Origin of the sequence: Streptosporangium sp. NPDC020145, from assembly GCF_040631275.1 — a bacterium.
Lineage (GTDB): Bacteria > Actinomycetota > Actinomycetes > Streptosporangiales > Streptosporangiaceae > Streptosporangium.
In genome coordinates this window covers 113,868-171,112 of sequence record NZ_JBEXZT010000014.1, presented here as the reverse complement: position 1 = coordinate 171,112, position 57,245 = coordinate 113,868, and the positions used below count along the sequence as shown (strand labels likewise).

Genomic DNA, 57,245 nt, shown 5'->3' with positions numbered 1-57,245 from the left:
CAGACGGCGGGCAGGAGTTCGGTGGCCCTCCGGTAGGCGAGTTTGAGGGTGGCGTGCCGGATCGCCGCGGTCTCGCCGGTCTGGGTCATGAGGACCTCGCGCAGCGGATGACGTGACTCGATGAGGTCGTTGTTGCGCTGTTCGAGCCAGGGCATCCATTCCTGGTGCGGCGCCCGGTCCCGCTTGGCGTCGTTGCAGGGCTTGCATGCCAGGACCAGGTTCCAGATGGCGTCGACGTCGGGGCCGTTCCAGTGTCGGGTGAGCAGTTTCCACGGCAGGACGTGTTCGACGACGGGCCCCGCCATGACCTGGTCGCAGTAGGCGCAACGGCCGTCCTGGTATCCGTTGAGGGCGGCGACGACTCCGGTCACGGACTTGCGACGCTGTCTGGTCCGCAGAACCAGCTCCTGGGTTCCTGAGTCGTAGACCAACCCGAGCACGGCGTCGGACACACCGGTCGCCCACGCCGTCTCCACCAGCCGCCAGCGGGCGGTGATCTCGGCGCCGAGGCCCGGGGCGTGCGCTGACAGGGCGAGTTCGCGGAGTTCGTCGCGCAACACCAGCCCCGGAGCGGTGGAGTCCCGGCGCCGGTCCTCGTAGTAGCGCACCGGCGCCAGGCCGCCGCCGAGCTGCGGGAAGGCGTCGACGACGTTGGCGAAGCCGAACTGGACGGTGCGCCGGTGCAGCGTGTCCCGGTCGAGTTCGCCCGCGTTGAACGCGCGGCAGGCGTCCAGGAACCTGCTGCGGGCGGCGGTGCCCTGCCGGTCCTGACGGCGCAGGGCCTGACAGAGCAGTTCCGCGTACGGCACCGCCAGCTCTTCGAGCGTCACGTGGGTGCGGCCGGTGGCGGCGACCTTCAGGAGGGTCGTGCCGAAGGCGAACTTGTAGGTGGCCGAGTTGGCACCGTACAGGACGATGGCACGCCATACGCTCTCACCGGTGACCACGCCGCGTCGGTAATCCACCCGTGCAGTATCGATCAAGGGGGCGACATTTTGCGCCAAAGCCGGACAATCACCTATGGCAAGTTGGTCCGCGACCGGATTCCGGAGGTCATCGAGGCCGACGGGTTGACGGCCGAGGTCAGGGTGCTCGACGAGTCGGAGCTGGTCCCGGCGTTGACCGCCAAGCTCGTCGAGGAGGCCGAGGAACTACGTCAGGCGAGCCCCGACGACCGTCTGGGGGAGCTGGCCGACATTCACGAGGTGTTGACGACCCTCACCGAGACACTCGGGTTCTCCGATGAGCAGATTCGGGAGGCGGCCCGCCGTAAGCGAGCCGAGCGAGGCGGCTTCAAGCGCCGCCTGTGGCTCGACAAGGTGACGCGACCCGACGAGCTCGGGGGCTGACGGCGCCCTGCCCCGGTGGGTCCGGGGCAGGGCGCCGAACGGTCCCGGTCAGTCGCGTTCCAGGATCACCAGGGGGATGTCCCTGGGCGCCTCGGCCTGGTACTTGTCGTAGAGGGGGAAGATCGAGGTCATCAGCCGCCACAGTGGGGGCTTCTCCTCCTCGGTCGCGGTGCGGGCCCTGGCGGTGAACCTGTCCGGGCCGACCTGCACCGCGACGGCCGGGTCCTCGCTCAGGTTGAGATACCAGGCGGGGTGTTCCACCGAGCCGGCGTTCGAGGCCACCAGCAGATGGCGGCCGTCGGCCTGGCCGTAGATCAACGCGGTACGGCGCAGCATGCCGCTCCTCCTGCCCCGGGTGGTGAGCAGCAGGGTCGGCCATCCCTGGTACATGTGGCCGTCCGCGCCGTCGGTCTCGACGTACCGGCGGATGTGTTCGGCCACCCAGCCCGTCCTGCTGTCGTGAACCTCTGGATCCGTCATCCGGTCACCCCGGTGGGACCGGTTCTGGCGAGGCTCGCGTGGAGGTGGTAGCGCCTGAACTCGTTCCTCCGCACGCCGGGGAACTCCAGGACCCGTAGCCATTCGGGTGCGGAGCCGACGGTTCCCCGCCCACTGTTGTCCAGGGCCTCCTGGTGGGACGCCTCGTCCGTCCATTCCGCGTAGTTGAGCACCCGGGTGCCGTCCAGGCTGGTGTGGAAGTGGCCGGAGATCCCTCCGGGATGCAGGTCGGTCTCGGCGGCCAGCGCCGCGAAGACCGTGTCCACCCACCGTTCCTGCCGTTCCCGGTCGGGGCCGTCGAACTCGACGGAGACGATGACGACGCATCCCGGCACCGGCGCGTTCTCCCTGAGCCCGCTGCGGTAGAGCCGGTAGGCGACCGGCTCGGCCCCCATCGGGGAGTAGGGGCCGTCCGGTTCGTCCGCCCACTGCTCGTAGACCAGCACGTCCTGCCCGTCGGTGCTGACGTAGACGTTGACCGAGACAAGTCCTTCGGGCCACGGTCTGTTCTCCCACGCCGTGGTGACGGCCATCGGTGGCGTGTGCCGCAGGGGCCACCGGCCGACCAGTACGGCACCGGCGTCGGCGCGGGCCAGGGTGGGGTTGAGGTCTCGGACGAGGTTCGTCATGCCGCCTGCTTCCTGTCGTTGTACGGGTTCTTGTTCCTTGCGTCCCTGAGCGCGTCCGCCCACCACAGGAGCTGGTCGAGCAGGGTTTCGGCCGCCGGACCGCAGCCCGGGTCCTTCGGCAGGCCGTCGGGACCGAAGCGGTTCCAGGCGTCGTGGAAGCTGACCGTCTCGCGGACGGTGACCGTGTGCAGTTCGGCGAAGACCGCACGAAGGTGCTCGACCGCCCGCAGGCCTCCGGACATACCGCCGTAGGAGACGAAGCCGACCGGTTTGGCCTGCCACTGGGTGAAGTGCCAGTCGATCGCGTTCTTCAGGGACGCGGGGAAACTGTGGTTGTACTCGGGGGTGACGACCACGAAGGCGTCCGCCGCCTCAAGCCGCGGGGTCAGTGTCTTCAGGGCCTGTACGGCCTCGGGTGACGGAGCCTGCCCGAAGGCCGGAAGCACCTCGGGCAACGGTGTGTCGGCCAGGTCGACGAGGTCCACCAGGACGTCGTCGCGTGACCTGGCCCGGTCGGCGAACCAGTTCGCCACGGTCGGCCCGAACCGGCCCTGCCTGACGCTGCCCACGATCACCGCGAGCCGCAACGGTTCCATGACATGTCCTCCTTTGGGACCCCGAAGCGGGGAACCCCGAGACGGTGGGGTGAGAACAAGCCTGGAACTTAAACAAAGGTTCAAGTCAAGCTAGGGTGGGCCGCATGACACGCGCCGGGGAACTCACCGTCGGCGAGCTGTCGGCTCGCAGCGGTGTCCCCACCTCCGCCCTGCGCTTCTACGAACGCCAGGGGCTGATCCACAGCAGACGCACCACGGGAAACCAGCGCCGCTACACCAGGGGCACGCTGCGCAGGGTGGCCTTCATCCGCGCCTCGCAGAGCGTCGGTCTCCCGCTCTCCGCGATCGGTGAGGTCCTGGCCCTGCTGCCCGCCGACCACACCCCGAGCAAGGAGTTCTGGGTCCGGGCCTCGGATTGCTGGAGAGATCGGCTCAACGAGCGCATCGAACGGCTGGAGCGGATGCGTGACCGGTTCACCGAGTGCATCGGCTGTGGCTGCCTGTCGTTCGAGGAGTGCGCGCTGGTCAATCCCGGCGACGCCATGGGTGAGGAGGGGTCCGGGCCACGGCGGCTGTTCGCCCCCTGACCTGCGGGGCGAGCCGTACGGTGACCGGGTGTGAGACGCCTGCCTCGTCGGCGAGACGGCCGAAGGGCAGGGTGAGACGCGGGCCGGTCACGGCGGCCGGGGGGCGTCGAGCGTCGCGGTAACGCCCCCCGGAACGCCTCTCGGCAGGGCTTCACATCGGGTCAGGCACGGTCGCTCATCCAGAGTTCGATGAGCCGTCCTGTGTCGGCGGTGAGCGGGGTGACGCTCTTCTCCCGGTGGTTCACCTCGACCTCGACCGGCCGCAGGTCGGGGACCTGTCCGCTGGCGAGCGCGACCGGCTCGGGCAGTTGCTCGTAGGCCCCGGGGAACCACCAGTAGACCTGCGCGGTGAGGGCCTTGTCCCCCTTCTCGACGTGGGTCCTGGTGAGTTCCTGCATGGCCTCCAGGGCGGCGACGATGTGGGTGTCGCCGATCTCGTGGACGATCAGGTACTCGGGGACGGGGAAGGAGACCAGCGCGCCGTACCTGGCGGCTCCGACGTGGCGCCTGAGCACGTGGATGTGGGAGCCGACGTAGCGGTGGGTCTCCCCGACGTGGGTGATCGGGACACCCCAGATCGCGTCGGTCTTGGCGTAGTGGGGTTCCTTGGTCAGGGAGGCGTGCAGCGCGGCGCCGAAGACCTGTTCCTCGGGTCTGTCGCCGATCTGGGAGCGGTTGAGCGGCACGATCGAGTCGGGCGTGTCGACGACCACCGTCTCGACGAGTCCCGGAGCGAGCGTGCGGGTCAGCAGGGCGTCCCGCAGGCCGGGCGGCTCGGACAACGCCTCCTCGGTGTACAGGCGCATCCGCAGCGACTCCTCGGCCAGCAGCCGCTCGATGTCGGACCACGGCGGTGACGGCTGTGCCTGCGCGCGGATCGACCTGGCGAACCCCTGGGCGACGTGCGCGATGAACGACGGCAGTTGAGCCGGGGGGATCTCGGCGGCGCGGGCACGCCACTCACCGATGTCGATGGTGAAGTCGCTGACACCCGGGTAACTGACGCCGACGGTCGTCGGGCCGATGAGGCTGCCCGTGACACCCTCTTCGGCGAGGGCCTTGACCAGGCCTTCGCCGACGACATCGTGGGTCATGGGTTCTCCGATCAGAGAGGACCGATGACGGCTGTGTCGCCCCCGTTGGCACAGCGTCACGGGCCAGGCATCGGTCGCCGGTATTACCTAACCCGGGCATTATGCCGCTTTCGCCGGTCGCGATGATCACCGAAGGAGTCCCCTGGGAGGGGGACCGCCGATCATCCGCGTGACGGACGACCCGCCCGGCCGCCCCCGCCTAGCCTTCCGGCATCGGACCGCACCGGACGGCCCGCGGAAACAGGAAAGGCAGGAACGACGTGAGCAAGTCGCGTACCACGCTCGACGACATCGCGGCCCTCGGCCCCGAGCTCGACGAGAACCAGCTCCTCCAGGTCAGCGGCGGCGCGAAGAGCCAGGTCATCGTGATCCACGGTAACCACTCCCACACCTCCGGCGACAGCTGATCGGTCCGCCACGGGGACGTGTGGGACCGCGTCCCCGTGCGGGATCCCTGATGATCCTCGTACTGACCTCCGCAGGAGACGACCACGCCGACCACGTGACCGGCCTCCTCACGTCCGCGGGCGCGGACGTCGTCGTCTTCGACCCCGCCTCCTACCCGGTCCGCGCGAGCGTGGAGATCGGCCTGTCGGGTGACGGTTCGACCCGCAGGGTGCTCGACACCGGTGAGCGCAGGGTCGTGCTGGACGAGCTGACCTCGCTCTGGTACCGCAGGCCGCTGCCCCCTGCCGTGAGCCCCGCCATCCGCCGGGAGCACGTGAAGGCCTCCGTGAAGGCCTACGTCGAGCAGGAGTGCCTGGCCGTGACCGAGGGGCTGTGGGACGGCCTCGGCTGCCTGACGGTTCCCGCCCCGAGGCCGGTCGTCGACCGGGCCGGGCGCAAGCCGTACCAGCTCGAACAGGCGCGGCTGCTCGGCTTCGAGCTGCCCGAGACGTTGATCACCACCGATCCGGACGGCTTCCTCGACTTCTACGACCGGCACGAGGGACGGGTGATCACCAAGCCCGTGCACGGCAACCGGTTCGAGGCGGACGGGGAGCGGTTCGGCCGGTTCGCGGCACCGGTCACCCCCGCGGACGTGGCGCACGCCGACGCGCTGCGGCTGTGCCCGGTCATCGTCCAGGCCTACGTGCCCAAGCGGGTCGAGGTGCGGGTGACCGTGGTCGGGCGGCAGGTCTTCGCCGCGGAGATCCACTCCCAGGTGAGCAACCACACGCGCTACGACTGGCGGCACTACGACCCGGGCGCCACCCCCATCAGGACGCACGAGCTGCCCGCCGAGATCGCCACGCGGTGCGTGCGGCTGGTCGAACGGCTCGGCCTCGTCTACGGCGCGATCGACCTGATCCTCACGCCCGACGGCCGCCATGTCTTCCTTGAGATCAACCCGAACGGCCAGTTCCTCTGGATCGAGGCCGCGACGGGACTTCCCATCGGCGCGGCGATCCGCGACCTGCTCATGATCGGAGCGACGTGATGGCGGACGGCCGGACGCTGGCTGAGGCGTTGCGCGTGCTCACCGACGGCGCCGACCTGGGCGCCTTCCGGCGCGCCAACCCCGGTCTCCGGGTACGGCTGGTCGCCCAGCGGGAGGAGTTCGACGGCTCCCTCCAGCACGCCCTGCTCCTCAAGGAGCCCGACGGCTCGACCGTCTCCCTGTCGTGGTCCCCCGACCTGGGGCTGCCCTGGCCGCTGCGCGGCGTGCACCGGGCGGCCGAACACCTGCTGCTGCGGGTCAACGGCGTCGAGACCCCGGTCGCCAGGGCCGTCGCCTGCCTGGACTTCGTCTGGGACGAGCGCGGGGTCGCCGACCGCCTGGTGACGGACTGCCTGGTGCGGGAGGCGCTTGAGGAGGAGCCGGAGCCGATCTCCGACGCGGAGCTGCAGCGGGCGATGGACGCCTTCCGCCGGGCGCGCGGACTGCTGACCGGCGCCGGGACCCGGGCCTGGATGGAGCGCAACCACATCTCCCACGCCGAGCTTGAGGAACTGGTCACGGTCGAGGCCTCGGTCGCCAGGCTGCGTTCGCGGGTCGCCGCCGGGCGGGTCGAGGACTGGTTCGCCGCCCACGGCCGCGAACTCGACGCCGTACGGCTGGCCAGGGTCGTCCTCGCCCCCGCAAACCCCAGGAGCCCCGCAAACCCCAGGAGCCCCGAAAGCCCCAGGAGTTCCGGCCTTGGAAGCTCCGGCCTTGGGAGTCCCGGCCTTGGGAACCCGGACGACTTCCTCGCCGACGTCGAGCGGGCGTTCGCCGCGGGCCTGGCCGTACCGGGTGAGGTGTTCGTCACCGCGCGCAGACCGGAGCTGGCCGGGGAGATCGGTGAGGAGGCGGCCGAGGTGGTCCTGTCCGCCGCGCCGGGAACGCTCGCCGGCCCCTTCCCCACGGCTCTGGGCGACCTGACGGTCAAGGTGCTGGCTGTGGAGCCCGCCGTACTCGACGACGCGGTCCGTGACCTGGTCGAGCGACGGATCTTCGCCGAGTGGATCGAGCGGCGCAGGAGGGCCGCGAAGATCGAGTGGTTCTGGGGTACGGCGGAGCGCACCGGCGGCACACGGGAAAATCAGCCCGAAAGGTAAGAGAAGTCCGCCGGGCTCGGGGGAGAAAATCACGGGAAGCCCTGGAAACCGCAGGAACCCGTGACGAGGAGAATCCGATGACGTTGCTGACCGTCTGGGCCGACGACGACCCGGACACCGTGCTCACCAGGACCGAGGACCCCGAGGAGGTCGCCGACGCGCTCAAGCCGTTCGGGATCCGGTTCGAGCGGTGGGAGCCGGTCAGGGACCTGCCCGCGGAGCCGACCCCGGAGCAGGTGCTCGACGCCTACCGCGACGAGGTCGACCGGGTGATCGGCCAGGAGGGATACGTGCTGGTCGACGCCGTGCGCATGACGCCCTCCGACGACCCGGAGTGGGCCGAGCAGGCCGCCAGGGCACGGGAGAGGTTCCTCTCGGAGCACACGCACGCCGACGACGAGGACCGTTTCTTCGCGCGGGGTGCCGGGGTTTTCTACCTGCACCTCGACGACAGGGTGTACGCGGTGCTGTGTGAGGCGGGTGACCTGCTCAGCGTGCCCGCGGACACCACCCACTGGTTCGACATGGGCACCCGGCCCGACTTCGTGGCGATCCGGTTCTTCCACGACGAGGACGGCTGGGTCGGGGACTTCACCGGCAGTCGCCTGGCCGACGACTTCGCGGACTTCGACACGCTCATCGCCACCCGCTGACCGGCGGGGTCACCCGGGGTCACCCGGTGGGAGACTCCACCCGCCGTCTCAGCTCGGCGTTCAGGCGCAGGGCCTCCTCAAGCTGGTCCTCCAGGGCGATGATGCGGCAGGCCGCGTCGAGTGGGTGCCCTGGTCGAGCAGCCTGCGGGCGCGGGCGGCCAGGTGGAGCCGGCGGCGGGAGTATCTCCGGTGGCCCCCGGCGGACCGGAGGGGTTCGATCAGCCGGGCGACGCCCAGGCTGCGCAGGAACGCCGGGGTGACGTCGAGGATCTCCGCGGCCCGCCCCATGCTGTAGGCGGGGTGGTCGTCATCGTCGAACCTGTCGAACAGCGCCGGCCGGGCCTCTCCCATCGCACCTTCCGTGACGTGTGTCGGGCCCCGGTGCGCGCGAAGCACCGGGGCCCGAGGAGTTCAACACCATCTACCGGCTGTCTTGCCGGTCTTCCTTGACCGCACACGTCCCCGTCGAAGGCGGGGCGGGCGGGAATCGCGTGTGAGTTGACGAGGAACCACCTCCAGAGCCGTGGGTCTGCGGTGTGGTGTCCGTCTCCCCTTTCCCATGTTCCGCGACGCGGCGGGCACCGGGCGGGACCGTGTCGCGAGAGGTCCCGCGCGACCGGTGGCCTCCCCGCGTCGCACGGCCTTTTCGTCACCTGTCACAGATGGTTTTCCCTTTCCGTGACACAAAAAATGCTATGTCGCCCATATCTGAATGTCTACATCCATGACTGGAGATTTACCCAGATCACTCCTCGGTACGGCCCCCGCCGGGGGAGCCGAGGGACAGGCTGGCCAGCAGGCCGACCGCGAGGAAGCCCGCCGCCCCGAACGCCGCGTAGCGCGTGCCGACCGCGAAGGACTCCTTGGCCGCCTCGGCGACCCCGGGCAGCCGGGACAGCCCGGCGATGGCCCCTCCCGCGCTGCGCTGCACGGCCGAGACGATCTGCTCACGCCGTACCGGGTCGACACCGTCCGCCTGGCTCAGCCGGTGGTCGAGGTCGGCGCTGAGCCCGCCGAAGAGCAGCGTGCCGAGTACGGCGATGCCCAGCGCGGAGCCGATCTGCCTGACCGTGCTCTGCGTGCCCGAGCCCTGACCGCTGCGCTCAACCGGGACCTCGGCCAGGACCACCCCGGTGAGCTGGGCGGTCGCCAGCCCGATGCCCATGCCGTAGCAGAACAGGAACGGCACCGGCAGCGCCCACGGGGTGCCGGCGGAGATCACCAGGCCGAGTCCGGCGATCCCGGCGATCTCCAGAACCAGGCCGAGCCGGACCACGAAGGCCGCTCCCCTGGCCCGCGACAACGGGGAGGCGAAGGCACTGGCGGCGAAGGAGCCGACCGCGAGCGGCAGCAGGGCGACCCCCGTCTCCAGCGGCGAGTAGCCCAGGACGAACTGCATCCACAGCGGCAGCGCGAACAGCACGCCGAACTCGCCGAGGCTGACGATCAGCGCGGCGATGTTGCCGTTGCGGAAGGAGGTGATGGACAGCAACGACAGGTCCAGCAGGGCGACCTGGCCACGCCGGCCGCGACCCCGCTCGACCAGCACGAAGGCGGTCAGGGCCAGCGCGGAGGCGGCGAAGGCGACGGGCACCGGGGACAGCGCGAACGGCCATCGCCATCCGCCGACGGTGAAGGGCTCGACGGACCGCCACCAGCCGTAGACCCTCCCCTCGACCAGCCCGAACACCAGCAGGCCGAACCCGAGCGTCGACAGCACCGCGCCACCCAGGTCGGCGCCCCGCCTGCCGTCCGACTCCCGCGACTCGGCCACGAAGACCAGCACCCCGGCCAGTACGGCCACCGCGACCGGGATGTTGACGCCGAACGCCCAGCGCCAGGACAGGTCCGTGGTGAGCCAGCCGCCGACCAGTGGCCCGAGCGCGGCCATCCCTCCGATCGTGGCGCCCCAGACGGCGAACGCGGTCGCCCTGTCCCTGCCCCGGAAGCCCGCGTTCAGCAGGGACAGCGTCGTGGGGAAGATCATGGCCCCGCCGACGCCCTGCAGGACCCTGGCCCCGATGAGCATCGGCCCGCTGACGGAGAAGGAGGCCAGCAGGGACGTCAGCGCGAACAGCGCGACCCCGGTCAGCAGGAGTCTGCGCCTGCCGAGCCGGTCGGCGAGCCTGCCGAAGGTGAGCAGCAGCGCGGCGAACACCAGCGCGTAGGACTCCTGGATCCACTGCGCGTCGGTCGAGCTGAGCCCGAGGTCACCGATGATCTGCGGGACGGCCACGTTGGTGATCGTCGTGCTGGAGATGACCATCGCCACGGCCAGCGCGATGAAGGCCAGCCCGGCCCACCGCGTCCGTTTCGTCTCCGCCGTCTCCGGCGGCGCCGTCACGCCCATACGCTCTCCTTTTCGAACCTTGACCCTCTTCGGGCCGAAAATACTAAGTACCCTTAGCATCATTCGGATAGCGTGGACGGAGGGTTTCAGCCGAAGGCCGGAAAAATGGGGTTCATGGATGATCACGCCTCATGGGCGACCGGCCGCCTGCTCCTGGTGGCCGCGCGGCTGGTGGAACGCGAGTGGAACGCCGTGCTCGCCGAACGCGGCCTGACCCACGCGGGCTTCCTGACCCTGCACGTCCTGCAGGACGGTCCCCGGACCCAGCGGGAGCTCGCGGCCCACACCTACGTCGAGGAGCAGACGATCCGGCCGGTGCTCGACCGGCTCGAACGCGACGGTCACATCGTCCGCGAGCGGGACACGGCCGACCGGCGCCGGGTGATGGTGAGCCGTACCGACCTGGGCGGGCGGACCTACGCCGAGATCATGAAAGGAGACCCGGCCGAGCGAATCATCGCCGACCGGGTCGAGGACCCCGGCGCGCTGCGCGCCGAGTTGATCCGGCTGATCACCGGAATCCGGAGTCGTTGAACGGCCGGTGGCCCCGGAGGACGCACGGGACCACCGGCCGTCGGTCACTTCTCCGAGGTGTAGCTGGTGAAGGAACGTTCCGGCTTCAACGTGACGGCGTTGTAGCACTTGACGCCGTTGACGACGGCGTCGTTCGGCGGGGTGACCCAGAGCTTGTAGATGTTGCAGTACTCGGGGCCGGGGCCGAACGCGGTCACCTGGACGTGGTCACGGAGATAACCGATCTTGGGGAAGGTCACCTTCCGTCCGGGCGCGAAGTTCTGGACGGTGTTCCCACCGGGCACCAGGGTGTTGAAGTTGATCCCGGCGGGAGTCGGCGCGTACGGCCCGGCCGCCGTCGGGTTGGTGTCGAGGACGTAGCCGAAGAACCTGGGCGGAACCGCGGCCCCGGTGATCGCCCGCTGACGCTGGTAGGTCAGCGTCCAGCCGGTGTTGATCGGCCGGCTCGTCGCGTCATGGCAGATCACCTTCACGTTCTGCGCGCTGACGGCCGATCCCCACGAGCCGATCTTGCAGCGGGCGGGCCGCTGCGGGTCGACGGCGGTCACCTGGAAGCCGCCCTCGGGGCCCGGCGACCCGAGCCCGGGAAGGGTGACGCCCCAGACGCCGGTCCCGCCCGAGGCGACCGTGTTGACCGCGCCCGACGAGTTGAACTGCGAGGCGATCCCACCGCCGTTGTAGTGGATGTAGCCGAGCGCCTGCGGCGCGGGCAGCAGGCCGGTGCTCGTCTCGTAGACGATGGTGAAGGGGGTGAACACCGGGGTGCCGCCGTACTTGTAGCACTGGACGACCGCGACCTGGTCAGCGCCGGAGGGCAGCCAGGTCTGCAGCTGGCACCATTCGGCGTTCGGCGAGACGGCCGTCACGTGCGCGACGCCACCGGAGCTCGCGATGCCCGGGAAGACCACCTTCACCTGGCCCGTCGCACCGGGCGAGACGGTTACGGTCGGCCCCGACGCCCAGCTTCCCGCCTGGTGGGCCAGGGAGGGGACGCCGGAGAAGACGTCGACGAAGGCGAATCCCCAGCGGTCGGGGACCGCCGCCTGGGCGTTCGCGGTCGGAATGAGTCCGGCGAGGAGCGCTGCGATGCCGCACAGAACTCCGAGAAACGTTTTTCTCAACCGGTGCATGCGTTTCTCCATCCTTATTTCTGGGGGGTGTGATGGCGCATATGGGAGCGACACCGGTGGAAGCCGGTGCTGATACGGGGGATGGATGAAGCCGGCCTTTTGGCCTCTGCGCCATTGATAACCCAGTCACGGTCCGGAGAAAAGACCCAAAACGGCATATGACGCCCTTAATTCCAACTGGTAATCCGTCAGCGGCAAAAAAGCGGCGTCCGCCTGTCAACTTCGTATATAACCCGGCTGGATCCCCTCGTCGAATGGTCAGACCGTGAAGTACACCCGGACGGTGGTTCCGCCCTCGCCCGTGTGGACGCGGACGAGATCACTGAGCAGGTTGGTGACGAGCAGCCCGCACGCGCGCCGCCGCCCGGGATCGACCGGTCCGCGCCCGGCGAGGGGGTCGGTGATGTGCCCGGCGTCCCTGACGTCCAGCACGACCTGGCCGCCCTCGGTCCACACGCGCAGCACTCCCCTGCCGCCGCCGTGGTCGAGGCTGTTGGCCACCAGCTCACCCGCGATCAGCCGCAGGTCGTCGAGGCGCTCACCGCGGAGCCCGGCCTGGGCGGCGTGCCCGACGGCGAACTCACGGGCCCGCGCGAGCTCGCCGCCCCCGAAGCTCAGGACCTCGGCCCTTCTCGGGTCGGGCAACACCCTGTTGGCGTCGCGGATCGCGCGTTCCGGCGCGTAGGCGTCGCTGACCCGCAGCCCGGAGCCGTCGAGCAGGACGGGGTGGGTGGTCTCGGCGTCCCTGACGACCGTGGGCTCCAGGGCCTCGACGTCGTACGGGCACATGATCGTGACGGCCCGCCCGGGAAAGGCCAGGTTGACCAGCGCCTCGTGCTGGAGACAGGCGGGATACTCGGTCGTCGAGCGACCCGGCCAGACCGGCTCCCCGACGATCCGCACCCTGCGGCCCTCGTGCGGATCGGCGAAGGCGCGCAGGACGGCGGGGATGATGCGGCCCGGGTTCCGGCCCTCCCTGGTCATGTCGAGGAAGCACACCGACGAGGCCAGCGGGCCGAGCCAGGTCCGCAGCAACCGGAGATTGCGCTCGGGGACGGCGACCGCCACGGGTTCTCCCGCCGCCAGGCCGCCGCGAATGAACGGCAGGGTCGCCTGGAGATACTCGTGGTCACCGCGATAGAAAAGGGCAGGATGGACAAAAGGATCGAGTTCGGCTGTCGCGGTGTCCATCACGCCTCCGCGCCAACCGATGAGTGACGAGCGAGCACGGGCCCCGGAAGGCGGCAGCTGTCCGGTGATCCCAGCTCTGGCCGAATTGCCATGGCGATGATCCTGAAGTAGGGAAGGGGTACCGTCCAACGTACCCCCTGCCGCCTTTCTCAGCGAAGCCGACGACCGCCAAAAGACATCACAAAAGCTCCCTACCTGCCTTTTTCCGACATTTCATATTATCGACCATACCTGCGGGAACACTCGGGAATTTTCCCCACCACACAGCCGACATATACGACAAAATTATGGCCATGCGAATTTTGATCATCGGTGGAACCAGGTTCGTCGGACGGCACATCACCGAGGCGGCCCTCGCGGCCGGGCACGAGGTCTCCCTGCTGCACCGGGGAAGGACCGGAGCCGACCTGTTCCCCGAGGCCGAGCACCTGACGGCCGACCGCAACACCGACCTGTCGATCCTGCGCGACAGGACGTGGGACGCGACGATCGACGTCAGCGCCTACCTGCCCACACAGGTCGACCTCCTCGCCGGCACGCTGTCCACCGGGCGCTACCTGCTCATCTCCAGCACCTCCGTCTACACCCCGCCCCCCGCCCCCGGCTTCGCCGAGGACTCACCGCTGGCCGAGATCGACGGCCCGGTCCCCACCGAGGTGACCAACGAGACGTACGGCGCGCTGAAGGCGCTGTGCGAGCGGACCGCCACCGCCAGGTTCGGCCGGAACACACTGGTCGTACGGCCGACCTATGTGATCGGTCCCCACGACCACACCGGACGCTTCACCTACTGGGTGAACCGGATCGCCGAAGGCGGTGAGGTCCTGGCGCCCGGCGACCCCGCGGACCCGATCCAGGTGATCGACGTGCGCGACCTGGCCTCCTGGATCGTCACCCTGCTCGACCGGCCGCTCGACCCCGCCGCTCCCACGGTCTTCCACGCGGTCAGCCCGGCGCCGCCGTACTCCTTCGGCGACATGCTGGAGGCGATCCTGGCCGAGGTCGGGCCGCCCGGAACGACCCTGACCTGGGTCGGCGCGGACTTCCTGTTCTCCGAGGGGGAGAACGGCGCCTCCCTGCCACTGTGGTCGGAGGGCGACGAGTGGATGACGGCCAACACCGCCGACCCGGCGGCGGCCCGCGCCGCGGGACTCGATCCGCGTCCGCTCGGCCGTTCGGTGCGGGAGATCCGCGCCGCCGAGGCCGCCTTCTCCACCGAGATCACGATCACCCGGGAGCGGGAGGCCGAACTCCTGGCCAAGTGGCACTCCCACTGACGCCTTCCCGTCCGGTCAACGCCCAATAAATATGAGTGAGTGAGTCACTCACTCATATAGGGTGATTCGCGTGATCTCTACCTCTCCATCCTCCTCCCGTGCCTCGCCGCTCCCGCCGGACGAGCGGCGTGCCGCGCTCATCGCCTCCACTCTCGCGCTCATCCTCGCCGAGGGTCCCGACGTCAGCACCCGGCAGATCGCCCAGGCCGCCGGGGTGGCGGAAGGCACGATCTTCCGTGTCTTCGCCACCAAGGACGAGCTGGTCAAGGCGGCCATCATCAGCGCCATCGACTCCACGCCGCTGATCCGCGACCTGACGGCCGTCGACCGTACGGCCCCGCTGCGGGCGCGGCTCGTCGCCGCCGTCGAGATCCTGCAGCACCACACGACGCACGTCTTCCGGCTGGTGGACGCGCTCGGCGCCGAAGGGGTGACCCGGATCGCCCGTGAGGGCAGAGCCGAGCGCGGCGAGGAGGACTGCGACCCGCACGCCACCATCAGGCAGGCGATCGTCAACCTGATCGTCCCCGACCGCGACCTGCTGCGCTGCACCGCCCCTGAGGCGGCGCGCCGCCTGCAACTGCTGACCGTCGCCGGCAGCCACCCCAAGCTCGTCGAGGACGACCCCCTACCTCCCGCGGAGATCGTCTCCATGCTGCTGGACGGCGTCCGCCGACGGCACGACGACGACCATCTCCTCCCTCCGGAGACCCCGGACCACGAGACCCCACGTGGAGACCCCCAATGCTGAGCCGCCTGCTGCGCACCCACCTGCGGCCCTACACCTCGACCCTCATCGCCGTCGTCGTACTGCAACTGGTCAGCACCATCACCTCGCTGTACCTGCCCAGCCTGAACGCCGACATCATCGACCGGGGAGTCGCCGCCGGCGACACCGGTTACATCCTCACCGCGGGCGGCTGGATGCTGGCCGTGTCCCTGGTGCAGATCGTCTGCTCGATCGCCGCGGTCTACTTCGGAGCCCGCGCGGCCATGGGCTTCGGCCGGGACGTCAGGGCGGCCGTCTTCCACCGGGTGAACGGCTTCTCCAGCAGGGAGCTCGCCCACTTCGGCGCCCCCTCGCTGATCACCCGCACCACCAACGACGTCCAGCAGGTCCAGATGCTGGTGATGATGACCTGCACCATGCTGGTCGCCGCGCCGATCATGTGCGTCGGCGGCGTCATCATGGCGCTGCGGCAGGACGTCGGCCTGTCCTGGCTGATGCTGGTCTGCGTCCCGGTGCTGCTGGTCTCGATCGGCCTGCTCGTCTCCCGGATGGTCCCCCAGTTCCGCGCCATGCAGACCAGGATCGACGAGGTCAACCGGGTGCTGCGCGAGCAGCTGTCCGGCATCCGCGTCGTGCGCGCCTTCGTCAGGGAGCGTGAGGAGACCCGGCGCTTCGCCGAGGCGAACGACGCGCTGACCTCGACCGCGCTGAGCGTCGGACGGCTGACCGCGCTCATCTTCCCCGTCGTCATGTTGATCCTCAACGCCTCCAGTGTCGCCGTGCTCTGGTTCGGCGCCTTCCGCGTGGACAGCGGGGAGATGCAGGTCGGCGCGCTCACCGCCTTCCTCATGTACCTGATCCAGATCCTCGGTTCCATGATGATGGCCACCTTCATCTCGATCATGATCCCGCGCGCCGCGGTCTGCGCCGAGCGCATCGGCGAGGTGCTGCGGACCGACTCCTCGGTGCCCCCGCCCGCCGACCCCGTACGGCAGGTGCGCACCCGCGCCGAGCTCGAACTGCGCGACGTCGAGTTCCGCTACCCGGGCGCCGCGGCCCCGGTCCTGTCCGGCGTCTCCTTCCGCGTCACCGCCGGGCAGACGACCGCCGTCATCGGCAGCACCGGGTCGGGCAAGACGACGCTGATCTCCCTCGTCCCCCGCCTCTTCGACGCCACCGCGGGCACCGTACTGGTCGACGGCGTCGACGTGCGCGACCTCGACCCCGCGATGCTCTGGGCACGCATCGGCCTGGTGCCGCAGAAGCCGTACCTGTTCACCGGCACCGTCGCCGACAACCTGCGCTACGGCAACCCCGAGGCGACCGAGGAGGAGCTGTGGGAGGCGCTTGAGGTCGCCCAGGCCCGTGACTTCGTCGAGGCGATGCCCGAGGGGCTCGACGCGCCCATCACCCAGGGCGGCACGAACGTCTCCGGAGGTCAGCGCCAGCGTCTCTCGATCGCCAGGGCGCTGGTCAGCAAGCCCGAGATCTACCTGTTCGACGACTCCTTCTCCGCTCTCGACCTGACGACCGACGCCCGGCTGCGCGCCGCCCTGCGCCCGCGCACCGCCGACGCCGCCGTCGTCATCGTCGGCCAGCGGGTCTCCACCATCGCCGACGCCGACCAGATCGTCGTCCTCGACGACGGCGTGGTCGTGGGCAGGGGCACCCACGACGAACTGCTCGCCTCCTGCCCGACCTACGTCGAGATCGTCGAATCCCAGCTCACCGAAGAGAGGGCGGCATGAGCGGCAACCGGCCCATGACGACCGCGCGTCCGCGCCCCCCGGCGGGAGGCGGCCCCTTCGGTCGCGGCCCCTTCGGCGGCGGGGGGATGCCGGTGGAGAAGTCGATGAACTTCGGGCCCTCCATGCGCCGGCTGATACGGCGGCTGGCCCCGGAACGCGTGCGGATCGTCGCGGTGATCGGCCTGGCCGTGATCAGCGTGGTCTTCGGCGTCATCGGCCCCAAGATCCTCGGCCAGGCCACGGACCTGATCTTCAGCGGTGTGATCGGCAGGAACCTGCCCGCCGGGACGACCACGGAACAGGCCGTCCAGAGCGCCCGTGCCTCGGGCAACGAGAACTTCGCCGCCCTGCTCTCCGGGATGGACGTCGTCCCCGGTCAGGGCATCGACTTCGGCGCGCTGGCCACGGCTTTGTCCTGGGCGCTGGCGCTCTACGTCGCGGCGTCGGTCTTCGGCTGGCTGCAGGGCTACCTGCTCAACGACGTGGTGCAGCGGACCGTGTTCCGGCTGCGCTCCGACGTCGAGGACAAGCTGAACCGGCTCCCCCTGCGCTTCTTCGACGGCCAGCCACGCGGTGAACTGCTCAGCCGGGTCACCAACGACATCGACAACGTCTCCCAAACCCTGCAGCAGACGTTGAGCCAGTTGCTGACCGCGCTGCTGACCGTGGTCGGCGTGCTGGTGATGATGTTCGTGATCTCGCCGCTGCTCGCGCTGATCGCCCTGGTGACCATCCCGGTCTCGACGATCCTCACCGGGCAGATCATGAAGCGCTCGCAGAAGCTTTTCGTCGCGCAGTGGACACACACCGGCACCCTGAACGCCCACATCGAGGAGGCCTTCACCGGCCACGAGCTGGTGAAGGTGTTCGGCCGGGGCCCCGAGGTCGAGGAGGTGTTCCGCACCAGGAACGAGGAGCTGTTCAAGGCCAGCTTCGGCGCCCAGTTCATCTCCGGCATCATCATGCCGACGATGATGTTCGTCGGGAACCTCAACTACGTCGCCATCGCGGTCGTCGGCGGCCTGCGGGTCGCCACCGGGGCGATGAGCCTGGGCGACGTGCAGGCCTTCATCCAGTACTCCCGGCAGTTCACCCAGCCGCTCACCCAGGTCGCCTCCATGACCAACCTGCTGCAGTCCGGGGTCGCCTCGGCCGAGCGGGTCTTCGAGCTGCTCGACGCCGAGGAGCAGACCCCCGACCCGGCCGACCCGGTGCCGCCGACCGTACGGCGTGGCCGCGTCGAGTTCGAGCACGTGTCCTTCCGCTACGAGGCGGAGCGGCCCCTCATCGAGGACCTGTCGCTGGTGGCCGAACCCGGGCACACGGTCGCGATCGTCGGCCCGACCGGCGCGGGCAAGACCACCCTCGTCAACCTGGTCATGCGCTTCTACGAGCTGGAGGCGGGCCGCATCACCCTCGACGGGGTGGACATCACCGCGATGCGCCGGGACGACCTGCGCTCCCACGTCGGCATGGTGCTCCAGGACACCTGGCTGTTCGGCGGAACCATCAGGGAGAACATCGCCTACGGCAACCCCGGGGCGACCGAGGAGCAGATCCAGGCCGCCGCGCGGGCCACCTACGTCGACCGGTTCGTCCGCTCCCTGCCCGACGGCTACGACACCGTGATCGACGAGGAGGGGGGCAACATCAGCGCCGGTGAACGGCAGCTGCTGACCATCGCCCGCGCCTTCCTGGCCGACCCGTCCCTGCTGATCCTCGACGAGGCGACCAGCGCGGTGGACACCCGCACCGAGGTCCTGGTCCAGCACGCCATGGCCGCGCTGCGCTCCGACCGCACCAGCTTCGTCATCGCCCACCGCCTGTCCACCATCCGTGACGCGGACCTGATCCTGGTGATGGAGGCGGGCAGCATCGTCGAACAGGGCACCCACGAGGAACTCCTCACCACCGCAGGCGCCTACCACCGCCTCTACTCGGCCCAGTTCGCCGGCGCCCTGACCGCCGCGGAAAGCGAGGTCCCGACCACCTGATCCCACCGGAAGCACCGGGGCGGCGGGCGTTCCGCCCGCCGCCCCGGTGCTTCGTCAGGGCAGTTCGTAGCGCGTCAGAGCCTTGGCGAACGGCTCTCCGCTCGTACGGGCGTACGCCATCCGTGCACGTGCTTCGCTGAGCGTACGTGGACGGTAGCCCGGGCCGCCACAACAGCTCTTGTGGAAGCGGACGCCCGAGTGCAGCAACAACGAGAGCACCCGCCAGGCCTCCCTGTCCCGCCGTCGTGGGGCCGCGAAGGCGGAACCGACATGGATCAGCGCCGTGGCACAGCGCGGGCAGGGCCGGTCCCGGTGACCAGGGCCGGGGTAGGGCTGCTTGTACGAGGCACGGCAAGGCAGACAGACAAAGGATGTCTTCGCGTGGGCCATACGCCCAGGGTAGGCCGTCGCGAGCCAAGATCGATCGTCTCTGACGCCGGGCCCGTACGGCGTGCCCGGTGAGGCACCATGAAAGGGTGAACGAGGACAGGATCAGGCTGGCGGGGTTGCTGGGCGAGGGGGGCGTCGTCGTCCTGAGCGGGGCGGGGATGTCCACGGAGTCAGGCATCCCCGACTATCGAGGTCCGCAGGGCTCACTGAGCCGGCACACCCCCATGACCTACCAGACCTTCATGGGCAGTGAGGCGGCCAGGCGGCGTTACTGGGCCCGCAGCCACGTCGGCTGGCGGACGATGACCCAGGCCGCGCCGAACGACGGCCATCACGCGGTCGCGCGCCTGCAGCAGCAGGGCCTGGTGACCGGCATCATGACGCAGAACGTCGACGGCCTGCACCAGGCGGGCGGCGCCCGGGAGGTCGTCGAACTGCACGGCAGCCTGCACCAGGTGATTTGCCTCGACTGTGGCGACTCGACCCCGCGCGAGGAGCTGAACCATCGCCTCCGGCAGGCGAACCCCTCCTTCGGTTTCCAGACCACCACGATCAACCCGGACGGCGACGTCGAGCTGGACGACGCCGAGGTCAGCGGGTTCCGGGTGGTCGGGTGCCTGGCGTGCGGCGGGGGAACGCTCAAGCCCGACGTCGTCTTCTTCGGGGAGACCGTCCCCGCAGACCGGGTGCGCACGTGCTACGCCCTCGTGGCGAAGGCACGGCTGCTGCTGGTCCTCGGGTCGTCGCTGACGGTGTTGTCGGGCCGCCGGTTCGTCCTGCACGCCGCCAGGCTCGGCATCCCCGTGGTGATCGTCAACCAGGGCGAGACCCGAGGCGACCCCTACGCCACTCTCACCCTCAACGCCCCCTTGGGCACGATCCTCCCGGAACTCGTCCAGTCCTTGACCTGAAACAACGGATTTATCAGCATAAATTGGCTTGTCGGAGAGGCTTGTTAACCTTCCGTCCCGTGTCCAAACGATCAACAGCCCTCTGGGCGGCGGCAGTCCTGACCGCGACGGTTCCCTCCGCCTGGTTCTGGATCGTGGAGGCACTGTCCAACGGTCCGCATCAACCCGTTCGCTACTTCCGCACGGGCTTTTACCCCGATCGTTCTGTAACGGTTACCCGACGCACCTCCGCCAGAACCGTGTCCAAGAAGCCAAGGACGTTTCCTCCTCCGAGCACCAACTGACGATCGAGCAGTCTGTTGCCGGTTTCGCACGAGGTCTCACTCACTAGGGAGCAACCGTGGCAAGCGGACAGATTAAGTTGAGATGATCCCTGCCTGTCGCTCTCAATGCACACGGGGTCGTTCGAGCAGACATCAGCGTCATCAAGTGCAGAGACGAGCAATGGGATGATTTTCTCCGGCTGTCCCAGCCGAACGAGTCCCCCAAGAGTTCCCTGGGCGTCCCCTGCCGCAGTATAGATCAGAATCCCGGCAGTCTTGTCCTTCCGGTCAGAATTCGCGTAGATCCGTTCTTGCAGTGAGGCTGACGCATATCCGCTGGAGAACGCCAGCCTGCGGATGAGCAGGTGCGACAACGTATGTAAAGCGATGTAGCGCGGCTCGGGAACATCGAGCCGGTTGGCCCACTGGGCATCCGCACAGCGCTTCATGAGAATTCCCGCACGCGCCTGAACATCGGGGTGCGCTTCCCAACGGGCGAGCTCATCCTCGTCGAACCTCAAGAAGATTCCCTCGCCGAACATCTCGATCGCAGGATACGTGGGGAACCTCCGCCGATCGGGCCCAAGGTCAGCGGTGATCAGATCGGCCTCCACACTATGGCGCCTGAATCCGCACAGGGCACGCACCTCGCGCACCCGGCGTACCTGTCCGACACCGGCGATCCGACTGACAAGACTCTCCGGTCCCGAGGTCGTGTCCAGGCTCCATCCGTCGACGACGAAGTCACCACCGGTACTGTCTCGCCCACCCTCGAGTTTCTTCAGGAAGGCAGCCCACTCACCGTCTTTGAGGTCGAGCAGCACATCGTCAGCCTCGGGCTCGTCTCCTGCCGCGACTTCGAGGACGGTCTCTGGAGCCACACCGAACTCGGTGGCTATCCATCCCGCGATAACCTCCGCTTGGGGACCACCGTTGTCCGCCACGAGTTTCTCGAAGAAGACATGGCCGCGGATCTTGTCGGCGATCTCTGCGGACCGAGGGCGCTCCTCAGGGATGTCGAGCGCGGAGATCCGCTCAGCGATGTAGTTCCCCGTCGCTCCTCTCTGAGTCGCCACGAGATGGTGATTACACGGTCTCTTTACGGAGCCTTCTGGCTCCCAGGGTTGCCGGCCGACACAGTGAATACCGTCGCGATGCAGAGCACCTTTCGTCACAAGCTCCGCCAGTGACCGTGCATGCCCACATCCATAGCACTTGACTTGGAGAGAGACCAAGCCCTCGCCTCGGCCGGACAACCTTTCGAACCGAAGTTCCTTGTAAGCGCGGCAGAAGCGAACCGAATCGTCCTGGGACGCCTCTCGGCCCCGGTGCACCCACATGAACCACGGAACGTCCTGAGCGTGACTGCCCTGCTCGCAGATCGCGATATAGCGCATAGGAACGAGGAATCCACCGCACTCACAGGTGTTGCTCCACTTGCCCTTCTTCTTCCCGGTCAGTTTGGAGAGCTTGGAGCACCTCTCGCAGAATCGCCAGGAGGGAAATCGCCAGTAGAGCAGGGCAGCCATGTTCTTGCCGCCATGCCCGGCATGGGTCGGTGGCTGCCTCAGAACACCGGCACCGATTCTGGCGAGGAGTCGCTCACAGCTGATCTCAGGGGCGTATTTCTTATCCCACCACGAGGTGTCCGGCGCGATGAGCGACTCGCCTCGGACGTCCACGATCGCCCCGACGCCGAAGGGTGTGATCGTCTCAGATAACCGCAGGTCATGTCTGATTTTTTCCACGGTGCACCTCCTCCTGAGGTTCCTGAACATCCACGGCCACGTTCGGTTCGACCGACCTCATCGAGTCACCGACGAGCCATCCTTCTCCGGATTGACCGAATCTCTTGAGCAGTGCGGCGTCAACGTTCCCCGACCGCTCGTAGCCGAATGTCTCGTCTGCTTCGCGGGCCGATCTCGCCCGACGGTCCCAGTCACGTAGAAGGCTCCAAACCGCTTCTCGCGTCTCACCCGCCTCGACGTCGTCGGCTCGGGCCACGTATCCGAGGAAGCAGTCGACGAGACCCGCCACCGCATCACTGAGCGTCGTGCCCTCAAGGTCGAAATGTCGTGCCGCGTTGTTGTCGGCCAGCGGGGTGAACGATTGCCGTACCAGTGCCACAAGCGCTCCGGCCAGTGAACGCTCCCGCGATGACAGCGACCAGGGCGTCACGCTTGTCGGCTCAACACTGCGGTAAAGCGCCTCGTGGTATCCGTGGAAGGTCTCGAAGTGCGACCGATCCCGCGCACGACTCGACCTGAAAAGCGTCACCACGATGCCCTTCGTGTCGCCACGTCCGACACGACTCGTCGCCTGAATGTACTCGGCGGTCGTCTTCGGCTGCCCGACCATGAGCATCAGGGCGAGCCTGGGGATATCGATGCCGACGGAGAGCATGTTCGATGACAGGACGACGTCGATCGCTTCTGGAGATTCGTCCACACTAATCCGAAGCGCCCGGAGGTCGCCGGGAAGTTCCTCCGCTCCCTTCCGGCTTGTCAGCTCCAGCACACGCCCCGCCCTGACCGGTCGCAGCGGAAGGCCCAGACGTTCCGCCCGGGGCTCGAGTCGGGCCCTCACGTCATCGACCACGAGCGTTCCGGTGCGTCCGAGTTCCCGAAGGGAATTGTGGTACATGACCAACGTCCAGTAGGCGTCTCTGGCCGCGACGACTTCGCGCCCGGCGGAAAGAACCTCGGGCATCTCGACGAGCGGGGTGACCGCAGAGATGACGGCCGAGGGTTGGGACACCGACTGCGGCATGAGCCCGACGTAAAGCCGCCCTTCTCCGTTCTCGACAGGTCGCGAGAAGAAGGTCCGGTCGTCATCAAGTCCGGACGGTGGATAGAGCACGACCTTACGTCCGTACAACCCCTGAACCTGATCGTCGGAGGCACGGATGGTCGCGGTGGAGGCGACGATCTTGGGGCTGCTACCTGTCCGGCTCAGCAGGAGCTGAATCACGGCGTCGAACACCGCGACGGTGGTGCCCAGCGGCCCGGACAGAAGATGCAGCTCATCCTGGATGACCATGGAAGGCTGCTTGAACATGGTCCCAAGGCCCAGAAGCCTTCCCGCTGCGGGCTTGAACTGCAGGCGGGCAAACTTGTCGACGGTCGCCAGCAGGATCGTGGGCGGATCGTCGTACAGGACATCGTCGACGACGACGAGCGGCAGTTCGTCGCTGAACTGGCACGAGTCGTCGACACAGTGCAAGATGACGTCTTTGCCGAGCAGACGCATGCCGTAGTCCTGTGACTTCGCGCTCTTGGCCTTGGGAAGCATCGGTGTCAAGCACCAGGGGCAGCTCTCTACCTGGAACTGGTTGGCTTCCTCGGGGCGTGCCGCCTTCAGCAGCCGTTCAAGCGCTGCCTGAGCCTCCGAGCGTGTCCCGGGTGTGACCTCGTTGCCCACCCACAGTCCGATCGTGAAAGGCGTCATTCCCCTCACTCGAGAATCGGTGCGACGCAGCAGCTCCATGGCACAGATCAGCGCGGCTGCTCGCTGGAACTGCTGGGAGGTCAGAAGCCGAAGGGTGTACCGGGTGATCACAGCGGTGCCACCACCCGCCGTACCATAGGCCAGTCGGCGGCGAAAGACCTCGATCGCCGCGAGACCGAGATACGCCTCGGTCTTACCGCCGCCGGTCGGGAACCAGATGAGATCGACAAGGTCACGATCGGCGTGCTTCTCGTCGACCGCAGAGGCGAGCGAGACGAGCAGGAATCCGAGTTGAAACGGCCTCCAGTGAGGTTCCTTCGAGCCGCCCTCAGGACCGTCACGGGTGATTGAGGACTGACGCATCTGCAGACGCATCGCGGTCATGCCGAGCGAGAAGGCCGTACGGAGGCGTCCCTGGGACGGATCGCGAAGCAGTGCCACTCCAGCTCGCATACGTTCAACCGCGTCCTGGGAGCGGGCGGCGATCCTTCGAGCGACTTCGATCTCGTCGGTGAACTCTTCGGCTCGCCGTGTCTGGCCGTTCGCCCACTCGGCGAACGCGTCGACGAACGCGTCCAGAGAGCGGAGCACCGGCTCGGAGTCCGAATCCATCCGCAGGAGGTGAGCGAGCTTCAAAGATCCCGCTTCAGCAGTGCCCTCGGCAAAACCCGTGGTCTCGACGGCGGGTACGACGAACGCCGGTACCGGATCGAGGAAGATCTCGGTACAGCGATCACCCGTGAAGTCCCAGTCGGCGGCCATTCCGTGCCCGACCGCATAGACCTTCCGGTTACGGAACCGGAGCCGTAGCTCGGCAGTCTCAGGATCACCGACGAACAAGCGGGTGGTGTCGTACTCCATGATCTGTGCGCCTGCGGTGGGATTGATGGACAACCGCACCTGGAAAAGCATATGAGCGATGTCGAGACGATCGTTTCCGGTGGACTCGGACATCACCCTGATATGGACCGTGACAAGGAAGCTTCCCTTGAAGTCACGCCAGCGTGACCCGATCTCGACGGGCACGTCACCCACCGCCAGAAGCAGTGGACCTTGCCCCCTCGTGAGCGTGATCTTGTCGGAGACGAACGGGCTCCGGCGCCACTTGGGCGGCCCGTCAACAGACGCTTGAGAGTACGTACCGCACGAGAAGCGCGCCTCGACGGAGTCGCCGTCAGTGATGAAGGAGATCGCCACCGACGAAGGACGCCAATCCTCGGCCAATGGGACTGTGGCACCGTCCTCTTCGACGTCCCGCTCCGGTACATCCGCCGAGAGTCCGTTCTCCGGTTCGACTTGATCCCCGCCGTGAACCTCTGAAGCAACGGGGAACAACATCCCGACGGCGTACTGCCGGTGCGGAAGGTTGCGAGTCACCTCTTCCTCTCCCCCGTCCGGCCCGACGTAGGTGTTCCGAAGGTGCTTCAGTGCCGCGCGCTGCGCCTCGGTGAGGTTCACTTTCCGACCTGCTTCCGGATGAGCTCCTGGAGCCGCCGTTTGTCCTCCTTGGACGCGACGACATGAAGCGTGACCCGTGGTCTGGTAACGGCCACGTATAACCTGGCAAGCCCATGCTCGTCATAGACCTCGGGTAGGTCGCAGACGACCACGTGCTCTGCCTCCAGTCCCTTCGCGTAGCGCGGGCTGGTAACGGTGAAACCCTCGGCGCTCCGAAAGGGAATCGCGTCGGACGTGACCCTGATGATCCAGATCTCCTTGCGCCGGGCACCATCACCGACGAGCTCACGCGCTATGCTCTCCGCGGCTGCCACATCGGCTTTGGCATCGGCCCATCTCCACTGCACCCGCTCACCATTGACGATTCCAGGATCTCCGATGTCAGCCTCCAGGTACTCCTGAACGACATGGACGATCGCCCTGGTGTTGCGGACGTTGCGATTAAGGTCGAGGAGCAGTGCCTCATCGGACACGAGTTCGTAGACATCCGGGTCGAAGGAACCATCGACGTGCGCCTGGTTATTGGGATCGAGGAACATCCGCCACCGGCCACCAGTGCGCCCTCCCTTGATGACAGCATCCAGTGCGTCCATTCCGTCGGCGTTCATGAGGTCCTGTGCCTCGTCGACGAGGACGACATCGTACTTCGTCTCACCGCCGAGCTCCGCGAAGGGACAGAGGTCGATCGCACGACCTGTAATACGTGGAGAGAAGAAGTCCACCAGCGCCAGCGAATGAAAGGTGATCAGAACGGACCTGCCCTCACCGGCCTCCTGCTTCGCGGCCTCGGCCAAGACGAGAGACTTCCCGGTGCCTGCCCCTCCGATCACCATCATGCGCTGATTGCGCGCAAGCGCGGACAGCACGCGCGCCTGGTCGTCCGTCGCGCGATTCTGCTCCTCGAGTACGGCTCCACGCTGAGCATCGATCACGGGCATTCGGGTGAACTCACCGAACAGGCGCGCCCGTAGATGGTCGAGACGCGCGACCTTCGCTCCGTACGGTGCCGTCTTCGTTCCGTCGACGACGGTCTCGAAGGCCGCGGTCATGGCCGCGATGCTCATCTCCTCCTTGGCCCACCAGTGACTCCCCTTCCACTCGACCGCCGGAGGAGGGGCGTCTATGTCGGGCGTGATGACGACCGCCTCGCTCACGTACCAGCCGACGCCTTCTTCGTGAAGGATCGCTCGCAACGCGTGCATGGCCGACTGCGCCTGCCGCATCGGAGATTCACGAAGTCTCTTCCAGTCGCCGCGTCGGTCGACGGTGTACCAGAGGCCGTCGTGCTTGCTCACTCCGCCGCCCTTGACCTCCACCAGAACGACGACGTCCTCCCACAACACGACGAAGTCCGCCTCCGCCTGCTGCTTGGTCTCGTGGGTTCGTAATGTCACTGAGTGGAACGCGACGGCTCCTGGAGCGTCGATCGCGCTCAGGAGACGCGCAACACGTCGCTCGGCATCGCTCGTGGCCGTCGCCTCGATGTCGGCGAGGTCCGGAACGAGGATCATACGCCTTGCTCCAGCCAGAGTTCCTCGTACTCGCGATATCCGAGGAAGTCATTGACCGCACCGAAATTGTCGGCGATGTCGACGATCAGGCATTCCTCCTCGCCACCGTTCTGCCGGCCGCGAAGACCACGGCCAGCCATCTGGATATAAGCGCTCGGGCTGAACGTCGGGCGTGCGATGTAGAGAGCCCGGACACCGGGAGCGTCGAATCCCTGGATCAACAGATCGCAGTTGGCGAGCACACGAATCTCACCTGATTTGAAACGCTCGATGATGTCCCTGCGCGCTTGGCGACCGGTCTGTCCGCTCACCGCTGCGGCCTCGACTTTGCGATAACGCAGAGTCGCCGCGAGCACCTGTGCGGAGAGCACGTTCGGGGTGAACACGAGGATCGGCCATTCCCGGTCCTGCTGCATGATGTGGCTCACGAGGGCCGCCATGCGCGCTTGGTCTCGACCGATGCGATCAAGAACCTGTGGCTCGAGCTTACGCTGCCTCCGGACATTGGCCAGCTCGTTGGCGTCCAAAGCGACGTCGATTCCCGGAAGCACCTCGTGTTGGACGCGAGCGAGCACACCGATACGGGAGAGTTCCCGATAGGCGTTGGCTCCTCCAAAAGCCTTGATCTTGCGATGTCCGAACCGTGCGGCCAGTTCCTTCGTCTCAGTCCCATCGCTCACCGAACCCTTGAACGGCGTAGCAGAGAGGCCGACGAGAGGTCGCTCCCAACTGCGCCCGTCCACGCCGAGCCATCTCAGGATTCTTGTGTACCTGGGCGAGCTTCCGGCTCGGTGAGCTTCATCGACGATCACCACGGACGCGTTGCTCAACCACTCGTATTCCGGACTCTCAATGATCACGTCCAGCTTCGCGTCCGTGGCGACGATGACACTGAATTCGGTGTCCGGCTCATGGACTGAGTTGTTCTCCCAAAGCCTGCCGATCGTCAGCGGGCGCTCGTCACCGAGGCCGCGCCATACCGTGCTCCAGGTCTGCACCGCCTGCTCACAGAGCTCAGCGGACTGCGCGATCCAAAGCACCGGTCCATGCAGAACGTCACTAGTGAACAACCGCAGGACCGTCTCTGTAGCCACTCGCGTTTTTCCTGCACCGGTGGGAAGCTCGACCATTGCCTTGAGCGAGTTGCCGTTCGACTCCTTGAGAGTCAGGACGTCCCTCAACTGAGCGCTGATTTCCTTCTGGAAGGTGTGCAGGGGGTTCAGTTTGACGGCCCCGGGAACGACGAACTCATCGTCCTGACGCTGGCTCCGTTGGCCAGCGTACTCAGCGCCGAACCCCATTCTTCGGAGCCACGCGATGGTCGGTGCTCCTCCGGCCCAGTTGGCGGGAACGTCCGTGTACCCCTCGTTGCGGAACTGGTCTGCGAGCAACCGGATCGAATCGCTTCCGTAAACGGTGAGGAAGAGTTCTGCGACAGAGGCCGATTCGTCCACCAGCCCCTGTGCCTCAAGCGCCGACCAGAGGCCCTTGGGCAGCGCCTCCCGGAGAGTATCGTTCCCGAAGAACACTTCCAGACGATCCGCGTTGGTCACGGCCGCCTTCGCGGCCTGGCGCTGCTGCTCAAGACGCTGGTCCAACCCCGTCTGCAGCACTTCGCTCAGTTCGGCGTTGGACAGCCTCAGGTCGAACGCCTCGTTGACGACCTCCAAGACTTTCCGTTCTCCAAGGTCTGCTCGCACGACCAGCGCAAGTCCATCGAGGTGCCAGTCGAGCGACTGGTCCTCCACACCGTCCTCGGTGGTCACGCGCTTGGCGAGATGCACAGCCCTTGCGACGATGGCGTTCATGACCTTGTCCACTCCGAAGGTCGAGCGAAGCCCGGTGTACAGGTCGATGATCCGTTCACCGTCCTGCTGCCCCTCGATCAGCATGGAGAAGGAGAAGCTGTCCTCAAATCTGCGGCATCCCACGGCCTCCAGAGCGGAGATGTCGTCGCTCTCCGCCCTGAGGTAGGGCTTCTGACGAGCTGTCAGGAAACGCTGTTCCTCGTCGGTTGTCGCGATATAGACCAAATCCGGCCGCCGAGACTCTACTCCCTTCCCGATACGGGCTGGGATACGCAACGGATGCTCCTGCGGGGACATAATTCTGCTCGCGGCGATGATGAACGCCGTCAAGGTGCGGTTCTTGACACGAGACGGGAAGAGGTCCGCTTCGAGGGCTTCCCGCAACACATCCGACGGTACTTGGGCCAGCTCGCTGGGCAGCTTCAGCACGTCCTCGACGTGTCGAGGACCTCGGTAGAGGGGGAGCAGGTCCTCGAACTCGACGAGCGTGGCCGACACGACCCTTCGCGGAGGCCGGAAGCCTCTGTTCGACTTGAGCACACCGGAACGGTCCACTGCCCATCGAACCGGCGAGGCGACCCGATAGGTCTGATTGGAATCGAGGTCCTCGACGGTCCAGGGCTCATCATTGAACCTGAGCAGTTGTGTCGTCCACATCTCTCGTGTCTGCTCAGGCGCGCCTGCGTCCCGCAGCATGATGAGGACCGAGAACGGACCGGAGCCTGTGTTCTGGACGAACTCGATCCGCTCGATCTCCCGTTCGCCCGGTCCTCGCCGGGCGTTAAGGAAATCCAACACCCACTGGCGGTAGTCCTCGAAGAAGACCTCGTCCTCTGTCGAGTACTCCTTCACAGGGCCGTGGACGACGCCGACCGCATGTGCCACCTGTGGAACGCACCGACGCCGATCCAGCAGACGCTCACCGAACTCGTCCCCGAACCCGTCGATGTCCAGGACCTGACTGGGCCACGACCACCCGCCGTCACGCGTCGGGACCTTGATGTACCCGGTCGTCTCCTTCGACGACACCATCTTCTCGGCATCTGATGCCGAGACGTTGAGGACCGCCTCCCAGAACTTGGTCAGGTCCTCGTCATCAGAGGTCAGGGAGAGATTGTTGAGACGCGCTCGGAGGATGGCGAGGGGGTCTAGATCGCGGAACCCCTGGTCGCGCAGGTTCTTGTCGATTCCCGGGATCGCAAGGAAATCTGCGGTGATGAAGCTCGCGCCCTCAATGTCGACGTCGTCGATCCGCCGCATGAAGACGTTGCTCCGGTCCTTCAGGGAGCACATTCCACGTGTGGTCGGGATCACTCGCGCGCTGTTGATGCCATCGATCTTGGGGTGCTGGAGGACGAAGGCGAACGCCCTCGCCGATGAACCGGGGTCCGCGCCCTCGGCCCACTCGCGCAACCAGCTCAGGACGCCGCGACTTGGCATCACCTCAAGTACTCGCTTCTCATCCCGAGCATTGATCTCCAGGTTCTCAGAAGCGACACTGAAGGCGCAGAGTTGCCGTAGACGGGCGATTCTTTGCTGGGTCGCGTAGCAGCGCCAATGCGGGACGTCATCTCCTGTGTTCGGAGAGCTGATCCAGTCCTGGTGATCCCTCTCCGAAACACCGGCGATCCCGAAGTCGAGCGGGCGAAGGTCTCCAGCGGTCCTCCGTCTGCCCATAGCATCGGGAACGATCTCGAGCCGCGCCGCGAGCTTCGGCACATGCGAGCAGAAGACATCGTCGCCGAACGAGAGCACCTCGCGGTCACGGCCACGCGCAGGCATGTAGTCGAGGTGGGCGGCAGGGTCGTCAACCGACGCGACCTCGGGGAGCATCTCCACGAACATCTCGGAGAGAGTTGCCAGAATCTCTCGGTTATAAGTGTTCTTGAGCAGAGTCGTCCGGTCGTCGTTGACGCTCCACGGGGCGTTGAACAGAGCCGAAGCAGAGGTCTGGTCCTGCAGCGGGAAGTACGACCAGAACTCACCGATCTTGCGCTGCGCATTACGGACCGGCATCGCGACCGTGACCTTGACCTGGTCGCGCGAGACCGCTTCTCCGACCTCGCTTCGGGCCTGGTGGGACGGAGAGTGCATCCGGTTCCTGACGATCCACTCATTCCCGATCCCGCCCAAACCCTCGATTCTGAATCGATCACCGCCGAGATCTCGGGAGATGTGGCTTGCGCTGAACTCCTCCTCGGCATCAATCACTCGGAGTCGAACCTCACGCACGTCGGTGACGAACAAGAGGAGTTCCGACCGAAACCCATGGATTTCCTGCTTCAGGCGCGTCAGATTCGAAGCTTGAGGCAACTTGACGACCGTCACCGCCCATTCGGCCAGCTCGGCGAGCACCCGATCTTCCTCGAACGCGGATCCGGCGTCGAGCAAGGTGGCGGTTCTCAGCACAGGCAGCCTCTTCACCGGCGCTCCTACACCGATGATCGCAGCCCTGGCCTCGGCCGAGTTGAACTCAAAGGAGACCGATCGACTGAACACCTGAGGGGCATCGGTCACCGCGAGTACCGACTTGAAGCCCAGGCCGAAGCGTCCGATCTCGTCGCCGCGTTTGCCGCTGAGGTGCGCATGAGCGATCGCCGTCAAGCCGCTCTTAGAGAACGGGCGCCCGGCATTTGCGCAGTACAGCGTCGCGGACCGCATGTCGAGGACGATCTCCACACGGCCAGCGCCGACATGGTCCGCCCCCCCACCGGACATGGCGTCCGCCGCATTCTGCACAAGCTCAAGGAGTGTCCGATTGGCGTACCCACCGACTCGGATCGACTCTTCGTGATTAGCGTGCTCAGTGATGAGGTTAGGATTCGCCTTATACGACAGGATCGCCCGATCGAACTGTCCCTTGACCTCTTGCGCGAGTTCGAAATCCGGTTTCCAGTCTTGCCGCGCCGTCATTACGACCCCATGCTTCTCGTGCCTGGTCTTGAAGGCTGCCGCCCCCGGCATCCCGAAACCGCTTGGTGAGCATCACCACCGCAGCGCACCTCATCGCGCAAACCAGCCGGCACGGGCATGCAACTATAAGGGGCGTCACCGACATTTACCAGCGCAATGGTAGTCCCGACCGCCTCCGAATCGGGAAGCATTAGAGAAGTGAGCCCCCCTCGTAACATGGAGATCCGACCTACAGGGAGGACGGGGCACCGGAGAGACCGGACACGGTTCCGATCCTTAGTTTCGGACGGCATGGTGCGCGTGGCCAGTGAGGTCAAGGCACCGATCGCTCAAGGCGCCCAGGGGGAAGTCCGCCATGGGCACCCTGGCCACCCGGACATGGGGACCGTCTGGTCCGCGAGCGGGACGAAGTCGAGGAGTTCTGAGCCGGACGAGAGGGCCCCACCGATTTCACCCGAAACGGACAGAATAGAACAGAAAGTGCCCTAAGCCGAAAATTGATGCCTATATCCTTGAATGCACGGTTTCTTGTGGATCAAGGAGGGAGCGATCCTGGTAACGTGGCGGCCTTCCGCTGCCCTTGGATCCGACGAGAAGACCGCGACGACGTTCAAATCCATCCTTCAACCTGGGAATCCTAGGGCTTCTACCGCCGCCAGAACCCATAGCCTCGAAGGCTTCAGCGAGAGCAAGCGAGGCGTACCTCTTCGGCGATTCGCTGTGCCGATGCGATTGGATCCTCGTGCTCCCAGACGCGTACCACCCTCCAGCCGGAGGCTACGAGAATCCGATCGGTCTCAGCATCACGCGCACGATTTCTGTGCACTTTGTCCGACCAGTAATCGGCATTGGTCACCGCCTTGGTGTGATGCTCGGGACAACCATGCCAGAAGCAACCATCCATGAAGACCGCAACCTTGGCCTTGGTGAAGACCATGTCGGCCGTCCGACGGATGGCCGGTAGTGGACGAGTGGAAACCCGATAGCGAAGGCCGAGCGCATGAGCCGCGCGTCGCAGAGCCAGTTCCGGCTTGGTGTCGCGACCCCGATTGGCCTGCATGCTTTTGCGAACGCTCTCACTGGACGCCCGAGTCGGTCTTTCAACTGCCATGAGCTCACCGTATGGGATCTATCGCGACCGTCGCACCGCAACGTGCATCAGAGGTGACTTCGGCGAACTCGTCAGAGGTGGTCCTGCGGAAACGGGCCGCCGAGCACAGGCTATCCGTGAGGCCGACCGGCTTGACAGTGAAATCCGATGTCAAGCGGTGACACTGAGTAGGTGCCGAGGCTCTACCGCAGAGATCACCTTACTCTCCCTCCAGAGAGGGTCCCGCCATGTCGTTGTCTCCGAAAGGGCCTCATCCAGGACATCTCCACCAATGTCGAGTGCGGCCGCCAGAACATGGATGGCGAGGCGAGGGGGAACGGCGTTGCCTATCTGCTGAGCGATGTCGCGGCCCGCCCAAGGAAAGTCAACAGGAAAAGTTTGCAGCCGCCCCGCTTCGGCATGAGTGAAGCGGTTCAGCTCCGCACCATTGAGAGAGACGACTCGATTGCGAGAGACCTTCCCGGTAACGGTGGCGGCCGGCTCGGTGGAATAACGACGACCGCGGGCCTTAGGATCACCTCCGGTACCGTAGTTGGAGACCACGACGAAAGGCTCCGATCGTTCGATGACGTCGTCCATCGCCACCCACGGAGACAACTTTGGATCCCCCTTGCTTCGGGAGACCCCCTTCCGGTACGGACGATGCGTCGGTGCCGGCAGGATGGCCTTTCCTACGAGGCGAGCGATCAATATGGCACGACGGCGTGTCTGCGGTACCCCGTACTCCTCAGTGCGAAGAACACCGCAAGCCACCGAATAGCCTTTTCCTTCGAGGATCTCGCCCACCGCCTTCCAAACCGGCAGTACGGCTGGCACCTGCTCCAGTATCACCGCTTCATAGGGATGACCAGCCTGCAGCGCCATAAGCGCCCACCGCAGCGGCTCCAGCACCAAGCCCGTGCGCTCATCCGCGAGCATCCTCAGGTCTGAGGTGACGTCCTCGCCTCCCGCCATACGTCTAGCGAAACCGAGTACGGTATCCAACGCGCGGCGCCCTGCGCCGTTACCTGCGACGGTGTACGTCTGGCATGGCGGACCACCTGCGAGGATGGTGGCCTCTTTGAATTTCGAGGGCTCGAACAGACGCACGTCGCCTTGCATCGTTTGCAAGGCGGCCTTCCGACGGGTCTCACAGGCGTTCGAGTCCCACTCGATGCCGATCCCGGAAATACCGAGTCGACGCGCGGCCACATCCAGTCCTCCCGGCCCGGCGAATAGATCCACCATCCTTCTGTCACGCACGTGGTCTCCTGGCCGTCGGGGGGAGCCGGTGGTGGCGGACCCAGTGACCGCCGACCGCCAATGCAGCCTCGAAATAACGGTGGCTAGCGTACTGCCTGTTCACGGTGGCTAGCCACCGTGAAACGTTAGTTCCATGCCCAACAAGCACAAGAACGCTTCTGTGGTCTGCCGCCCGGACCGAGAGCTCCATCAACGAGCCAAAGAGGCCGTCGCCGCAGTGGGCTCCGACATGAACGCCCACATCATCGGGTTCCTGCGCTGGCTCGTTGGCGACACCGATGAGCTTCCTGCCCGCCCCCCTTCGCATCCTCCAGAGGCATCCGCCGACCAGAAAGCAGATTCGATCGTGTCCTGATGGCATCATGATCACGGCGTCGCGTCAGGCTCGCGCTGGCTCTGTGGGAAGGTCACGCCCGTGATGGCCTCGCCTTTCCTTGCCAAATGATCAAGAGCAGGAAGGTGCCACGTCCGCAGGAGCGCCCTCCGATCACTGGTCGATGTCTCTGCTGTGACCAGCGACCGGGCACCGGCGGGCACGTCCGCTCATCTGGCGTCGATAACGTATCGACCCGACCGGGGTCGACGGTTCTGGGCGCACCGGTTCCCATCGGACCGAGAATGCCGCCCTCATCTCGATCCCTCCCCATGCACCCCGCCCAAGAGCCAACGAGAGCGTGATCGAAGCAGGGTTCGGGCACCCGAAACCTCCTGCGGAGGGATCCAGCACCGGGTGCCATGAGCGGTCGCGGACTTGCGCTCGTCGATGGCCTTGCCATTTTGTGGAGGTTCCACCGTGACTCCGTCGGGCGGTGATCTGGTTCGAACTCGGCTCAGTCGACTGAAGAGCGTCAAATACAGAAGGTTTTAGGACAACTCAATAAGGCCGCTTGACAGTCTAGAAAACGGACACCTCGCACGGAAACCAGCACTTCACCCTTTGGATGGCCGTCGTTCGTCTCATGCCTTGCCGTAGGGCTTGTCAGGTATATTCCCGGCGAGGCATATTTGGGGGGTGCCTGTGGATGTGTTCGCTGTGCTTGCTGAGCCGACGAGGAGACGGATCCTCGATCGGCTGCTCAGGGCGGAGAGCAGTGTCGGGCAGCTTGTTGACGTGCTCGCGGTCAGTCAGCCAACCATGTCCAAGCATCTGAAGGTGTTGAGGGAGGCCGGTTTCATTTCCTGTCGTACGGCTGCGCAGCAGCGCATCTACCGGATCGAGCCCAGGCGGTTCGAGGCGCTCGATGAGTGGCTCGCGCCGTACCGCCGGCTGTGGGAGCGGCATCTCGACGCCCTTGAACGCCATCTCGACAACCAGGAGGAGCAGTGACGAACTCCGAGGTCGGCTATCAGACCGACGGGGGACGGTGGACTCTCGTCTTCGTCCGGGACCTGCGGCACTCACCAGAGAGCGTGTGGGCAGCGCTCACAGACCCCGCCCAACTGGGTGAATGGTCTCCCTACACCGCCGACAGGGACCTCGGGACGGTCGGTGAGACGACGCTGACGATGCTCGACGACGGGCCGGGGATCTCCGCGGGGATGTCCGAGTTCGTGAGCCGCGCGGAACCGCCGACTCTGCTCGAATACACCTGGGGCGGTGACCGGCTGCGCTGGGAGTTGGCCGCGCTCGGCTCCGGGACACGATTAACGCTGCGGCACACGCTCAAGGAGCGCAGGTGGATGCCGGAGGTCGCGGCCGGGTGGCACCTGTGCTTCAACGTCGCCGAACACCTTCTCGACGGATACCCGGTGGGTCCAATCCGTGGGAAGAAGGCGCGTGACCACGGCTGGGAAGGGCTGCGCGAGATCTACGCCAGGCAGCTGGAGACCGTCGAGGAGCACTGCCTCAAGGCCGTGTGACCGGCTGAACCGAGCGATCCGGGCGCTCCATGCCGCGCCCGTACCGTAGACGCACCAACCGTACGAACCTGCTCCCGGGTGTCAGGAAGAGAGAACAGAAAAGCCGCCCCTTTCAAGTCCATTTATCGGAAAATGCTCTGTTTTTTTCGCCCCTTCTCCAGGCATTACCGGCTGCATATGATTCGAGCCGGTTGACTGAGGGACACTGCCTCCCGCCTGTGAGGAAGGGGCACCATGGACCGGCCCACCGCACGTACGTTTCCCATCCACCGACCGGACCCGTACGGCGTCCCCGCGGAACTCGCCGAGCTCCGCGGGGAGCCACCCTGCCGCCTTCACTTCGCCGACGGCGAGGAGCACTGGGTGCTGAGCCGTCACGCCGACGTCCGGGCCGTACTGGCCGACCCCCGGATCAGCGCCGACGACAGGCTCGCCGGCTTCCCCCAGTTGCTGCCCGGCGCCAAGCCGGGTGAGTTGTCGTTCACCCGGATGGACGACCCCGAGCACGGACGGCTGCGGCGGATGCTCACCTCCGAGTTCAGCGTCCCGCGCGTCGAGACGATGCGGCCGACGATCGAGGGCGTGGTCGACGGCCTGCTCGACGACCTGGAGAAGGACGGCGGCCCGGCCGACCTGGTCCGGCGCTTCGCCCTGCCGGTGCCGACGCTGGTGATCTGCGGGCTCCTCGGCGTGCCGTACGAGGACCACGCCTTCTTCCAGACCCGTAGCGCGGCCATCCTGTCCTCCAACCCGCCCGAGGTCGCGGGGCCCGCCTTCGCCGAGATCGCCGTCTATCTCGACCGGCTCCTGACCGACAGGGAGCGTGAGCCGAAGGACGACCTGCTCAGCAGGATCGCGGCGCGGGTGAACGCCGGCGAGCTCACCCATGACGAGGCGCTCGGCATGGCGCGGGTGCTCCTGATCGCCGGGCACGAGACCACGGCGAACGCGCTGGCGCTGAGCGTCCTGACCCTGCTCGACCATCCCGGGCAGCTCGCCGAGCTGCGCGCCGACCCGGCTCTCGTCCGTCCCGCGGTGGCTGAGCTGCTGAGGTTCCTGACAATCACGCAGGGGCCCATGGCGCGGATGGCGACGGCGCCGCTGGAGGTGGGCGGGGTGACCGTACAGGCCGGTGAGGGGGTGGTGCTCTCCCTGCTGTCGGCCAACAGGGACGAGCGCGCCTTCCCCGAGCCCGACCGGCTGGACCTGCGGCGTGATCCGAGGTTCCATGTCGCGTTCGGGTTCGGCCCGCACCAGTGTCTCGGCCAGAACCTGGCCAGGGTCGAGCTTGAGGTCGCGATCTCCAGGCTGTTCGCCCGCTTCCCCGGCCTCGCTCTGGCCCGTCCGGTCGAGGAGCTCGGTCTGCGTGTCGACTCGGTGATCTACGGCGTGCGCGAGCTGCCCGTCACCTGGTGAAGTCGTGAATGAGCTTCCAGACCTGGGCGGGTGCCTCCTCCTGGGCGAAGTGGCCGACACCGGGGATCAGCGCGGTGGCCGGCCGCAGGACGCCCGCCTCCCTGAGGCCCTGGGCGTAGGCGGTGATGTCGCCGCCCTCGCCGTCGCCCCGCAGGTAGAGGAGGGGTGTGCCGACCGGTTCCGCCTCGGCGAGGGCCGCGTTGTCCAGCGCGTCCTGGGGGAGGGCGCGGTAGAGGTCGAACCCCGCGGTGAGCGCCGTGTCACGCGCGTAGGCGGCGGCGTGGGCGCGGCGTGACTCCGGGGTGATCCTCGCCGGGTCGACGGAAAGCACGTCGTAGAAGTAGTCGAAGTAGGCGGCCTGGCGTCCCCTGACCAGGGTCTCCGGCAGGGCGGGCACGGCGTGGAAGCCGAAGTGCCAGATGTACGGGTTCGCCAGGACGTCCTTCCAGGGGGCCACACCGGGGATCACCGTGTTCATGATCACCACCCGGGCGGCGCCGTACCGTCGCAGGTAGGCGTAGGCGATCATGCCGCCGGCGTCGTGACCGACCAGCGTGAGGTCGGTGAGGCCGAGGCTCAGGACGAGTTCGTGCACCATCCCCGCCAGGCGGAGTTTGGACCCGCCGGGGGCAGGCCCCGTGGAGTCGCCGATCCCCGGCAGGTCGACGGCCAGGAGCCTGGCGTCCGTCCCCGCCGCCTCCATCACGCCCCGCCAGGTTCGCCATGACTCCGGCCAGCCGTGCAGGAACAGCACCGGCCTGCCCAGGGGGTCGCCCGTCTCGACGACGTGCAGCGGGGATCCGGCGATCGGCACGTGGGTGTGCCGCTCCTCAATAGACATGTTTCATGTCTACCAAACGACATGAAACATGTCTATCGGCTAGGCTGGACCGCGTGAGTGACTTCGAGCGGGGCACGGGTTTCCTGCTGGCGCGGCTGGGGTCGCTGGCGGCGCGGTCGTGGGCCGCCTTCCTGACGGGCCACGACCTCACCCAGGCCCAGTACGTCGTCCTCGCGACGCTCGGCGCGCAGGGGCCCATCGGCCAGCGGCGCCTGGCCGAGCTGGTCGCCGTGGACGCCCGCAACATCGTGCCGGTCCTCGACTCCCTGGCCGCCAGGGGGCTCGTCGAGCGCAGGACGCACGAGACCGACCGGCGCCGCCGTACGGTCGCCCTCACCGAGGGCGGGAACGCCCTGCTCGGCGCCCTCGCCGTCACGGCGGCGGCCGAGCAGGACCGCTTCCTGCACGTGCTGGACCGGCGTGATCGCGAGCGGCTCAACCACCTGCTCCGCGCGCTCTACGCCTCGCACGTCCCCGCCCCCGGCTGAGGGAGCCTCAGCCGGCACTGATGCAGAAGGGGTGCCCCTCGGGATCGGCCAGGACCGTCCAGCCGTCCCCACCCGGCTGGAAACCGGGCCTCGTCGCGCCGAGCGCGAGCAGTTCCTTCGTCGCGGCCTCCACGTCGGCGACCCTGAAGTCCAGGTGGGCGTGCTTGGCCGCGTCGGGCCACCCCGGGCCCCGGTAGTCCTCGATCCGCTGGAAGGCGAGCTGGATCGGGCCGTCCCCGAGGTAGGCGGTCTCGTCGTCGCTGTAGGTGATCCTCCAGCTGGTGGCCTTGCCGTAGAACTCGGCGAGCGCCCGGGGGTCGGCGCAGTCGATGATGATGGCGGTCGGTCCCGCGAGAGCGGTCATCGTGGCTCCTGTGGTCGTCGTTTACGTAACCAGCTTCCCGCCTATGCCGGTTATGGTCTTGAAGATTCTTGCGGGCCGTTTCTGTCGCACCCGCCGGGTAACGTCCCCCCGTGCTGTCCGCCGTGCCCCTCGCCGTCCGCCCCCACTTCGCCGTGTCCACGGTGACCTGCCGCGCCCACCACACCCGCTGGTCGGAGCCCGATCCCGGCGGGGCACACCGGCTGGTCCTGGTACGGCGCGGCAGGTTCAGGCGGTGGGCCGACGGCGTCGAGGCCGACCTGGACCCGACGATGGCCTACCTCGCGGCGCCGGGTGAGGAGGAGCGGTTCGCCCATCCGGCGGGCGGTGACCTGTGCACCTCCGTGGTCGTCTCCCCGCGTCTGTGGGACGGGCCGTGGACCGGCACGACGGTCTACGTGGACGCCCGGGTCGACCTGGCCCACCGGCGGCTGCTCGCCGCGGCGCGCGGCGGCGACGTTGACTACGCGCTCACCGAGGAGCTGCTCGGGCTGGTCGCCGCGGCCACCGGCCACCGTCAGGGCCGTCCGACCAACCTCGCCGACCGGGCACTCGTCGCGGCGGCCCGTGAGGCGATCGTCACGGACCACCCCGACGCGGCCGGGCTGTGCCCGCTGGCGGCTCTCCTGGGCGCCTCGCCGTACCGGCTGAGTCGTGTCTTCTCCCGGGAGATGGGCGTCTCACTGACGCGATACCGCAACCGGGTCCGTGTCGGCCGGGTGCTGCGACACATAGAAAACATGGAAAGCGGCGAGGGCACGGCGCATGGTCTCGCCGCCCTCGCCGCCGACCTCGGCTTCGCCGACCAGGCCCACCTGACCAGGACCGTCCGCGAGCACCTTGGTCACACCCCGACCGCGCTGCGCCGCCTGCTCGGGCGGCGCGGCCGGGGTCCGACGGCGATCACCAGGTGACCGGGAGCTCGAAGACGCCGTAGTTGATGGCCTCGTCCTTGAAGCGCAGCGCCTCGACCGGTTCGGCGAGCCGCAGGCCGGGGATCCGCGCGAACAGTGTGTCGAAGGCGATCTGCAGCTCCAGGCGCGCCAGGTGCTGACCGAGACACTGGTGGCCGCCGAAGCCGAACGCCACGTGGTGGTGGTTGCCGCGGCCGATGTCGAACTCGTCCGGCCTGGCGAACTGGTCCGGGTCCCGGTTGGCCCCGGTGATGAGGGCCAGGGCGCCCTCCCCCGCCCTGATGACGGCGCCGCCGAGTTCGACGTCCTCGGTCGCGACCCGGGAGGTGGCGATCTCGGCGATCGTGAAGTACCGCAGCAGTTCCTCGACGGCCGCCGGGGTCCTCGCCGGGTCGGCGCGGAGCGCGGCGAGCTGGTCGGGGTGTTCGAGCAGCAGCAGGGTGCCGAGCGCGATGATGTTCGCGGGGGTCTCGTGCCCGGCCATCAGCAGCATGAAGGCCATCCCGACGAGGTCCTTGTGCCCGGGGACGCCCGGCTCCCCCGGCCTGGCCGCCAGCCTGCCGATCACGTCGTCGGTCGGGTCGCGTTCCTTGTCGCCGACCAGCGCGTCCAGATAGTCCGTCAACTCGACCATGGCACGCCCGCCCTCCTCGGGCGAGGGCGCGTTCATCACGGTCGAGGAGATCTTGAGGAAGAAGTCACGGTCGGCGTACGGCACGCCGATCAGTTCGCAGATCACCATGAGCGGGACCGGGTCGGCGAAGGCCCGCACCAGGTCGACCGGGCGCGGCCCCTCCAGGATGCGTTCGACGTGCTCCTCGACGATCTCCTGGACACGTGGCCGCAGCCGGCGCAGCCGCTGGACGGTGAACTCCCCGGCCACGGCCCGCCGGGCGATCGTGTGCTCCGGCGCGTCCATGCCGATCAGCGAGGTCGAGAACTCCGGCGCGGGCACCTGGTGCTCGTACAGGACGGGGAAGCCGGGGTGGCGCATGTCCGAGCTGAACCTCGGGTCGGCCAGCATCGCCCTGACGTCCCGGTAGCGGGTGACCGCCCAGGCCAGGGCACCGGTCGGCAGCCTGACCTTGGATATCGTCGGGCGCTCGCGCAGTTCGGCGTAGCCGGGGGGCGGTTCGAACGGGCAGGTGCGCCGCATCGGATAGGACAGCGTCGGATAGGTCGCGTCGGTCATCGGTTCTCTCCTGGAGGGGTGACGGTCGACGGTGTTCACGCTTGGAGCTGCGGCCCCGGGGCCTTCGGCCGCGACAGGCCGGACGTCCCCCGCGTACGGCTCCCGCCCCAGCGGCGCATCGCCGGGATCTCGACCACGGTCCGCAGGACCCAGGCCGCGAGCACGCACAGCAGGTAGGCGCCGACGAGGAAGGCGATCCCGGTCGGGGTGTTCCACTGGGTCCGGGTGTAGTGGTTGGCGTATCCGACCCACTCCCCGGCGAACGCGGCGTGCACCGAGAACAGCACCGGGATGTGCACGATGTAGAACGCGAAGGAGAGGTCGCCGAGCCTGACCATCAGCCTGCTGTTCATCACCCTGGAACGGCCCGCGAGGTCCGACGTCGCCACCGAGCCGATGAGCAGGGCCATCGGGATGGGATAAAGCGCGGCGAAGACGAAGTTCTGCGGCAGGAAGTACAGCACGACGTAGACGGCCAGCACGCAGAGCGCCGAGACCACGACCGGGACGCGGACCCAGCGGCCCGTCTGGACGATCCTGCACAGGATCATGCCGAGCACGAACTCAAGCGAGCGGGTGATCGGGAAGAAGTACAGGAACCACTGCTGGGGCCACGAGCCGACCCCGAAGACCTTGCTCGGGCCGTACCCGGCCAGGAACGGTTCGCTCAGCAGCGGCATGGCCAGGGCCAGCAGCCCGACGCCCGCCAACCAGAACCACAGCCTGCCCGGCTTGATCCGGTTGACCAGCGCGTACAGCAGGGGGAAGGCCGCGTAGCAGAGCAGCTCGACGGAGAGCGTCCAAGTGGGGCCGTTGAGCTGGTAGTACATCAGGTCCGCGTCCGGCCACCAGTTCTGCACCAGGAACACGTTCGCGACCGCCGGGACGAGCCTGATCGTCTCCCCCGCCGCGACGAAGGTGAGCGCCGAGACGACGAGCACCACCAGGTGGTTGGGGAAGACGCGCAGCAGCCTCCGCCGCCAGAAGCGGCGCGCGCCCGGCCTGGCCGACCAGGTCAGCACGAACCCGCTGAGCACGAAGAAGAACGAGACCGCGAGGAAGCCGAGGACCCCGTTGTCGATGAGGGTGTTGTAACCGGCGGCGACGCCCTTGTCGGCGAACACCGAGGCCGCGGCGCCGTGGGCGACGAAGACGAACAGCATGCCGACGGCGCGCAGGCCGGTCAGCGACGAGAGGTTTCCTGGAGTTACTTCCTGCGTGGCGGTCATCGGCGGTCACTCTCCCGAAAGTCGACGGGCCGGGGCGGGCCCCGGTCTCCCGGCGGAGATTTCCTCCCGCTCAAAGGTCGGAACCGACCGCGGTTCCTTGACAGTGCCACAACTTCTCCGGCCCGATTTCTTTGAAAATGCTGTGAAGCCCGAAAAGAACGACGGCGGACGTCAAGAACGCGACCCCGGCTCCGACATATCCGTGAGGACGGCTCCTCGCGGACGGCCCGGATCGGGGACGGGTGCCGCGACGGGTGTGCCGGGCCATCGAGCGCCCGCACACGGAAAGAGCCGCGAAAGGGCCGCGAAGGGGCCACGGAGAAGGCCATGAGGAGGCGTCACCATGCCGTACCGGATTGGAAGACCTGAGAGAAGTCCCTGCTCAGAGCCCTGCCGTCGGTAACCGGACCTCGCACTCGAAAAACCCCGCCCGGCCGTCGGAACGGCACGGAGAGTTCGCACCAACCGCACACCGGCTCTCCCCCGCCGAACGGGAGGGGGCCTGTTTGGAGTCGCGCCACATGGTCGAGTCGTCGAGCCTGTCAGAACCCCGCCCAACCGGACTTCCGTCTCGTCTTCCCTCACTCACGGGAATGCGATTCGTCGCCGCAACCATGGTCTTCGCCCTGCACGTGATGGTCGAGGGGATTTTCGCCTCCGGCGCCTCTCACCCGATGCTCTTCAAAATGCTCGCCCTCGGCGGAGGAGCGGGTGTCGGTTTCTTCTTCGTGCTCAGTGGATTCGTGCTGACCTGGTCGGCGCGCCCCGACGACACGCCGCGGAGGTTCTGGCGGCGGCGTTTCTTCAAGATTTATCCGAACCACGTGCTGACCTTCCTCGCCGCGGTCCTGGTCATCACCCTGCTGGTGGGAAACGCCGTCGGCCTGGCGGACGCCGTACGCAACCTGTTCCTGCTGCAGGCGTTCTTCCCGCAGGCGCGGACCATCACCGGCGTCAACCCGGTGGCGTGGTCGCTCTCCTGTGAGGCGTTCTTCTACCTGTGCTTCCCCTTCCTGCTCGGCCTCGTGCGCAGGATCAGGCCGGAACGGCTGTGGATGTGGGCCGTCGGCGTGGTGGCGGTGATCTTCCTGGTCCCGCTCGCCTCCGGCCTGCTGCCCGCGCAGCAGCCGTACCCGATCCTCGGGGTGACCGAGTGGGAGACCTGGTTCGTCTACCACTTCCCGCCGGTGCGGATGCTGGACTTCGTCTTCGGCATCCTCCTCGCCCAGATGGTGCTGACCGGCAGGAGGATCCCCCTCGGCTACACCGGGTCCGTGCTGCTCAGCGTGGTCGTCTACGCGCTGACCCCGCTGATCCCGCCGACCTACGCCTTCGTCGCGGCGTTGTGCGTCCCGCTCGGGCTGGTCATCGCCAACGGCGCCGTCGCCGACCGGGACGGCAGGCGCACCGGCCTTTCCGGGCGGGTGTGGGTGTGGCTCGGCGAGGTGTCCTTCGCCTTCTACATGTGGCACCGGCTGATCCTGATCACCGGTCACGACCTGCTCGGCGCGGGCGAGGCGTGGCCGACCCCGGTCGCCCTCGCCATCAGCGCGCTGCTGTTCGCCGTGACGCTTCTGGTGTCGTGGCTGACGTTCCGTCTGTTCGAGGGACCCGTCATGCGCCGGTTCGGTACGGCGGGCGGCGCCCGGCGGGCCAGGCCCGGCGGTGGTCAGGTGGGCGCGCCGGTGTGAGACGGCTGTCCGGGCCCCGGTCCGCCCGACACGGCGGACCGGGGACTCGGGGCGTGGTCAGCTCTGCTCACCGCCCGCCCTGCGGAAGAAGACCGCGGCCAGAACGGCGAAGAGACCGAAGATGACGGTGGAGAGCACACCGGCCGCGTTGAGGCCCGCGGTGAAGGCGCCGTGTGCCTGCCGCAGCAGTTCGCCGGCCTGGTCGGCGGGCAGGCTCGCCGCGACGGAGGAGGCCCCCGCGACGGTCTCGCGGGCGGTTTCCGCCGCCGCCGCGGGCACCCCTTCGGGGACGGCCCCGGTCATCTGGTGCTGGTAGACGGCCGCCCCGATCGTGCCGAGCAGGGCCAGGCCGAGCGCGCCACCGAGGAAGTTCGCGGTCTCCGACATGGCCGCCGCGGAGCCCGCGCGCTCGGGCGGGACCGAACCGACGACCAGCCCGGTGCCGATCGTGAAGAGCGGCCCGGTGCCCACCGCCAGGATCGCGATGCCGATCACGACCGGCACCGGCCCCCACGTCGAGTTCACCACGATCAGTACGGCGGCGCCGAGCGTGGAGACCGCCAGGCCACCGGCGATGGCGACGCTGGGCTTGAGGGACTTGGTGAAGGCCGGGGTGACCATCGTGCCGACCGCGACCGCAAGGCCCATCGGCGCGAACCACAGGGCCGAGACCAGCGGGGAGTAGCCGAGCACGCTCTGCAGGAACTGGGTGACCAGCAGGCCGACGCCGGCCATCACGATCCCGGCCAGCGAGAGCGCGAGCACGACCAGGGCGAACGAGCGCCGGGTGAACAGGCGCAGGTCGAGCAGCGGGTTCTCCAGGCGGAGCTGGCGGCGGACGAAGACGATCGCGAACACCAGGCCGACCAGGATCGCCACGACGGACACGGTGGCCGTGCCGTTCCCGGTGGCGAGAGTCTTGATCCCGTACACGATCGGCAGGATCGCCAGCATGGACAGCAGGACGCTGGTGAGGTCGAGCCGTCCGGCCTGCGGCGGGCGGAACTCCGGCAGCACCAGCGGCCCGGCGATGAGCACGACCACCATGATCGGCAGGGCCATCAGGAACACCGACCCCCACCAGAAGTGGTCGAGCAGGATGCCGCCGACCACCGGGCCGAGCGCGGCGCCGGTGAAGTTGCAGGTGGCCCACACGGCGATGGCCTTGCCACGCTCCTGGCCGTCGCGGAACATGTTGGTGATCAGGGCCAGGGTGGACGGCATCACCGTCGCGCCCGCGATGCCCAGCACCGTCCTGGCCGCGATCAGCACCGTCGGGTTGGGCGCGTAGGCGCTGGCCAGTGAGGCGATCGCGAAGAACACCGCCCCGGTCAGCAGCAACTTGCGCCGCCCGATCCGGTCGCCGAGCGTGCCCATCGTGATCACCAGTCCGGCGACCATGAACCCGTAGGCGTCGGTGATCCACAGCTGTTCGACGCTGTCGGCGCCCAGCTCGGCGGTCAACCTCGGCAACGCCAGGAACAGAACGTTCATGTCCAGCGCGACCAGCAGCGTGGGCAGCGCCAGCACCGCCAGCCCCATCCAGGTGCGCCTTGTCGCCTTTGGCTCGGTCTCCTCCGTATTACTGACGGACATATTGGGCTCCTCTTCGTGGATGCGTCCCGTTGGTGAGGAGGTGACAGATAGGGTTACCTCTCACTGAGAGGTCGGAACGGGTTCTCAGATCTTGCGCCGGGGAGTCAAGAATTCGACGCCGTCTCCGACCTCACCGTGGAAAGCCGGTACGGGCCGAGAGGAGAACCCCGTGAAGTTCCTGCTGATCATGCACATGAACCCCGAGATCTGGGACTCGCTGACCGAGGAGGAACGCAAGGAGATCATGAACGGCCACCAGCCGTTCATCAAAGCGGTCGAGGAGTCCGGCGAGCTGGTCGGTCACCAGGTGCTCGAAGGTCCCTCGACCAGCGCCGTCGTCCGGGTGAACGGCGGTGTCCCGGTGGTCTCCGACGGCCCCTACCTGGAGACCAAGGAGTACCTCGCGGGCTTCTACATGATCGACTGCGAGAGCAGGGAGCGCGCGTTCGAACTGGCCGCGATGATCCCGGACGCCTCCGTACCCGGCATCGGCATCGAGGTCCGGCCCATCATGTTCTCCGCGGGAAGCCCGGTGTGACACTGGAGGCCGGACAGCCCTGAGGTGAGCGGAGGGGCATGACAGCCGCGAACGGATTCGAGGACTTGCTGCGCTCGCTCGCGCCGCAGGTTCTCGGCACGCTCGCCCGCAGGTACGACGACTTCGGGCTCTGCGAGGACGCCGTCCAGGAGGCGCTGCTGGCCGCGGCGCAGCAGTGGCCGGTCGAAGGGGTCCCCGACAACCCGCGCGGGTGGATGACGACCGTCGCCTCCCGCCGCCTGGTCGACCTGCTCCGCGCCGAGCAGGCCAGGCGCCGCCGCGAGGCCACCGTCGCGGCGCAGCTCCCCGAGGTCGTGCCGGGGCCCGACGAGCACTCGTGGGGTGACCGGGACGACACCCTGACCCTGCTGTTCCTGTGCTGCCACCCCGCGCTGACGCCGGGCTCCCAGGTGGCGCTGACCCTGCGCGCGGTCGGCGGGCTCACCGCCGCGGAGATCGCCCGTGCCTTTCTCGTCCCCGAGGCGACCATGGCGCCCCGCATCAGCCGGGCCAAGCAGCGCATCAGGGCTGCGGGCGCGCGTTTCGAGGAGCCGCCGGAGCACGAGCGGGCCGAACGGCTGCGCGTGGTCCTCCAGGTGCTCTATCTGATCTTCAACGAGGGTTACACCGCCACCTGCGGCCCCGACCTGCACCGGACCGACCTGACCCGCGAGGCCGTACGGCTGACGCGCGCGGTGCTGCGGCGGCTTCCCGACGACGGTGAGGTGGCCGGGCTGCTGGCGCTCATGCTGCTGACCGAGGCGCGGCGACCCGCGAGGACCGGTGCCGACGGCGCGTTGATTCCCCTGGCCGAACAGGACAGGTCTCGCTGGGACGCCGCCGCGATCGCGGAGGGCACGGCACTGGTCACCGGGGCCATGTCGCGCTCCGGTCTGGGCCCGTACCAGCTCCAGGCCGCCATCGCGGCCGTGCACGCCGAGGCGGCCGACCCCGAGGACACCGACTGGACGCAGATCGCGATCCTCTACAAGATCCTCGAACGGCTCACGCCCAACCCGATGGTCACGCTCAACCGGGCCGTCGCCGTCGCCATGACCGAGGGACCGAGGGCCGGTCTGCTGCTCCTTGAGGAGTTGGAGGGCGACGACCGGATGGCCAGGCACCATCGTTTCCGCGCGGTGCGCGCCCACCTGCTGGAGATGGCCGACGACCCGCGCGCGGCCCACGAGGAGTACCTCCTGGCCGCCCGGCACACGGCCAGCATCCCCGAGCAGCGCTACCTGCGCTCGAAGGCCGAACGCCTCGGAGGGCTGACCCCGGGACCCTAGGCCAGGGAGCCGAGGAACTCACGGACGGCCGCGGTGAAGCCCTCGGGGTCGCCGGCGTAGACGAAGTGGTCGGTGGCCAGTTCGGCGAGGCGGGTGTTCGGACGGCGGTCGATCATGGCCTGGACCTGGTCGGCGGGGATGACGCTGCCCTTCGTGCCCCGGACAACGAGGGCGGGGCAGGTGGTGGCGAGCCAGGCGGCCCAGTGGTCACCCCGGTTGAGCTCCTCGGAGGCGAGCATGTCCTGGGGGTGGAAGGGCAGGCGCCAGGTGCCGTCGGGGTTCTCCCGCAGGGTCTCGGTGAAGTAGGGGGCGGCCTCGCCGAGCGCCTCGACCAGCGCCTCACGGGTGGGCGCCTGGTAAGGCAGGCTCTCCAGGAACGCCAGCGGGTTGGGCTCCCCGTCGATGCCGAGGACGACCGGCGCGTCCGCGTTGACGAGGGCGGTGACCCGCTCGGGGTGACGGGCGGCAAGGTGGTAGGCGTTGATGCCGCCCAGCGAGTGGCCCATCACCGCCACCCGGTCGAGGCCGAGGTGGTCGAGCAGGGCGAGGATGTCGACGAGGTAGCCCTCGCGGGAGTAGTCGGCGGCCCGGTCGGACTCGCCGTGTCCCCGCTGGTCGGGTGCGATGACCCGCCACTCGGGGGCCAGCCCGGCGGCGATGGCGGCGAAGCTCGTTCCCTCCGACAGGTGCCCGTGCAGGGCGAGCAGCGGACGCCCCGGCCCGCCGAAGTCGACGTAGGACAGGCGGCGGCCCGCGATGTCCAGCTCCGCCCGCACCGGGGCCACCGTCGGCGCGATGACATGGTTCATGGTTCTCTCCTCAACTCGGCTTCCGTACGGCTTCGCGAGCGGGTGCCGGTACGGCCCGCTCTCTCGCCTGTCATGAAGGTACCGGCGATTTGGGCATTTGCGCAATGCGTATGCCTAAGGCATTTGCGCAAGAGAGCGTGGCGCCGTGAACAGGGCGAGTAGCATCCCGCTATGGGAAATCGCGAGGACCTGCTCGCCGGGGCGAGGCGCTGCCTGGAGGAGAAGGGGTGGGCGCGAACGACCGTGCGCGACATCGCGGCGGCGGCCGGGGTGAGCATGGCGGCCATCGGCTACCACTTCGGCTCGCGGGAGGCGCTGCTGAACGCGGCGCTCATCCAGGCGATCGACGAGTGGGGCCTGGAGACCGGGCAGACGGCCTCCGCCGTCTACGACGACCTCACCGCGACCCCCGAGGAGCGGTACGAGGCCCTGTGGACACGGCTGTCGAAGTCGTTCGGCACCCACAGGAAACTGTGGGCGGCCAGCGTCGAGGCGCTGGTGCAGGCCGAGCACTCACCGGAGCTGCGGAGGTATCTCGCCGACGGCCAGCGGGAGGGCCGCCGGGGGCTGGCCTCGATCTTGCTGGGAGTGGAGGAGGACACGCTCCAGGAGGGCACGACGCGCACCCTCGGCTCGGTGCAGCTGGCCCTGCTGTCCGGCGTGATGATGCAGTGGCTGGCCGACCCGGAGCAGGCGCCGACCGGAGCCGAGATCCTGGAGGGGCTGCGGACCCTCGTGGGCCTCTTCGAGGCGGCCGAGGCCGGGGCCCCGCAGGGGGCGGCTCCGAAGGGCCCGGAGGGCGGCGTGCCGTGCGGTGAAGGTGTGCCCTCAGACTGAGCCGGGCGGCCCACCGGGCAGGTGGACCGCCGCCGAAAGCGCCCGGGCACGGGACCCGCGGGGGGTCAGCCCATGCTCTTGGCGCCGTCGAGGGACTCGCGGATGATGTCGGCGTGACCCGCGTGCTGGGAGGTCTCGGCGATGAGGTGGAGCAGGACCCGGCGCACCGACCTGCGCGCGTTCGGCGGGAACCACGGGGCCTGCGGCAGGGGATACGAGACGTCCAGGTCGAGTGTCGCGACCAGCTCGTCGGTCGTGCGGGCGACCTCCTCGTAGGCGGCGAGCAGGCTTTCGAGCGTCTCGCCGTCGAGCATGCGGAACTGGCCGGTCCAGTCGGTCTCGTTCATCGTCATCGCCTCGGGGTCACCGGTCGCGAAGCGCATCCAGCGGGCCTCGACGTTCGCCACGTGCTTGATGAGCCCGCCCAGGCACAGCTCGCTCACGGTGGTGCGCGTCGCGGCCTGCTCGTCGGTGAGACCGGCGACCGTGCCCCGCAGGAAGGCCCGGTGCGCGCTCAGCGTCTCCAGCAGGTCGGCGCGCTCACCGGTGAGGGTGTCGTTGTGGGTCGTCACGGGTGGGCCCTTCAGGTCGTCCAGCGGGGCCCGGCGGGAACCCTGCTCCGACAGATTAGGGGCCGCCACCGACAGTTTCGCGAGGCCGGGACACCCCCACACGCAACCTTGGCAAGCCCCTCAAATGCGGCAGACCACCTGACCACTACGCTCAGAGGCATGTTCGACCGGCTCATCTGCCAATGTCCGCTCTGCGCCGCGCACGACGAGGAACTCGACGAGTTCGACCGCGGCACCGTACGGAGGGTCGAGCGTGACGGGTGGGCCGTGGTCATGGTCCCCGAGGACGAGGACGGCCCCGGGTGGGCGTTCACCGTCGGGCTGTGGCACACCTTCAGGTCGCCGGAGGCGGCCATGTTCGGGCTGGACGTCGAGGTGATGCGCCGCTGCCTGAACACCCTCGCCGACCGGGTCGCGGCCGGTCACCTGATGGCGGACGGCCAGGAGCGGGACGACGTCATCAGGAACTACCCGGTCGTCACGCGTACGGTCGACCACAGCTGGTACCGCTCGCTGTTCGGTGTGGCGCTGCGTTTCTACCGCAGGCCCCCGCTGTCCTTCATGGAGGTCGTCTGGCCGGACAGGGCGGGCCTGTTCCCCTGGGACACCCAGGCGACGCCCCGGCTGCGTGACCTGCAGCCCTCGCTGTGGCTGCCCAGGGACGACCATCCCCCGGGGCCGTGGACGAAGCTCACGACCGGCTGAGGGACGCGCCCCGCGTGGTCAGGGCGAGTTCACCCACCGGCTCCGAGCCCGGCACGGTCGTGCACACCGGCGGCCCGGAGCCGATCCTCGACGGCCGGCTCGGCCGGACGTTCGAGGCCGTCGGCGCGCTCTCGGCCGAGGACGGCGCCGGCCTGATCGCCTGCGCGACGAGCCGTCCCCGGCACGTCGACCTGCGGCGGATCGTCGTGCTGCCGGCCCGGCGGCCGTAAAGCTCCGGCCCCGCCCCGGCACGGCACGAGAAACACGGAAAACGCGCTATATTTCATGAATTTGCGAACACCAGAGCGACATGCAACTTTTGTGCGATTGTTGGTCCGGTGTTCACCTACGGGGAGGGGTCCGTGTCAAGGCCGACGGTCCGGGAGCGGTTACGGTACTGGTTCGACAACACCATGTCGCGGGGCACGGTGGCGTTGATCGGCTGGCTGGCCCTCATCTCGCTGGGGCTGATCGTGCTGGTCAGCCTGCTCAGCCTGTGGCTGACCCCCAAGGACGCCGCGCGCAACAGCGGTCTGCCCGGCATGCTGTGGGTCTCGCTGATGCGCACGCTGAGTCCCGGCAAGGTCGCCAGCGACACCGGAAGCATCCTGTTCGTCGCCCTGATGTTCATCGCCTCCATGGGTGGCCTGTTCATCGTCAGCGCCCTGGTCGGCGTGCTCTCCAACGGGCTCAAGACCAAGTTCGAGCAGCTGCGTGAGGGCAGATCCCGGATCATCGAGAACGGCCACATCGTGGTCCTCGGCTGGTCCGAGCAGGTCTTCACGATCGTCACCGAGCTGATCCAGGCGCACGCGAGCGGCAGGGGGTCGGTCATCACGGTCCTCGCCGACCGGGACAAGTCCCGGATGGAGGACGAGATCCGCCGTCACGTGGGGGACCTCGGCAGGACCAAGCTGGTCTGCAGGACCGGGCGGCCGACCGAGCCCACCGACCTCGACCTGATGAACCTCGACGCCGCCCGCTCGGTGGTCGTCCTGTCCCCTCAGGGCGACGACCCGGACGCGCACGTCATCAAGACGCTGCTCGCGCTGGCCAAGCGGGCGGGCGACCACCCTCCCGTGGTCGCCGCGATCGCCCGCACCGCGAACATGGCCGCCGCCCGGCTCGCGGGCGGCCCCGACGTCCACCTGGTTGACTCCGACGACACCGCCTCCCGGCTCATCGTGCAGTCGTCGAGGCAGTCGGGCATGTCGGTCGTCTGCATGGACCTGCTCAACTTCGACGCCGGAGAGATCTACCTGCGCTCCGACCCCGACCTCACCGGCCTGACGTACGGCCAGGCGCTCCCGGCCTACCGGACGGCCACGGTCATCGGGCTGCGGGGCCCCGGCGGCGTCATGCTGAACCCGCCGGCGGACACGGTGATCACCGCGCGGGACGAGGTCATCGTGATCGCCCAGGACGACTCGCTGATCCACCTCGCCGAGGGCGGCGCCGAGGCCGACGAGGAGGCGATCGTCGAGGCCCCGCACGTCAGGCCCGGCCCCGAGCGGACGCTCGTGCTCAACTGGAACGGCAGGGGCCGCCAGGTCGTCCACTACCTCGACGGCTACGTGGCACCCGGTTCCGCGCTGGACATCGCCTCCGACCATCCGGACGCCGCGATCCCCTTCGAGGGGCTGGCCAACCTGACGGTCAACGCCAAGGAGTGCGAGACCACCGACCGCTACGCGCTCGAATCGCTGGGCCTGGGCGTCTACCAGCACGTGATCGTGCTCTCCGACGACCGCTACCCCGCCGAGCACGCCGACACCCGCACCCTGATGACGCTGTTGCAGCTGAGGGACATGCAGACCGCGCTCGGCGAGCGGTACTCGATCGTCAGCGAGATGCACGACGAGAACAACCGGAGCCTGGCCGAGGTCACCGAGGCCGACGACATCGTGATCAGCGACACGGTCATCGGCCTGCTGCTCGCCCAGCTCGCCGAGAACCGGCACCTGGCGGAGGTGTTCGGCTACCTCTTCGACTCCAGGGGGTCGGAGATCTACCCGCGCCCGGCGACCCGGTACGTCCGTAAGGACACGCCGGTCGGCTTCGCCACGGTGATCGAGTCGGCCAGACGCCGGGGTGAGACGGCGATCGGCTACCGGCTGGCGGAGCGGGCGAACGAGGCGCCGCACTTCGGCGTCGTCCTCAACCCCGACAAGTCCCGCCCGGTCACCCTCGGGGAGGGTGACTCGGTGATCGTCCTGGCCGAACGCTGAGGCGTCCCCGCCTGGCCGTGGCGTGGTTGAGCGTCCTGGCCGGGAGCCGAGGTCGTCCTCGGCTCCCCGTGGGCGCCCGGCGCCCGGCCAGGACCGCCGCCGTCATGGCCGGCGGCACGACGAGCGGGGAGAGGTGCGGAGGGGTCACGACGACCCCGCCGGTGATCCGATTCAGGCGAATCCAGTGGCCATTCAGCGGCTTTACCGAACTTACGGTCATAAAAGCTGATATGCGGAACGGGCACCGGGCCGCCGGGGAGATCGACGGTCAGGCAGTGATCATGAAGGCCAGGCCCAGCAGGACGACGACGGGGATCAGCCACACCACGGCTTCGACGGCGAACTCCTTGTACACGGTCAATTTCTCCCTTTAAGTCCCACTAAATCCATAAATCTGGCCATGCGAAGCATATGCGGTCCCACGGGTGGCCCCGCACCCGGCCCACGACGGCCACCTCCCGCAGCGGTCAGCTCCCCTTGGCCGAGGCGTCCTCAAGGGGCTCGTCGGGCGCCGACACACGCAGCCAGCGCGTGCCGTACGGCTCAAGCGTGAAGCTCACCCTCCCGTCGGGGGGCAGGTCGAGCGTGCCGTCGACCAGCAGGTCGGTCAGCATCTGCCCCTCGTCCAGGCCGTCCAGGACGAACTCGGCCCTCGCCTCGCGGTCGGCGAAGTTGTGGACGGCGACCACGGTGCCGCCCTCGGCGTCGGCCCGGTGGACCAGCACCGCCTCGTCCGCCGTCTCCAGGACCCGGTAGGCGCCCCAGGCCAGCTCCGGAGACTCCCGGTAACGCTCGATCAGCAGGGTGATCCAGCGCAGCAGCGAGTCGGGGTCGCGGCGCTGGGCCTCGACGTTGACCTCACGCGGGCCGTACGGCCCGGCCGGGGTGGAGACGGGGGTCCGCTCGGCGACGGGTGAGAACCCTCCCGAGGCCGTCCACTGCATGGGGACCCTGACCGCCATCCGGCCCTCCCCCTCCGGGTTCTCACCGAGGCCGATCTCCTCACCGTAGAAGAGCACCGGCGTGCCGGGCAGGGAGAACAGCACGCTGTAGGCCAGCGCGAGCCGCCGCCGGTCGCCGTCGAGCATCGGTGGCAGGCGCCGCCGTACCCCCCCGGCCGAAGACCTGCATGTCCTTCTCGGGGGCGAAGGCGTCGAAGACCTCCTGACGCTCGGCGTCGGTGAGCTTGTCCAGGGTCAGTTCGTCGTGGTTGCGGATGAAGGTGGCCCACTGGCAGTCCTTCGGCGGGGCGGGCCGTTCGCGCAGGGCCTCGGCCAGGGCGGCGGGACGGCCCCGGGCCATCGACAGGTGCAGACGCTGCATCCCGATGAAGTCGAAGCACATGGTGACCTCGTTGCCGTTGCCGTCACCGAAGTAGGCCATCAGGTCCGGGTAGGGCAGGTTGACCTCGCCCAGCAGGATCGCGCCGCCGTCGCGGCGGTTCATGAAGGCGCGCAGGTCCGCCAGGAAGGAGTGCGGGTCGCCGCCGGCCCCCTCGATCAGGAACGGCACCGCGTCGACCCGGAAGCCGGAGAGGCCCAGCTCCATCCAGAAGCCGAGGATGCGGGCGATCTCGTCGCGGACCTCGGGGTTGCCCACGTTCAGGTCGGGCTGGAAGCGGTAGAAGCTGTGCAGGTAGTACTGGCCACTCCCCTCGTCGAGTTCCCAGATGCTGTCCTCCTTGTCGGGGAAGACGATCGCCTTCGGGTCGAAAGGTCCTGGCTCGTCCCGCCAGACGTACCAGTCGCGCTTCGGCGAGTCCCGGCCCGACCTGGACTCCCGGAACCACGGGTGCTCGTCGGAGGTGTGGTTGACCACCAGGTCGGCGATCACCCGGATACCCCGGTCCCTGGCGGTCCGCATGAACTCCACGAAGTCGCCGAGGGTGCCCAGGCGGGGGTCGACCGAGTAGAAGTCGGTGATGTCGTAGCCGTCGTCACGGCCGGGGGTGGGGAAGAAGGGCATCAGCCAGATGCACGTCACCCCGAGACGGTCGAGATGGTCGATCTGCTGGGTGAGTCCCCTGAAGTCTCCGACGCCGTCGCCGTTGCCGTCCTTGTACGTCTCGACGTCGAGGCAGTAGACGACGGCGTTCTTCCACCACAGATCAGCAGTGTGGGTCAGTCGCATGCGCCCGCACTACCCGGGCTTTACCCGTTTATGGGGGTATTAAGTAGTGATCGTTCCCCTTATGGCGCCGGTACGGCTACGGTGGAGGCCGGACTGTGGAGGGGACCATGCGGCAGCTCAGGCACGGCGCGCCCTTCGGGTGGCTGCTCAGCCTGCTGTTCCCGCTGCTCGTCGCGGCCGGCCCCGGCGCCTTCCCCTCCCCGGCTTCGCTCACCGGTACGGCCGCCGCCCCCCGGCACTTCGCGATCATCGCGGAGCGGCGCCCGCTCTCCCAGGAGTCGTCGGCGGGAGAGCGCCCGCACCTCCCGGGGACCCTCACCTCCGCCCTGCTCTCGATCCTGGCCGGACCGGCGGGAAGCGGCGGTCACCCGGCCGTCGTCCCGCAGGCGGACTTCACACCCGCCCTGCTGCCGACCGGGCCACGACCCCGCGCCACGGGCGAGGCTCCCTTCCCATCCCCGGCACCGGGGACCGGCCCCGCCAGAGCCCCTCCGGCCACCTCCACAGGCGCCTGAGCGCCACCTGACCGCCCGGCCACACGCCGGGCGGACGACACCGTCCGGGACGTTCAGGACGGCGAAGCACCCCGGCACGTCCGGAGTGACGGCGCCGTCCGGCCCGTTCCCTGACGGTCGAACCGCCTGGGACGTCCCGGAACACCTTTCCGGGCTTCGCCGTACCCGCGAACGTCCCGGCGCGCCCGCGGATGCCCTGCCAGCGCCCTGACCAGTGCCTTTGCTCATGCCCTGGTCATGCCTCAACGGCGCTCCGGCGCACCCGCGGGCCGTAACCCAAGGACTTCTTCCAAGCCTGTGGAGGCTTCCATGTCGCGTGCCCCCGTGGTGCGCGCGGTGACGGCGCTCGCCGTCATCGCCATCTCACTCTTCGTGGCGTTCACCATGACGCCACGCCTCGGTCTCGACCTGCGCGGCGGTACCCAGATCGTGCTGGAGACCAGGGACTCCCCGACCGCCAAGGCCGACGCCGAGGCCACCGACCGCACCCTTGAGGTGCTGCGGCGCAGGGCCGACGCGCTCGGTGTCGCGGACGCCCCGCTGTCGCGTTCCGGCGAGCGGCGCATCATCGTCGAACTGCCCGGTGTGCAGGACCCGGCCAGGGCCGCCGAGGTCATCGGCAAGACCGCGCAGCTGACCTTCCACGCCGTCGAGGGCATGGCGGACGAGAAGACGACTCCCGGCAAGGGCCGGCTCGTCATCCCCGACGAGGACGGCGCCAAGCTGCTCGTCGGCCCCGCCAGGCTCACCGGGGACGGCGTCAGCGGCGCCGAGGCGGGGACGGACCCGCAGAGCGGCGGCGGCTGGTTCGTCACGCTGGACTTCCGCGACAAGGGCGGCGAGGAGTGGGCGAAGCTGACCGGCGAGGCCGCCTGCAACGCCCCCGGCGACCCCAAGCGCAGGGTCGCCATCGTGCTCGACGACAAGGTCCTCATCTCTCCGCAGGTCAACGAGGGCGTCGGCTGCCGGGTCGGACTGACGGGCGGTTCGACGCAGATCACCGGCTCCTTCAGCGTCGAGGAGGCGCAGGACCTGGCCGCGCTGATCAAGGGCGGTTCGCTGCCCGTGCCCGTCGAGATCGTCGAACAGCGGACCGTCGGCCCGACGCTCGGCGCCGCGGCCATCCTGGCCAGCGCCCAGGCCGCCGTCATCGGCGTGCTGCTCACCGCGCTGTTCATCGTGGTGACCTACCGTCTGGCGGGGGCGATCGCCACCATCGCCCTGCTCTGCTACGCGTTGATCTCCTACGCCGCGCTGGTCGCGCTCGGCGCCACGCTCACCCTGCCCGGTCTGGCGGGTTTCGTGCTCGCGATCGGCATGGCCGTCGACGCGAACGTACTGGTCTTCGAGCGCGCCAGGGAGGAGTACGCCGTCAAGCCCCGGCTGCGGCCCGCGCTCGACAAGGGCTTCCGCAACGCGTGGAGCGCGGTCGCCGACTCCAACATCACGACGCTGCTGGCCGCCGGCCTGCTGTTCTTCCTGGCCTCGGGGCCGGTGCGGGGCTTCGGCGTCACGCTGGTCATCGGCGTCGTGGCCTCGCTGTTCACCGCGATGGTCGTCACCCGGGTGCTGGCCCAGTGGGCGGTGAACCTGCCCCCGGTCGCCAGGCGGCCCAAGCTGACCGGTCTGGCGGACGTCGGCCGGGTCCGCAGGTGGCTGACCGAGCGTCAGCCCGCCCTGATGCGCAGGCGAATGCCGTACTTCCTGGTCACCGCGGCGCTGATGGTCGCGGCGATCGGCGGGATCACGGTCAGGGGGCTGGACTTCGGCGTCGAGTTCACCGGCGGCAGGCTGATGGAGTACTCCACGACCAAGCCGCTGAGCGCCGACGCCGCCCGCGAACTGGTCTCCGAGGCCGGGTTCCCGAACGCGGTCGTGCAGTCCTCGGACGAGGGCGTCTCGGTGCGGACCGGCCGGATCGGCGAGGCCGAGCAGGCGCGTATCGAGACGGCGCTGGAGGGCGGGGGCGGTACGGTCACCAAGCAGCGTGACGAGCTCATCGGCCCCAGCCTGGGCGAGGAGCTGCGCAGGAACGCCATGATCGCGCTCGGTGTCGCGCTCGCCGCGCAGCTGGCCTATCTGGCCTTCCGGTTCCGC

General features: G+C 68.1%; 50 protein-coding genes and 1 pseudogene (2 of these 51 cut by a window edge). 27 read left to right on the top strand and 24 right to left on the bottom strand.

The features are described 5' to 3' along the window. Positions 1-965: the 5' portion of an HNH endonuclease signature motif containing protein gene (locus tag ABZ463_RS24870; RefSeq protein ID WP_362779441.1), read on the bottom strand. Its footprint begins 43 nt before the window's first position; the window shows 965 of its 1,008 coding nt (coding positions 1-965); the start codon lies at positions 963-965; its stop codon lies off the left edge, out of view. Positions 966-995: 30 nt separating this feature from the next. Between ABZ463_RS24870 and ABZ463_RS24865 the strand changes: the two genes are divergently transcribed. Further along, on the top strand, positions 996-1,349 hold the full coding sequence (locus ABZ463_RS24865; RefSeq protein WP_362779438.1) for a nucleoside triphosphate pyrophosphohydrolase: 354 nt from the start codon (positions 996-998) through the stop codon (positions 1,347-1,349). 48 nt (positions 1,350-1,397) lie between these two features. Here the strand turns inward: ABZ463_RS24865 and ABZ463_RS24860 are convergent, their stop codons facing one another. The 3 genes from ABZ463_RS24860 to ABZ463_RS24850 are packed head-to-tail and all read right to left on the bottom strand — an operon-like array spanning position 1,398 to position 3,072. Next, entirely contained in the window at positions 1,398-1,829 is a 432-nt protein-coding gene (locus tag ABZ463_RS24860) for a nitroreductase family deazaflavin-dependent oxidoreductase (RefSeq protein WP_362779435.1), read from the bottom strand. Continuing rightward, on the bottom strand, positions 1,826-2,476 hold the full coding sequence (locus tag ABZ463_RS24855; protein WP_362779433.1) for an antibiotic biosynthesis monooxygenase: 651 nt from the start codon (positions 2,474-2,476) through the stop codon (positions 1,826-1,828). The genes ABZ463_RS24860 and ABZ463_RS24855 overlap by 4 nt, the downstream gene beginning before the upstream one ends. After that, entirely contained in the window at positions 2,473-3,072 is a 600-nt protein-coding gene (locus ABZ463_RS24850; protein WP_362779431.1) for an NAD(P)H-dependent oxidoreductase, read from the bottom strand. The genes ABZ463_RS24855 and ABZ463_RS24850 overlap by 4 nt, the downstream gene beginning before the upstream one ends. 104 nt (positions 3,073-3,176) lie before the next feature. Here ABZ463_RS24850 and soxR point away from each other — a divergent pair, with 104 nt between their 5' ends. Then, positions 3,177-3,620 (top strand): redox-sensitive transcriptional activator SoxR, encoded by a 444-nt coding sequence (soxR, locus tag ABZ463_RS24845; RefSeq protein WP_352014202.1) that lies wholly within the window; start codon positions 3,177-3,179, stop codon positions 3,618-3,620. Between the two features lie 161 nt (positions 3,621-3,781). Here soxR and ABZ463_RS24840 read toward each other — a convergent pair whose 3' ends face one another. Continuing rightward, on the bottom strand, positions 3,782-4,714 hold the full coding sequence (locus ABZ463_RS24840) for a hypothetical protein (RefSeq protein ID WP_362779428.1): 933 nt from the start codon (positions 4,712-4,714) through the stop codon (positions 3,782-3,784). A 260-nt stretch (positions 4,715-4,974) separates the two neighbouring features. Here ABZ463_RS24840 and ABZ463_RS24835 point away from each other — a divergent pair, with 260 nt between their 5' ends. The 4 genes from ABZ463_RS24835 (at position 4,975) to ABZ463_RS24820 (ending at position 7,908) form a co-directional block, all read left to right on the top strand. Further along, positions 4,975-5,121: a hypothetical protein gene (locus tag ABZ463_RS24835; RefSeq protein WP_184718277.1), complete on the top strand. Its 147-nt coding sequence runs from the start codon at positions 4,975-4,977 to the stop codon at positions 5,119-5,121. 50 nt (positions 5,122-5,171) lie between these two features. Beyond that, positions 5,172-6,155 carry an MvdC/MvdD family ATP grasp protein gene (locus tag ABZ463_RS24830; RefSeq protein WP_352014204.1) on the top strand — a complete coding sequence of 328 codons (984 nt, stop codon included), beginning with the start codon at positions 5,172-5,174 and terminating at the stop codon, positions 6,153-6,155. Continuing rightward, positions 6,155-7,255, top strand: coding sequence for a TIGR04500 family putative peptide maturation system protein (locus ABZ463_RS24825; RefSeq protein WP_362779425.1), 1,101 nt, complete (start codon positions 6,155-6,157; stop codon positions 7,253-7,255). Before ABZ463_RS24830 ends, ABZ463_RS24825 begins: the two co-directional genes overlap by 1 nt. A 77-nt stretch (positions 7,256-7,332) precedes the next feature. Continuing rightward, positions 7,333-7,908 (top strand): cupin, encoded by a 576-nt coding sequence (locus tag ABZ463_RS24820; protein WP_362779422.1) that lies wholly within the window; start codon positions 7,333-7,335, stop codon positions 7,906-7,908. Between the two features lie 19 nt (positions 7,909-7,927). On the opposite strand, the pseudogene ABZ463_RS24815 reads toward ABZ463_RS24820, so the two are convergent. Both ABZ463_RS24815 and ABZ463_RS24810 read right to left on the bottom strand, forming a co-directional pair. Next, positions 7,928-8,259 (bottom strand): annotated as a pseudogene (locus ABZ463_RS24815) (MerR family transcriptional regulator). A 394-nt stretch (positions 8,260-8,653) separates the two neighbouring features. Next, on the bottom strand, positions 8,654-10,258 hold the full coding sequence (locus tag ABZ463_RS24810; RefSeq protein ID WP_362779420.1) for an MFS transporter: 1,605 nt from the start codon (positions 10,256-10,258) through the stop codon (positions 8,654-8,656). A 114-nt stretch (positions 10,259-10,372) separates the two neighbouring features. Here ABZ463_RS24810 and ABZ463_RS24805 point away from each other — a divergent pair, with 114 nt between their 5' ends. After that, positions 10,373-10,792 (top strand): MarR family transcriptional regulator, encoded by a 420-nt coding sequence (locus ABZ463_RS24805; protein ID WP_352014208.1) that lies wholly within the window; start codon positions 10,373-10,375, stop codon positions 10,790-10,792. 44 nt (positions 10,793-10,836) lie between these two features. Here ABZ463_RS24805 and ABZ463_RS24800 read toward each other — a convergent pair whose 3' ends face one another. Next, positions 10,837-11,922, bottom strand: a complete 1,086-nt coding sequence (locus ABZ463_RS24800) for a hypothetical protein (protein ID WP_362779416.1) — start codon at positions 11,920-11,922, stop codon at positions 10,837-10,839. 258 nt (positions 11,923-12,180) lie between these two features. Then, positions 12,181-13,113: a sensor histidine kinase gene (locus tag ABZ463_RS24795; RefSeq protein WP_352014210.1), complete on the bottom strand. Its 933-nt coding sequence runs from the start codon at positions 13,111-13,113 to the stop codon at positions 12,181-12,183. 293 nt (positions 13,114-13,406) lie between these two features. Here ABZ463_RS24795 and ABZ463_RS24790 point away from each other — a divergent pair, with 293 nt between their 5' ends. The 5 genes from ABZ463_RS24790 to ABZ463_RS24770 all read left to right on the top strand — a co-directional run bounded on the left by ABZ463_RS24790 (position 13,407) and on the right by ABZ463_RS24770 (position 20,163). Beyond that, complete coding sequence (locus tag ABZ463_RS24790; protein WP_362779414.1) at positions 13,407-14,390, top strand: NAD-dependent epimerase/dehydratase family protein; 984 nt, start codon at positions 13,407-13,409, stop codon at positions 14,388-14,390. 70 nt (positions 14,391-14,460) lie between these two features. Further along, the gene (locus ABZ463_RS24785) at positions 14,461-15,141 is read left to right on the top strand and encodes a helix-turn-helix domain-containing protein (protein WP_362779412.1); all 681 of its coding nucleotides are present in this window, start codon (positions 14,461-14,463) and stop codon (positions 15,139-15,141) included. Continuing rightward, complete coding sequence (locus ABZ463_RS24780) at positions 15,135-16,868, top strand: ABC transporter ATP-binding protein (RefSeq protein ID WP_362779410.1); 1,734 nt, start codon at positions 15,135-15,137, stop codon at positions 16,866-16,868. Before ABZ463_RS24785 ends, ABZ463_RS24780 begins: the two co-directional genes overlap by 7 nt. Beyond that, positions 16,865-18,862, top strand: coding sequence for an ABC transporter ATP-binding protein (locus ABZ463_RS24775; protein WP_352014214.1), 1,998 nt, complete (start codon positions 16,865-16,867; stop codon positions 18,860-18,862). Before ABZ463_RS24780 ends, ABZ463_RS24775 begins: the two co-directional genes overlap by 4 nt. A 476-nt stretch (positions 18,863-19,338) precedes the next feature. Further along, the gene (locus ABZ463_RS24770; protein ID WP_362779406.1) at positions 19,339-20,163 is read left to right on the top strand and encodes an NAD-dependent protein deacetylase; all 825 of its coding nucleotides are present in this window, start codon (positions 19,339-19,341) and stop codon (positions 20,161-20,163) included. A gap of 190 nt (positions 20,164-20,353) precedes the next feature. On the opposite strand, the gene ABZ463_RS24765 is transcribed toward ABZ463_RS24770, so the two are convergent. The 6 genes from ABZ463_RS24765 to ABZ463_RS24740 all read right to left on the bottom strand — a co-directional run bounded on the left by ABZ463_RS24765 (position 20,354) and on the right by ABZ463_RS24740 (position 33,916). Next, entirely contained in the window at positions 20,354-22,204 is a 1,851-nt protein-coding gene (locus ABZ463_RS24765; protein WP_362779404.1) for a DUF1998 domain-containing protein, read from the bottom strand. Continuing rightward, positions 22,155-25,331, bottom strand: a complete 3,177-nt coding sequence (locus ABZ463_RS24760; protein WP_362779402.1) for a helicase-related protein — start codon at positions 25,329-25,331, stop codon at positions 22,155-22,157. Before ABZ463_RS24760 ends, ABZ463_RS24765 begins: the two co-directional genes overlap by 50 nt. Beyond that, the gene (locus tag ABZ463_RS24755) at positions 25,328-26,842 is read right to left on the bottom strand and encodes an NERD domain-containing protein (RefSeq protein WP_362779399.1); all 1,515 of its coding nucleotides are present in this window, start codon (positions 26,840-26,842) and stop codon (positions 25,328-25,330) included. Before ABZ463_RS24755 ends, ABZ463_RS24760 begins: the two co-directional genes overlap by 4 nt. Next, positions 26,839-31,563: a DEAD/DEAH box helicase family protein gene (locus tag ABZ463_RS24750; protein ID WP_362779396.1), complete on the bottom strand. Its 4,725-nt coding sequence runs from the start codon at positions 31,561-31,563 to the stop codon at positions 26,839-26,841. The genes ABZ463_RS24755 and ABZ463_RS24750 overlap by 4 nt, the downstream gene beginning before the upstream one ends. A 679-nt stretch (positions 31,564-32,242) precedes the next feature. Then, positions 32,243-32,674: a very short patch repair endonuclease gene (locus ABZ463_RS24745; protein ID WP_362779394.1), complete on the bottom strand. Its 432-nt coding sequence runs from the start codon at positions 32,672-32,674 to the stop codon at positions 32,243-32,245. Between the two features lie 150 nt (positions 32,675-32,824). Then, positions 32,825-33,916: a DNA cytosine methyltransferase gene (locus ABZ463_RS24740; RefSeq protein WP_362779391.1), complete on the bottom strand. Its 1,092-nt coding sequence runs from the start codon at positions 33,914-33,916 to the stop codon at positions 32,825-32,827. 133 nt (positions 33,917-34,049) lie between these two features. On the opposite strand from ABZ463_RS24740, the gene ABZ463_RS24735 reads away from it, so the two are divergent. The 4 genes from ABZ463_RS24735 (at position 34,050) to ABZ463_RS24720 (ending at position 37,192) form a co-directional block, all read left to right on the top strand. Further along, the gene (locus tag ABZ463_RS24735; protein WP_362779389.1) at positions 34,050-34,271 is read left to right on the top strand and encodes a hypothetical protein; all 222 of its coding nucleotides are present in this window, start codon (positions 34,050-34,052) and stop codon (positions 34,269-34,271) included. A gap of 657 nt (positions 34,272-34,928) precedes the next feature. Further along, on the top strand, positions 34,929-35,243 hold the full coding sequence (locus tag ABZ463_RS24730; protein ID WP_352014217.1) for a metalloregulator ArsR/SmtB family transcription factor: 315 nt from the start codon (positions 34,929-34,931) through the stop codon (positions 35,241-35,243). Next, positions 35,240-35,776: an SRPBCC family protein gene (locus ABZ463_RS24725; protein ID WP_352014218.1), complete on the top strand. Its 537-nt coding sequence runs from the start codon at positions 35,240-35,242 to the stop codon at positions 35,774-35,776. The genes ABZ463_RS24730 and ABZ463_RS24725 overlap by 4 nt, the downstream gene beginning before the upstream one ends. A 234-nt stretch (positions 35,777-36,010) precedes the next feature. After that, a complete protein-coding gene (locus ABZ463_RS24720; RefSeq protein ID WP_362779385.1) occupies positions 36,011-37,192 on the top strand; it encodes a cytochrome P450 in 1,182 nt (393 codons plus the stop codon). Here ABZ463_RS24720 and ABZ463_RS24715 read toward each other — a convergent pair. Next, entirely contained in the window at positions 37,182-38,033 is an 852-nt protein-coding gene (locus ABZ463_RS24715; RefSeq protein WP_362779380.1) for an alpha/beta hydrolase, read from the bottom strand. The genes ABZ463_RS24720 and ABZ463_RS24715 overlap by 11 nt on opposite strands. A gap of 53 nt (positions 38,034-38,086) precedes the next feature. Here ABZ463_RS24715 and ABZ463_RS24710 point away from each other — a divergent pair, with 53 nt between their 5' ends. Continuing rightward, entirely contained in the window at positions 38,087-38,521 is a 435-nt protein-coding gene (locus ABZ463_RS24710) for a MarR family transcriptional regulator (RefSeq protein WP_362779378.1), read from the top strand. Positions 38,522-38,528: 7 nt separating this feature from the next. Here ABZ463_RS24710 and ABZ463_RS24705 read toward each other — a convergent pair whose 3' ends face one another. After that, the gene (locus ABZ463_RS24705; protein ID WP_362779376.1) at positions 38,529-38,885 is read right to left on the bottom strand and encodes a VOC family protein; all 357 of its coding nucleotides are present in this window, start codon (positions 38,883-38,885) and stop codon (positions 38,529-38,531) included. Positions 38,886-38,995: 110 nt separating this feature from the next. Here ABZ463_RS24705 and ABZ463_RS24700 point away from each other — a divergent pair, with 110 nt between their 5' ends. Then, a complete protein-coding gene (locus ABZ463_RS24700) occupies positions 38,996-39,817 on the top strand; it encodes a helix-turn-helix domain-containing protein (protein ID WP_362779372.1) in 822 nt (273 codons plus the stop codon). Here the strand turns inward: ABZ463_RS24700 and ABZ463_RS24695 are convergent. Together ABZ463_RS24695 and ABZ463_RS24690 are read right to left on the bottom strand one after the other, a co-directional pair. Next, complete coding sequence (locus ABZ463_RS24695; RefSeq protein ID WP_362779369.1) at positions 39,807-41,009, bottom strand: cytochrome P450; 1,203 nt, start codon at positions 41,007-41,009, stop codon at positions 39,807-39,809. The genes ABZ463_RS24700 and ABZ463_RS24695 overlap by 11 nt on opposite strands. 35 nt (positions 41,010-41,044) lie before the next feature. Beyond that, a complete protein-coding gene (locus tag ABZ463_RS24690) occupies positions 41,045-42,238 on the bottom strand; it encodes an acyltransferase (RefSeq protein WP_362779366.1) in 1,194 nt (397 codons plus the stop codon). A 593-nt stretch (positions 42,239-42,831) separates the two neighbouring features. Between ABZ463_RS24690 and ABZ463_RS24685 the strand changes: the two genes are divergently transcribed. After that, positions 42,832-43,929: an acyltransferase gene (locus ABZ463_RS24685; RefSeq protein WP_362779363.1), complete on the top strand. Its 1,098-nt coding sequence runs from the start codon at positions 42,832-42,834 to the stop codon at positions 43,927-43,929. A 57-nt stretch (positions 43,930-43,986) separates the two neighbouring features. On the opposite strand, the gene ABZ463_RS24680 is transcribed toward ABZ463_RS24685, so the two are convergent. Further along, positions 43,987-45,525 (bottom strand): MFS transporter, encoded by a 1,539-nt coding sequence (locus ABZ463_RS24680; RefSeq protein WP_362779360.1) that lies wholly within the window; start codon positions 45,523-45,525, stop codon positions 43,987-43,989. Between the two features lie 169 nt (positions 45,526-45,694). Between ABZ463_RS24680 and ABZ463_RS24675 the strand changes: the two genes are divergently transcribed. Both ABZ463_RS24675 and ABZ463_RS24670 read left to right on the top strand, forming a co-directional pair. Beyond that, complete coding sequence (locus ABZ463_RS24675; RefSeq protein ID WP_352014228.1) at positions 45,695-46,063, top strand: YciI family protein; 369 nt, start codon at positions 45,695-45,697, stop codon at positions 46,061-46,063. Between the two features lie 38 nt (positions 46,064-46,101). Beyond that, on the top strand, positions 46,102-47,352 hold the full coding sequence (locus ABZ463_RS24670; protein WP_352014229.1) for a DUF6596 domain-containing protein: 1,251 nt from the start codon (positions 46,102-46,104) through the stop codon (positions 47,350-47,352). Here the strand turns inward: ABZ463_RS24670 and ABZ463_RS24665 are convergent. After that, a complete protein-coding gene (locus tag ABZ463_RS24665) occupies positions 47,349-48,161 on the bottom strand; it encodes an alpha/beta hydrolase (protein WP_362779356.1) in 813 nt (270 codons plus the stop codon). The genes ABZ463_RS24670 and ABZ463_RS24665 overlap by 4 nt on opposite strands. A 171-nt stretch (positions 48,162-48,332) precedes the next feature. Here ABZ463_RS24665 and ABZ463_RS24660 point away from each other — a divergent pair, with 171 nt between their 5' ends. Continuing rightward, positions 48,333-48,998, top strand: coding sequence for a TetR/AcrR family transcriptional regulator (locus ABZ463_RS24660; protein WP_362779354.1), 666 nt, complete (start codon positions 48,333-48,335; stop codon positions 48,996-48,998). A gap of 65 nt (positions 48,999-49,063) precedes the next feature. On the opposite strand, the gene ABZ463_RS24655 is transcribed toward ABZ463_RS24660, so the two are convergent. After that, positions 49,064-49,570 (bottom strand): DinB family protein, encoded by a 507-nt coding sequence (locus ABZ463_RS24655; RefSeq protein ID WP_362779351.1) that lies wholly within the window; start codon positions 49,568-49,570, stop codon positions 49,064-49,066. Between the two features lie 159 nt (positions 49,571-49,729). Between ABZ463_RS24655 and ABZ463_RS24650 the strand changes: the two genes are divergently transcribed. The 3 genes from ABZ463_RS24650 (at position 49,730) to ABZ463_RS24640 (ending at position 52,503) form a co-directional block, all read left to right on the top strand. Then, entirely contained in the window at positions 49,730-50,275 is a 546-nt protein-coding gene (locus ABZ463_RS24650) for a DUF4262 domain-containing protein (RefSeq protein WP_362779348.1), read from the top strand. Continuing rightward, complete coding sequence (locus ABZ463_RS24645) at positions 50,251-50,505, top strand: hypothetical protein (protein WP_352014234.1); 255 nt, start codon at positions 50,251-50,253, stop codon at positions 50,503-50,505. The genes ABZ463_RS24650 and ABZ463_RS24645 overlap by 25 nt, the downstream gene beginning before the upstream one ends. Positions 50,506-50,637: 132 nt before the next feature. Beyond that, on the top strand, positions 50,638-52,503 hold the full coding sequence (locus ABZ463_RS24640; RefSeq protein ID WP_362779344.1) for a potassium transporter TrkA: 1,866 nt from the start codon (positions 50,638-50,640) through the stop codon (positions 52,501-52,503). Between the two features lie 467 nt (positions 52,504-52,970). On the opposite strand, the gene ABZ463_RS24635 is transcribed toward ABZ463_RS24640, so the two are convergent. Both ABZ463_RS24635 and ABZ463_RS24630 read right to left on the bottom strand, forming a co-directional pair. Continuing rightward, positions 52,971-53,591, bottom strand: a complete 621-nt coding sequence (locus ABZ463_RS24635) for a hypothetical protein (protein ID WP_362779341.1) — start codon at positions 53,589-53,591, stop codon at positions 52,971-52,973. Beyond that, positions 53,506-54,633: an alpha-amylase family glycosyl hydrolase gene (locus ABZ463_RS24630; RefSeq protein WP_362779338.1), complete on the bottom strand. Its 1,128-nt coding sequence runs from the start codon at positions 54,631-54,633 to the stop codon at positions 53,506-53,508. The genes ABZ463_RS24635 and ABZ463_RS24630 overlap by 86 nt, the downstream gene beginning before the upstream one ends. Positions 54,634-54,740: 107 nt before the next feature. On the opposite strand from ABZ463_RS24630, the gene ABZ463_RS24625 reads away from it, so the two are divergent. Both ABZ463_RS24625 and secD read left to right on the top strand, forming a co-directional pair. Then, positions 54,741-55,148, top strand: a complete 408-nt coding sequence (locus ABZ463_RS24625; protein WP_362779335.1) for a hypothetical protein — start codon at positions 54,741-54,743, stop codon at positions 55,146-55,148. Between the two features lie 309 nt (positions 55,149-55,457). Next, a protein-coding gene (gene secD / locus ABZ463_RS24620) for a protein translocase subunit SecD (protein ID WP_362779332.1) crosses the window boundary here: on the top strand, positions 55,458-57,245 show its 5' portion. The gene runs 480 nt beyond the window's last position; 1,788 of the gene's 2,268 nt are visible here — the first part of the coding sequence; the start codon lies at positions 55,458-55,460; its stop codon lies beyond the right edge, outside the window.

Bases quoted from the DNA above. Each gene is read 5' to 3' on its own strand.
- ABZ463_RS24755 (WP_362779399.1), bottom strand. From the start codon at position 26,842: ATGATCCTCGTTCCGGACCTCGCCGACATCGAGGCGACGGCCACGAGC.
- ABZ463_RS24695 (WP_362779369.1), bottom strand. From the start codon at position 41,009: ATGACCGACGCGACCTATCCGACGCTGTCCTATCCGATGCGGCGCACC.
- ABZ463_RS24650 (WP_362779348.1), top strand. From the start codon at position 49,730: ATGTTCGACCGGCTCATCTGCCAATGTCCGCTCTGCGCCGCGCACGAC.
- ABZ463_RS24775 (WP_352014214.1), top strand. From the start codon at position 16,865: ATGAGCGGCAACCGGCCCATGACGACCGCGCGTCCGCGCCCCCCGGCG.
- ABZ463_RS24660 (WP_362779354.1), top strand. From the start codon at position 48,333: ATGGGAAATCGCGAGGACCTGCTCGCCGGGGCGAGGCGCTGCCTGGAG.
- ABZ463_RS24810 (WP_362779420.1), bottom strand. From the start codon at position 10,258: ATGGGCGTGACGGCGCCGCCGGAGACGGCGGAGACGAAACGGACGCGG.
- ABZ463_RS24625 (WP_362779335.1), top strand. From the start codon at position 54,741: ATGCGGCAGCTCAGGCACGGCGCGCCCTTCGGGTGGCTGCTCAGCCTG.
- ABZ463_RS24860 (WP_362779435.1), bottom strand. From the start codon at position 1,829: ATGACGGATCCAGAGGTTCACGACAGCAGGACGGGCTGGGTGGCCGAA.
- ABZ463_RS24690 (WP_362779366.1), bottom strand. From the start codon at position 42,238: ATGACCGCCACGCAGGAAGTAACTCCAGGAAACCTCTCGTCGCTGACC.
- ABZ463_RS24635 (WP_362779341.1), bottom strand. From the start codon at position 53,591: ATGCTCGACGGCGACCGGCGGCGGCTCGCGCTGGCCTACAGCGTGCTG.
- ABZ463_RS24800 (WP_362779416.1), bottom strand. From the start codon at position 11,922: ATGCACCGGTTGAGAAAAACGTTTCTCGGAGTTCTGTGCGGCATCGCA.
- ABZ463_RS24850 (WP_362779431.1), bottom strand. From the start codon at position 3,072: ATGGAACCGTTGCGGCTCGCGGTGATCGTGGGCAGCGTCAGGCAGGGC.
- ABZ463_RS24825 (WP_362779425.1), top strand. From the start codon at position 6,155: ATGGCGGACGGCCGGACGCTGGCTGAGGCGTTGCGCGTGCTCACCGAC.
- ABZ463_RS24830 (WP_352014204.1), top strand. From the start codon at position 5,172: ATGATCCTCGTACTGACCTCCGCAGGAGACGACCACGCCGACCACGTG.
- ABZ463_RS24685 (WP_362779363.1), top strand. From the start codon at position 42,832: ATGCGATTCGTCGCCGCAACCATGGTCTTCGCCCTGCACGTGATGGTC.
- ABZ463_RS24795 (WP_352014210.1), bottom strand. From the start codon at position 13,113: ATGGACACCGCGACAGCCGAACTCGATCCTTTTGTCCATCCTGCCCTT.
- ABZ463_RS24630 (WP_362779338.1), bottom strand. From the start codon at position 54,633: ATGCGACTGACCCACACTGCTGATCTGTGGTGGAAGAACGCCGTCGTC.
- ABZ463_RS24855 (WP_362779433.1), bottom strand. From the start codon at position 2,476: ATGACGAACCTCGTCCGAGACCTCAACCCCACCCTGGCCCGCGCCGAC.
- ABZ463_RS24780 (WP_362779410.1), top strand. From the start codon at position 15,135: ATGCTGAGCCGCCTGCTGCGCACCCACCTGCGGCCCTACACCTCGACC.
- ABZ463_RS24840 (WP_362779428.1), bottom strand. From the start codon at position 4,714: ATGACCCACGATGTCGTCGGCGAAGGCCTGGTCAAGGCCCTCGCCGAA.
- soxR (WP_352014202.1), top strand. From the start codon at position 3,177: ATGACACGCGCCGGGGAACTCACCGTCGGCGAGCTGTCGGCTCGCAGC.
- ABZ463_RS24750 (WP_362779396.1), bottom strand. From the start codon at position 31,563: ATGACGGCGCGGCAAGACTGGAAACCGGATTTCGAACTCGCGCAAGAG.
- ABZ463_RS24820 (WP_362779422.1), top strand. From the start codon at position 7,333: ATGACGTTGCTGACCGTCTGGGCCGACGACGACCCGGACACCGTGCTC.
- ABZ463_RS24765 (WP_362779404.1), bottom strand. From the start codon at position 22,204: ATGTTCAGGAACCTCAGGAGGAGGTGCACCGTGGAAAAAATCAGACAT.
- ABZ463_RS24705 (WP_362779376.1), bottom strand. From the start codon at position 38,885: ATGACCGCTCTCGCGGGACCGACCGCCATCATCATCGACTGCGCCGAC.
- ABZ463_RS24735 (WP_362779389.1), top strand. From the start codon at position 34,050: ATGCCCAACAAGCACAAGAACGCTTCTGTGGTCTGCCGCCCGGACCGA.
- ABZ463_RS24790 (WP_362779414.1), top strand. From the start codon at position 13,407: ATGCGAATTTTGATCATCGGTGGAACCAGGTTCGTCGGACGGCACATC.
- ABZ463_RS24715 (WP_362779380.1), bottom strand. From the start codon at position 38,033: ATGTCTATTGAGGAGCGGCACACCCACGTGCCGATCGCCGGATCCCCG.
- ABZ463_RS24805 (WP_352014208.1), top strand. From the start codon at position 10,373: ATGGATGATCACGCCTCATGGGCGACCGGCCGCCTGCTCCTGGTGGCC.
- ABZ463_RS24670 (WP_352014229.1), top strand. From the start codon at position 46,102: ATGACAGCCGCGAACGGATTCGAGGACTTGCTGCGCTCGCTCGCGCCG.
- ABZ463_RS24680 (WP_362779360.1), bottom strand. From the start codon at position 45,525: ATGTCCGTCAGTAATACGGAGGAGACCGAGCCAAAGGCGACAAGGCGC.
- ABZ463_RS24720 (WP_362779385.1), top strand. From the start codon at position 36,011: ATGGACCGGCCCACCGCACGTACGTTTCCCATCCACCGACCGGACCCG.
- ABZ463_RS24745 (WP_362779394.1), bottom strand. From the start codon at position 32,674: ATGGCAGTTGAAAGACCGACTCGGGCGTCCAGTGAGAGCGTTCGCAAA.
- ABZ463_RS24665 (WP_362779356.1), bottom strand. From the start codon at position 48,161: ATGAACCATGTCATCGCGCCGACGGTGGCCCCGGTGCGGGCGGAGCTG.